This window comes from Dietzia cercidiphylli, assembly GCF_039531545.1.
GTDB lineage: Bacteria > Actinomycetota > Actinomycetes > Mycobacteriales > Mycobacteriaceae > Dietzia > Dietzia natronolimnaea.
The window spans coordinates 478,127-533,757 of sequence record NZ_BAAAQG010000003.1 but is presented as its reverse complement, the minus strand read 5'-3'; the positions used below and the strand labels follow the sequence as shown (position 1 = coordinate 533,757).

58 protein-coding genes and 1 tRNA gene (2 of these 59 running past the window's edge) are annotated in these 55,631 nt (G+C 70.7%); 21 read left to right on the top strand and 38 right to left on the bottom strand.

Annotated features, from left to right (window positions below; translation table 11 throughout):
• Both metG and ABD250_RS04290 read right to left on the bottom strand, forming a co-directional pair.
• A protein-coding gene (metG, locus tag ABD250_RS04295; RefSeq protein ID WP_241730713.1) for a methionine--tRNA ligase crosses the window boundary here: on the bottom strand, positions 1 to 1,836 show its 5' portion. It extends 63 nt beyond the left edge of the window; the window shows 1,836 of its 1,899 coding nt (coding positions 1–1,836); it begins with the start codon at positions 1,834 to 1,836; its stop codon lies off the left edge, out of view.
• 58 nt (positions 1,837 to 1,894) lie between these two features.
• Positions 1,895 to 3,463, bottom strand: a complete 1,569-nt coding sequence (locus tag ABD250_RS04290) for a BCCT family transporter (RefSeq protein WP_182638876.1) — start codon at positions 3,461 to 3,463, stop codon at positions 1,895 to 1,897.
• A gap of 81 nt (positions 3,464 to 3,544) precedes the next feature.
• Between ABD250_RS04290 and ABD250_RS04285 the strand changes: the two genes are divergently transcribed.
• On the top strand, positions 3,545 to 4,759 hold the full coding sequence (locus tag ABD250_RS04285; RefSeq protein ID WP_182658992.1) for an aminodeoxychorismate synthase component I: 1,215 nt from the start codon (positions 3,545 to 3,547) through the stop codon (positions 4,757 to 4,759).
• A gap of 39 nt (positions 4,760 to 4,798) precedes the next feature.
• On the opposite strand, the gene rsmI is transcribed toward ABD250_RS04285, so the two are convergent.
• Positions 4,799 to 5,638, bottom strand: a complete 840-nt coding sequence (gene rsmI / locus ABD250_RS04280) for a 16S rRNA (cytidine(1402)-2'-O)-methyltransferase (protein WP_182658991.1) — start codon at positions 5,636 to 5,638, stop codon at positions 4,799 to 4,801.
• Between the two features lie 143 nt (positions 5,639 to 5,781).
• On the opposite strand from rsmI, the gene ABD250_RS04275 reads away from it, so the two are divergent.
• The gene (locus tag ABD250_RS04275; RefSeq protein ID WP_182658990.1) at positions 5,782 to 7,293 is read left to right on the top strand and encodes a phospholipid carrier-dependent glycosyltransferase; all 1,512 of its coding nucleotides are present in this window, start codon (positions 5,782 to 5,784) and stop codon (positions 7,291 to 7,293) included.
• A 45-nt stretch (positions 7,294 to 7,338) separates the two neighbouring features.
• Here ABD250_RS04275 and ABD250_RS04270 read toward each other — a convergent pair whose 3' ends face one another.
• From ABD250_RS04270 to ABD250_RS04225, 10 genes are all read right to left on the bottom strand, one after another.
• Positions 7,339 to 7,737, bottom strand: coding sequence for a DoxX family protein (locus tag ABD250_RS04270; protein WP_179525822.1), 399 nt, complete (start codon positions 7,735 to 7,737; stop codon positions 7,339 to 7,341).
• Positions 7,738 to 7,742: 5 nt separating this feature from the next.
• On the bottom strand, positions 7,743 to 8,606 hold the full coding sequence (locus tag ABD250_RS04265; RefSeq protein WP_179525823.1) for an SDR family oxidoreductase: 864 nt from the start codon (positions 8,604 to 8,606) through the stop codon (positions 7,743 to 7,745).
• A gap of 97 nt (positions 8,607 to 8,703) precedes the next feature.
• On the bottom strand, positions 8,704 to 9,915 hold the full coding sequence (locus ABD250_RS04260; RefSeq protein ID WP_182658989.1) for an NADH:flavin oxidoreductase: 1,212 nt from the start codon (positions 9,913 to 9,915) through the stop codon (positions 8,704 to 8,706).
• A gap of 116 nt (positions 9,916 to 10,031) precedes the next feature.
• A complete protein-coding gene (locus ABD250_RS04255) occupies positions 10,032 to 10,472 on the bottom strand; it encodes a hypothetical protein (RefSeq protein ID WP_259847965.1) in 441 nt (146 codons plus the stop codon).
• Positions 10,473 to 10,587: 115 nt separating this feature from the next.
• Complete coding sequence (locus ABD250_RS04250) at positions 10,588 to 10,878, bottom strand: Rdx family protein (RefSeq protein ID WP_182615351.1); 291 nt, start codon at positions 10,876 to 10,878, stop codon at positions 10,588 to 10,590.
• 34 nt (positions 10,879 to 10,912) lie between these two features.
• Positions 10,913 to 12,433 carry an MFS transporter gene (locus ABD250_RS04245; RefSeq protein ID WP_182610615.1) on the bottom strand — a complete coding sequence of 507 codons (1,521 nt, stop codon included), beginning with the start codon at positions 12,431 to 12,433 and terminating at the stop codon, positions 10,913 to 10,915.
• 79 nt (positions 12,434 to 12,512) lie between these two features.
• Positions 12,513 to 12,830, bottom strand: coding sequence for a DMT family transporter (locus ABD250_RS04240; RefSeq protein WP_179525828.1), 318 nt, complete (start codon positions 12,828 to 12,830; stop codon positions 12,513 to 12,515).
• Entirely contained in the window at positions 12,830 to 13,192 is a 363-nt protein-coding gene (locus ABD250_RS04235; RefSeq protein WP_182610614.1) for a DMT family transporter, read from the bottom strand. Before ABD250_RS04235 ends, ABD250_RS04240 begins: the two co-directional genes overlap by 1 nt.
• Before the next feature lie 71 nt (positions 13,193 to 13,263).
• Positions 13,264 to 13,336, bottom strand: a tRNA-Ala gene (locus tag ABD250_RS04230).
• Positions 13,337 to 13,434: 98 nt separating this feature from the next.
• The gene (locus tag ABD250_RS04225) at positions 13,435 to 13,992 is read right to left on the bottom strand and encodes a cupin domain-containing protein (protein WP_182641318.1); all 558 of its coding nucleotides are present in this window, start codon (positions 13,990 to 13,992) and stop codon (positions 13,435 to 13,437) included.
• Positions 13,993 to 14,058: 66 nt separating this feature from the next.
• Between ABD250_RS04225 and ABD250_RS04220 the strand changes: the two genes are divergently transcribed.
• Positions 14,059 to 15,780 (top strand): FAD-dependent oxidoreductase, encoded by a 1,722-nt coding sequence (locus ABD250_RS04220; RefSeq protein ID WP_344390808.1) that lies wholly within the window; start codon positions 14,059 to 14,061, stop codon positions 15,778 to 15,780.
• Between the two features lie 75 nt (positions 15,781 to 15,855).
• Here the strand turns inward: ABD250_RS04220 and sepX are convergent, their stop codons facing one another.
• The 4 genes from sepX to ABD250_RS04200 all read right to left on the bottom strand — a co-directional run bounded on the left by sepX (position 15,856) and on the right by ABD250_RS04200 (position 20,141).
• Positions 15,856 to 17,067 (bottom strand): divisome protein SepX/GlpR, encoded by a 1,212-nt coding sequence (gene sepX, locus ABD250_RS04215; RefSeq protein ID WP_179525832.1) that lies wholly within the window; start codon positions 17,065 to 17,067, stop codon positions 15,856 to 15,858.
• Between the two features lie 120 nt (positions 17,068 to 17,187).
• Positions 17,188 to 17,847, bottom strand: a complete 660-nt coding sequence (locus ABD250_RS04210) for a GNAT family N-acetyltransferase (RefSeq protein ID WP_344390805.1) — start codon at positions 17,845 to 17,847, stop codon at positions 17,188 to 17,190.
• A gap of 4 nt (positions 17,848 to 17,851) precedes the next feature.
• Positions 17,852 to 19,111, bottom strand: a complete 1,260-nt coding sequence (gene glp, locus ABD250_RS04205; protein WP_179525834.1) for a molybdotransferase-like divisome protein Glp — start codon at positions 19,109 to 19,111, stop codon at positions 17,852 to 17,854.
• A 130-nt stretch (positions 19,112 to 19,241) separates the two neighbouring features.
• Positions 19,242 to 20,141, bottom strand: coding sequence for a UTP--glucose-1-phosphate uridylyltransferase (locus ABD250_RS04200; protein ID WP_344390801.1), 900 nt, complete (start codon positions 20,139 to 20,141; stop codon positions 19,242 to 19,244).
• A 63-nt stretch (positions 20,142 to 20,204) separates the two neighbouring features.
• On the opposite strand from ABD250_RS04200, the gene ABD250_RS04195 reads away from it, so the two are divergent.
• The 4 genes from ABD250_RS04195 to mscL all read left to right on the top strand — a co-directional run bounded on the left by ABD250_RS04195 (position 20,205) and on the right by mscL (position 22,385).
• Entirely contained in the window at positions 20,205 to 20,768 is a 564-nt protein-coding gene (locus ABD250_RS04195) for a 5-formyltetrahydrofolate cyclo-ligase (RefSeq protein ID WP_344390798.1), read from the top strand.
• 59 nt (positions 20,769 to 20,827) lie between these two features.
• Positions 20,828 to 21,223 carry an FmdB family zinc ribbon protein gene (locus tag ABD250_RS04190; protein WP_344390796.1) on the top strand — a complete coding sequence of 132 codons (396 nt, stop codon included), beginning with the start codon at positions 20,828 to 20,830 and terminating at the stop codon, positions 21,221 to 21,223.
• A gap of 151 nt (positions 21,224 to 21,374) precedes the next feature.
• Positions 21,375 to 21,809, top strand: a complete 435-nt coding sequence (locus tag ABD250_RS04185; RefSeq protein ID WP_179525838.1) for a hypothetical protein — start codon at positions 21,375 to 21,377, stop codon at positions 21,807 to 21,809.
• A gap of 147 nt (positions 21,810 to 21,956) precedes the next feature.
• Positions 21,957 to 22,385: a large conductance mechanosensitive channel protein MscL gene (gene mscL / locus ABD250_RS04180; protein WP_182609882.1), complete on the top strand. Its 429-nt coding sequence runs from the start codon at positions 21,957 to 21,959 to the stop codon at positions 22,383 to 22,385.
• Between the two features lie 102 nt (positions 22,386 to 22,487).
• On the opposite strand, the gene ABD250_RS04175 is transcribed toward mscL, so the two are convergent.
• The 7 genes from ABD250_RS04175 to ABD250_RS04145 all read right to left on the bottom strand — a co-directional run bounded on the left by ABD250_RS04175 (position 22,488) and on the right by ABD250_RS04145 (position 27,441).
• Complete coding sequence (locus ABD250_RS04175; protein ID WP_182609884.1) at positions 22,488 to 22,682, bottom strand: hypothetical protein; 195 nt, start codon at positions 22,680 to 22,682, stop codon at positions 22,488 to 22,490.
• Entirely contained in the window at positions 22,679 to 23,254 is a 576-nt protein-coding gene (locus tag ABD250_RS04170) for a MogA/MoaB family molybdenum cofactor biosynthesis protein (protein ID WP_182615899.1), read from the bottom strand. The genes ABD250_RS04175 and ABD250_RS04170 overlap by 4 nt, the downstream gene beginning before the upstream one ends.
• Entirely contained in the window at positions 23,251 to 24,615 is a 1,365-nt protein-coding gene (locus ABD250_RS04165; RefSeq protein ID WP_179525841.1) for a S1C family serine protease, read from the bottom strand. The genes ABD250_RS04170 and ABD250_RS04165 overlap by 4 nt, the downstream gene beginning before the upstream one ends.
• Before the next feature lie 59 nt (positions 24,616 to 24,674).
• Positions 24,675 to 26,066, bottom strand: a complete 1,392-nt coding sequence (locus ABD250_RS04160; protein ID WP_179525842.1) for a sensor histidine kinase — start codon at positions 26,064 to 26,066, stop codon at positions 24,675 to 24,677.
• The gene (locus ABD250_RS04155; RefSeq protein ID WP_182617164.1) at positions 26,066 to 26,749 is read right to left on the bottom strand and encodes a response regulator transcription factor; all 684 of its coding nucleotides are present in this window, start codon (positions 26,747 to 26,749) and stop codon (positions 26,066 to 26,068) included. The genes ABD250_RS04160 and ABD250_RS04155 overlap by 1 nt, the downstream gene beginning before the upstream one ends.
• Positions 26,750 to 26,944: 195 nt before the next feature.
• Positions 26,945 to 27,115: a 50S ribosomal protein L32 gene (rpmF, locus tag ABD250_RS04150; protein WP_179525844.1), complete on the bottom strand. Its 171-nt coding sequence runs from the start codon at positions 27,113 to 27,115 to the stop codon at positions 26,945 to 26,947.
• A 65-nt stretch (positions 27,116 to 27,180) separates the two neighbouring features.
• Positions 27,181 to 27,441, bottom strand: coding sequence for a type B 50S ribosomal protein L31 (locus tag ABD250_RS04145; RefSeq protein WP_095718598.1), 261 nt, complete (start codon positions 27,439 to 27,441; stop codon positions 27,181 to 27,183).
• 358 nt (positions 27,442 to 27,799) lie between these two features.
• On the opposite strand from ABD250_RS04145, the gene rpmB reads away from it, so the two are divergent.
• From rpmB to ABD250_RS04090, 11 genes are all read left to right on the top strand, one after another.
• Positions 27,800 to 28,036: a 50S ribosomal protein L28 gene (gene rpmB / locus ABD250_RS04140; RefSeq protein WP_010542299.1), complete on the top strand. Its 237-nt coding sequence runs from the start codon at positions 27,800 to 27,802 to the stop codon at positions 28,034 to 28,036.
• A 1-nt stretch (position 28,037) separates the two neighbouring features.
• Complete coding sequence (rpmG, locus tag ABD250_RS04135) at positions 28,038 to 28,202, top strand: 50S ribosomal protein L33 (protein WP_017836290.1); 165 nt, start codon at positions 28,038 to 28,040, stop codon at positions 28,200 to 28,202.
• 3 nt (positions 28,203 to 28,205) lie between these two features.
• Entirely contained in the window at positions 28,206 to 28,511 is a 306-nt protein-coding gene (rpsN, locus tag ABD250_RS04130; RefSeq protein WP_017836289.1) for a 30S ribosomal protein S14, read from the top strand.
• Positions 28,512 to 28,521: 10 nt separating this feature from the next.
• Entirely contained in the window at positions 28,522 to 28,779 is a 258-nt protein-coding gene (rpsR, locus tag ABD250_RS04125) for a 30S ribosomal protein S18 (RefSeq protein WP_007632792.1), read from the top strand.
• A 163-nt stretch (positions 28,780 to 28,942) separates the two neighbouring features.
• On the top strand, positions 28,943 to 29,914 hold the full coding sequence (locus ABD250_RS04120) for an AEC family transporter (protein ID WP_182658816.1): 972 nt from the start codon (positions 28,943 to 28,945) through the stop codon (positions 29,912 to 29,914).
• A gap of 31 nt (positions 29,915 to 29,945) precedes the next feature.
• On the top strand, positions 29,946 to 30,944 hold the full coding sequence (locus tag ABD250_RS04115; protein ID WP_182658815.1) for a LacI family DNA-binding transcriptional regulator: 999 nt from the start codon (positions 29,946 to 29,948) through the stop codon (positions 30,942 to 30,944).
• 207 nt (positions 30,945 to 31,151) lie between these two features.
• Positions 31,152 to 32,207: an extracellular solute-binding protein gene (locus ABD250_RS04110; RefSeq protein WP_182658814.1), complete on the top strand. Its 1,056-nt coding sequence runs from the start codon at positions 31,152 to 31,154 to the stop codon at positions 32,205 to 32,207.
• Complete coding sequence (locus ABD250_RS04105; RefSeq protein WP_194306957.1) at positions 32,204 to 33,079, top strand: ABC transporter permease subunit; 876 nt, start codon at positions 32,204 to 32,206, stop codon at positions 33,077 to 33,079. The genes ABD250_RS04110 and ABD250_RS04105 overlap by 4 nt, the downstream gene beginning before the upstream one ends.
• On the top strand, positions 33,076 to 33,846 hold the full coding sequence (locus tag ABD250_RS04100) for an ABC transporter permease (protein ID WP_206685745.1): 771 nt from the start codon (positions 33,076 to 33,078) through the stop codon (positions 33,844 to 33,846). Before ABD250_RS04105 ends, ABD250_RS04100 begins: the two co-directional genes overlap by 4 nt.
• Positions 33,843 to 34,913, top strand: a complete 1,071-nt coding sequence (locus ABD250_RS04095; protein WP_182658813.1) for an ABC transporter ATP-binding protein — start codon at positions 33,843 to 33,845, stop codon at positions 34,911 to 34,913. Before ABD250_RS04100 ends, ABD250_RS04095 begins: the two co-directional genes overlap by 4 nt.
• On the top strand, positions 34,910 to 35,698 hold the full coding sequence (locus ABD250_RS04090; RefSeq protein WP_182658812.1) for an MBL fold metallo-hydrolase: 789 nt from the start codon (positions 34,910 to 34,912) through the stop codon (positions 35,696 to 35,698). The genes ABD250_RS04095 and ABD250_RS04090 overlap by 4 nt, the downstream gene beginning before the upstream one ends.
• A 93-nt stretch (positions 35,699 to 35,791) precedes the next feature.
• Here the strand turns inward: ABD250_RS04090 and ABD250_RS04085 are convergent, their stop codons facing one another.
• The 9 genes from ABD250_RS04085 to ABD250_RS04045 form a co-directional block, all read right to left on the bottom strand.
• The gene (locus ABD250_RS04085) at positions 35,792 to 36,445 is read right to left on the bottom strand and encodes a CPBP family intramembrane glutamic endopeptidase (protein WP_344390755.1); all 654 of its coding nucleotides are present in this window, start codon (positions 36,443 to 36,445) and stop codon (positions 35,792 to 35,794) included.
• A gap of 97 nt (positions 36,446 to 36,542) precedes the next feature.
• Positions 36,543 to 37,196 carry a 3-oxoacid CoA-transferase subunit B gene (locus tag ABD250_RS04080; RefSeq protein WP_182639376.1) on the bottom strand — a complete coding sequence of 218 codons (654 nt, stop codon included), beginning with the start codon at positions 37,194 to 37,196 and terminating at the stop codon, positions 36,543 to 36,545.
• Positions 37,196 to 37,972 (bottom strand): CoA transferase subunit A, encoded by a 777-nt coding sequence (locus ABD250_RS04075; RefSeq protein WP_179525847.1) that lies wholly within the window; start codon positions 37,970 to 37,972, stop codon positions 37,196 to 37,198. The genes ABD250_RS04080 and ABD250_RS04075 overlap by 1 nt, the downstream gene beginning before the upstream one ends.
• Before the next feature lie 27 nt (positions 37,973 to 37,999).
• Complete coding sequence (locus ABD250_RS04070) at positions 38,000 to 39,649, bottom strand: AMP-binding protein (RefSeq protein ID WP_179525848.1); 1,650 nt, start codon at positions 39,647 to 39,649, stop codon at positions 38,000 to 38,002.
• 84 nt (positions 39,650 to 39,733) lie between these two features.
• A complete protein-coding gene (locus ABD250_RS04065; protein ID WP_179525849.1) occupies positions 39,734 to 40,594 on the bottom strand; it encodes an HpcH/HpaI aldolase/citrate lyase family protein in 861 nt (286 codons plus the stop codon).
• The gene (locus ABD250_RS04060) at positions 40,591 to 41,100 is read right to left on the bottom strand and encodes a MaoC family dehydratase (RefSeq protein WP_179526313.1); all 510 of its coding nucleotides are present in this window, start codon (positions 41,098 to 41,100) and stop codon (positions 40,591 to 40,593) included. The genes ABD250_RS04065 and ABD250_RS04060 overlap by 4 nt, the downstream gene beginning before the upstream one ends.
• 17 nt (positions 41,101 to 41,117) lie before the next feature.
• Positions 41,118 to 42,263, bottom strand: a complete 1,146-nt coding sequence (locus ABD250_RS04055; RefSeq protein WP_179525850.1) for an acyl-CoA dehydrogenase family protein — start codon at positions 42,261 to 42,263, stop codon at positions 41,118 to 41,120.
• Positions 42,256 to 44,331 (bottom strand): acetyl/propionyl/methylcrotonyl-CoA carboxylase subunit alpha, encoded by a 2,076-nt coding sequence (locus tag ABD250_RS04050; RefSeq protein WP_344390750.1) that lies wholly within the window; start codon positions 44,329 to 44,331, stop codon positions 42,256 to 42,258. The genes ABD250_RS04055 and ABD250_RS04050 overlap by 8 nt, the downstream gene beginning before the upstream one ends.
• Before the next feature lie 8 nt (positions 44,332 to 44,339).
• Positions 44,340 to 45,929 carry a carboxyl transferase domain-containing protein gene (locus ABD250_RS04045; RefSeq protein ID WP_179525852.1) on the bottom strand — a complete coding sequence of 530 codons (1,590 nt, stop codon included), beginning with the start codon at positions 45,927 to 45,929 and terminating at the stop codon, positions 44,340 to 44,342.
• A gap of 309 nt (positions 45,930 to 46,238) precedes the next feature.
• Here ABD250_RS04045 and ABD250_RS04040 point away from each other — a divergent pair, with 309 nt between their 5' ends.
• The gene (locus ABD250_RS04040) at positions 46,239 to 46,529 is read left to right on the top strand and encodes a DUF1540 domain-containing protein (RefSeq protein WP_182657769.1); all 291 of its coding nucleotides are present in this window, start codon (positions 46,239 to 46,241) and stop codon (positions 46,527 to 46,529) included.
• 49 nt (positions 46,530 to 46,578) lie between these two features.
• On the opposite strand, the gene ABD250_RS04035 is transcribed toward ABD250_RS04040, so the two are convergent.
• Positions 46,579 to 47,256 (bottom strand): hypothetical protein, encoded by a 678-nt coding sequence (locus ABD250_RS04035; RefSeq protein ID WP_182657770.1) that lies wholly within the window; start codon positions 47,254 to 47,256, stop codon positions 46,579 to 46,581.
• Between the two features lie 137 nt (positions 47,257 to 47,393).
• Between ABD250_RS04035 and ABD250_RS04030 the strand changes: the two genes are divergently transcribed.
• Positions 47,394 to 48,860, top strand: a complete 1,467-nt coding sequence (locus ABD250_RS04030; RefSeq protein ID WP_182657771.1) for an amidase — start codon at positions 47,394 to 47,396, stop codon at positions 48,858 to 48,860.
• 3 nt (positions 48,861 to 48,863) lie between these two features.
• Here the strand turns inward: ABD250_RS04030 and ABD250_RS04025 are convergent, their stop codons facing one another.
• Complete coding sequence (locus ABD250_RS04025) at positions 48,864 to 49,331, bottom strand: Lrp/AsnC family transcriptional regulator (protein WP_182616605.1); 468 nt, start codon at positions 49,329 to 49,331, stop codon at positions 48,864 to 48,866.
• Positions 49,332 to 49,498: 167 nt separating this feature from the next.
• Between ABD250_RS04025 and ABD250_RS04020 the strand changes: the two genes are divergently transcribed.
• A complete protein-coding gene (locus ABD250_RS04020; RefSeq protein ID WP_344390742.1) occupies positions 49,499 to 53,146 on the top strand; it encodes an indolepyruvate ferredoxin oxidoreductase family protein in 3,648 nt (1,215 codons plus the stop codon).
• Here ABD250_RS04020 and ABD250_RS04015 read toward each other — a convergent pair.
• The 3 genes in view from ABD250_RS04015 to purN are tightly spaced (at most 23 nt apart) and all read right to left on the bottom strand, a layout consistent with a single transcriptional unit that may run on beyond the window.
• Entirely contained in the window at positions 53,112 to 53,705 is a 594-nt protein-coding gene (locus ABD250_RS04015; protein WP_344390740.1) for a TetR/AcrR family transcriptional regulator, read from the bottom strand. The genes ABD250_RS04020 and ABD250_RS04015 overlap by 35 nt on opposite strands.
• A gap of 23 nt (positions 53,706 to 53,728) precedes the next feature.
• Positions 53,729 to 55,297, bottom strand: coding sequence for a bifunctional phosphoribosylaminoimidazolecarboxamide formyltransferase/IMP cyclohydrolase (purH, locus tag ABD250_RS04010; protein WP_182658016.1), 1,569 nt, complete (start codon positions 55,295 to 55,297; stop codon positions 53,729 to 53,731).
• On the bottom strand, positions 55,294 to 55,631 hold the 3' portion of the coding sequence (purN, locus tag ABD250_RS04005) for a phosphoribosylglycinamide formyltransferase (RefSeq protein ID WP_182658017.1). 286 nt of this gene lie beyond the right edge of the window; only the last 338 of its 624 coding nucleotides appear in the window; its start codon lies off the right edge, out of view — the gene reads right to left on this strand; the stop codon is at positions 55,294 to 55,296. Before purN ends, purH begins: the two co-directional genes overlap by 4 nt.

Genomic DNA, 55,631 nt, shown 5'->3' with positions numbered 1-55,631 from the left:
CGTCGCCGGCTGGATGGGCGCCCAGGCGGGTCCGGTCTCGGCGAGTTCCGGGTCGACCTTGGCGAACAGCGGGCTGGGCTTGGCCAGCGGGATCCCGGGGGTGAGCTCGGTGCGCGCCCACCGGGCCTGCTCGGAGGCGTAGTCGCCCATGATCACCGGGTAACTGCGCCCGGCCTCGGGCAGGCCCGTCCCGACCAGGTCCACCGGCATGTCGTCGATCACCTCGTGGACCTGCGGCGACGCGGCCCACACGCCCTGCCCGCCGATCGCGCCGTGGATCTGCTGCGCGGCCGACGGCAGGTACGGGGTGAGCAGGGTGTTGGCGTCGGAGACCACCTGCAGGGCGGTGTGCAGCACGGTGCCCAGGCGCTCGCGCTGGTCCGGCTCCTTGGCCAGCTTCCACGGCTCGGTCGCGGCGATGTAGCGGTTCGCGGCGCCGACGATCCGCATCGCCTCGGTGGCACCGGCCCTGAAGCGGGAGCGCTCGAGGTGGCCGCCGACCGTGGCGAACGCGGACTCCGCGTCACGCAGGAGTTCGGCGTCGAGGTCGGTCAGGGTGCCGGGGCGCGGGATCTCGCCGAAGTTCTTGTGCGCCATCGACACCGTGCGGTTGACCAGGTTGCCCCAGCCGCCCACGAGCTCGGCGTTGGTGCGTCGCACGAACTCGTCCCAGGTGAAGTCGGTGTCCTGGTTCTCCGGGCCGGCCACCGAGATGAAGTACCGCAGCGAGTCGGGGCCGAACTCCGCCAGGAAGTCCCGGACGTAGATCACCACGCCCCGCGAGGAGGAGAACTTGGACCCGGACATGGTGAGGAACTCCGACGAGACCACCTCGGTGGGCAGGCCGAGCGCACCGAGCGCGCCCGGCTCGCCACCGTGCGCACCCCGGCCGTCGTAGCCGATGAGCTCGGCCGGCCAGATCTGCGAGTGGAACGTGATGTTGTCCTTGCCCATGAAGTAGTGGGAGACGGCCTCGGGGTCGGTCCACCAGCGACGCCACGCCTCGGGCTCACCCGAGCGCCACGCCCACTCGATCGAGGCGGACAGGTAGCCCACCACGGCGTCGAACCACACGTAGAGCTTCTTGTCGCCCCGGTCCTGCCAGCCCTCGACCGGGATCGGGATCCCCCAGTCGATGTCCCGGCTCATCGCACGCGGACGCAGGTCCTCGAGCAGGTTGAGCGAGAACTTCAGGACGTTGGGCCGCCAGTCCTTCCGACCCTTGAGCCAGTCCCCCAGCGAGTCCGCGAGGGCGGGCAGGTCCAGGAACCAGTGCTCGGTCTCGATGAACTTCGGGGTCTCACCGTTGATCTTGGAGACCGGGTTCTTCAGGTCCGCCGGGTCCAGCTGGTTGCCGCAGTTGTCGCACTGGTCGCCCCGGGCGCCGTCGTAACCGCAGATCGGGCAGGTGCCCTCGATGTACCGGTCCGGCAGGGTGCGGCCCGTCGACGGGCTCACCGCCCCGGTGGTGGTCTTGGCCACCATGTACCCGTTGCGGTGCAGGCCCCGGAAGAGCTCCTGGACCACCGAGTAGTGGTTCCGGGTGGTGGTGCGGGTGAACAGGTCGTAGCTCAGCCCCAGTCCGGCCAGGTCGTCGACGATCACCCGGTTGTACCGGTCCGCGAGCGACTGGACCGACACCCCCTCCTTCTCGGCCTGCACGAGCAGCGGGGTGCCGTGCTCGTCGGTGCCCGAGACCATCAGCACGTCGTTGCCGGCCATCCGCTGGTACCGGGAGAAGACGTCCGACGGCACCCCGAACCCGGAGACGTGTCCGATGTGCCGGGGGCCGTTCGCGTACGGCCATGCGACCGCGGTCAGGACTGTCTTCGCCATGCGTCCAGAGTAGTGGTCGCGTCCGCGGCCGCCGTGCCGGGAGTGCACCCGGCCCGCGTCAGGCGTTCTCGGCCGCCGGATCGTGCGAGAGCGACTTGTGGATCGACACGCACAGGGCGATCAGCACCAGGACGAACGGTGACGCCGCGATGATGGTCATGTTCTGCAGGCTCGACAGCGCGTTCCCGCCGCCGTCGCCCGCGAGGAGCATGATGATCGCGACCGCCGCGGTGAAGGTACCCATGAGCATGACGATCCACCGTGACGGCTCCTCGACCCCGTGCTGGGCCATGCCGCCCATGACGATCGACGCCGAGTCGGCCGAGGTGATGAAGAAGACGGCGATGAGCACCATGGCGACCACCATGAGCACCGGCGCGAGCGGCAGTTCGCGGAGCAGGTTGAACAGCTGGGGCTCGAGCGAACCGTCGCCGAAGATGCTCCGACCGGCGTCCTCGAGATACAGGGCGAACCCGCCGAAGATCGAGAACCACAGCACCGACAGCGTGCTGGGTATGAGGACCACGCCGATGATGAACTCGCGGACCGTGCGGCCCCGGCTGATCCGGGCGAGGAACATCCCGACGAAGGGCGACCAGGAGATCCACCAGGCCCAGTAGAAGACCGTCCAGCCGGACAGCCACTCGGCCGCCTCGCCGTTCTCGCTCACCGCGGTGCGGGAGGCCATCTCGAAGAAGTCGGAGAAGTACGCACCGACGGTGGTGGGGACCAGGTCGAGCATGAAGAACAGCGCGCCGGAGAAGATCGCGACGAACAGCGCGAGCGAGACCGCCAGCACCAGGTTGATGTTGGACAGGATCCGGACGCCGTTGCCGATCCCGGAGGCCGCCGAGGCGAGGAACACCAGTCCCAGGACCACGATGACGCCCACGACGAGCGCGATGCCGCCGCCGCTGACCGCACCGGTCTCGTTCAGCCCGGCCCGGATCTGCAGCGCGCCGAGACCGAGCGAGGCGGCGGTACCGAAGATCGTGGCCACGACCGTCGCGATGTCGAGCACCTTGCCCATCCACCCGTTGGCCCGCTTCTCGCCGATCAGCGGGACGAACGCCTGCGAGATCAGGTGGCCGCGCTTGAAGCGGTAGGCCGCCAGCGCGAGGGCCAGGCCGACGATGGCGTACATGGACCACGGATGCAGGGTCCAGTGGAAGGCGGTGGTGGCCATGGCCACGTCGTACTGCTGCTCCTGACCCGGCGGCGGGGTCTGGAAGTGGGTGAGCGGCTCGGACACGCCGTAGAACATCAGACCGATGCCCATGCCCGCGGCGAACATCATGGCGATCCAGGACCGGGTGGAGTACTCAGGCTTCTCGTGGTCGCCTCCCAGCCGGATCGCGCCGAAGCGGGAGAACGCCAGATAGACGGTGTAGGCCACGACCGTGGTGGCCACCACGATGAACAACCAGCCCACCGTGTGGACCACCACGTCGAACGCCCGACCCGCGGCGCTCTCGAACGAGACCGTGTAGAACAAGCCCCACACCACCACGATCAGGGCGATCACGGCGGCGGGGACGATCACCGCGAAGTCCGCGCGAAGCCGTGCCGTCGGCGCGGGAGGTGGCGTGTTCCCGGGGTCACTCTTCTGTTCTCTAGAGGTGGACATTCCTGAAACCTTGTCAACAACTTCGGCGCTGTGCAAGATAATAAGTTCTTCACCAGCACAGGTGCGTGTAAGCATGAACGGGTGCGCGAGCGTCTGATACCCGTCCCGGAGCTGCTCCGTGCGCTGCGGGAACGGGCGCGGTCACACGGCCTGGCGCCCCCTGCCGCCTTCCTCGGCGACTGGCGGGATCGCCGCGCCGTGGTGGTCCCGTCGGTCGACCTCCGGCCCGTGTCGCAGGAGTCGGCGTTCGAGGAGAGCGACCACCTCGTCGTCGTCTACCGGTCCTTCCCCGACACCGTGCCCGGCGCCGCCCCACCGCTCCCGGCCGCGGTGCGCGGCGAGGCCTCCGGGTGGCTCACCCTCGACGCCGACGGCCGGTGGACACGCCACGGCGACGCCCCCGACCCGGCGCAGGTGGTCCGCGACCACGGTGCCGCCCGACGTGACGGCCGCCAGGACGACGACAACAACGACAACAACGACAACCCTGCCGACCACTTCCCGGACTGGGCCGCGCCGGACCGCGGGGCGCACCGCTCGGCCGTGACGGACTGTCTCGAGTCGATCCGCGCGGGCGAGGTCTACCAGGCCTGTCTGAGCACGCGACTGCACGGCAGGCTCCGCGCGGACCCGCTCGAGACCTTCCTCGCGATCGCCGGCCACTCCCCCGCCGCACGCTCGGCGTATCTCGAGGGACCCTGGGGCGCCGTCCTCGGGTTCTCGCCCGAGGAGTACCTGGTGCGCCGCGGCGATCAGGTGCGGTCCAGCCCCATCAAGGGCACGCTGGCGGCGGACCTGGACCCGGCGCTCTTGCTGGGGTCCGCGAAGGACATCGCGGAGAACATCATGATCGTGGACCTGGTCCGCAACGACCTCGGGCGCGTGGCCGACGTCGGGTCGGTGACCGTGACCGACCTGCTCGCCATCCGCCCGGCGCCCGGCGTGCACCACCTGGTCTCCACCGTCACCGCCCGCACGACCGCGGACAACGCGGCGCTGGTGGAGGCCACCTTCCCCCCGGCCTCGGTGACGGGGACGCCGAAGGCACGGGCCCGCGAGCTGATCGCCGGGTGGGAACCGCGGTCGCGGGGCCTGCACTGCGGGGCGTACGGCCTCGCCCTGGGCCGGGACCTCGAGCTCGCGGTGGCCATCCGCACCCTCGAGGCCACCCCCGACGGGCGCGTCGAGTTGGGCGTGGGCGGCGGCATCACCATCGACTCGGACCCCGACGCCGAGTGGGACGAGTGCGTACACAAGGCCGCGTTCACCTGGGGCGGTGGACCGGTGCCCTGGTAGTCGGCAGCGCGCGACGTGGTGGTCAGCCCCGCGAGGTGCTCAGCCCCGCGAGTCGACGACCGCCTGGTAGAGCTCCCGCTTGGTCAGTGACGAGCCCTCGGCGACGGCCGCGCAGGCGTCCTTGAGCCGCTCTCCCGCCTCGACCCGCTCCTCCACGATCTCGACCAGGTCCTCGGTCGTGGCGGTCGAGTCCTCGGCGTCCGCCCCCTCGATCACCACCACGATCTCCCCGCGCACCCCGTCGGCGGTCCGCTCGGCCAGCTCGCCGAGCGTGCCCCGCAGGACCTCCTCGTACATCTTGGTGAGCTCACGGCACACCGCCGCGCGCCGACCGGCGCCCAGCACCTCCGCCGCCTCGGCGAGAGTGTCCCCGAGGCGGTGGGGCGACTCGAAGAACACGCACGTGCGCTCCTCCGCAGCAAGCCGGGCCAGCCAGGTGCGGCGACGACCAGCTCGGCGCGGGGGGAAGCCGTCGAAACAGAACCGGTCCACGGGCAGGCCGCTGAGCACCAGTGCCGTGGTGACGGCCGACGGGCCGGGAAGACAGGTCACCGGGAGCCCGGCCTCGATACACGCGGTGACCAGCGAATACCCCGGGTCCGACACCGCGGGCATCCCGGCGTCGGTCACCACGGCCACCACGTCACCGGCGCGGACCCGGTCCATCAGCTGGGGCACGCGGCCCGTCTCGTTGTGCTCGTAGAAGCTCATGACCCGGCCGGGGACCGTCACCCCGAGCGCCGTGGCGAGCCCGCGCAGACGCCGGGTGTCCTCGGCGGCCACGACGTCGGCGGTGGCGAGCAGGTCCTTCAGCCGGGAGGAGGCGTCGCCCGGATTCCCTATGGGGGTGGCCGCCAACACGACACGTCCGGACGTCATGCGCTCCACCCTATCCCCGGTCGCCCCCGTCCCCGGTCGCCGATGTCCGCGCCCGCGTCTCGCCAGAGTCTCGTCCGCGTCTCGCCCGCGTCCTGCCCTGCCCGTGTCCCCGGTCCCGGGAAGGCCACCATTATGCTCGCGGTGTGACCTCGACCCCAGGCGTGCGATCCCCGGGCCGCCCGCTCCCGGATCCGGACACCGGGCCGGTCGACACCCCCCGCGACTGGATCGCCACCGGCGTCATCCTGGTCCTGGCCTTCCTCTCGCGCTTCTGGGGCCTGACCTCCGCCACGGACGAGGGCACCCCGGTCTTCGACGAGAAGCACTACGCGCCGCAGTCGTTCAGCATCGCGCAGCTGGGGATCGAGGAGAACCCGGCCTACGGACTGGTGGTCCACCCGCCCGTCGCCAAGCAGATCGAGTCGCTGGGCGGACTGCTCTTCGGCTACACCCCACTGGGCTGGCGGTTCACCGCCGCGATCTGCGGCGTGCTCGTGGTGCTCATGGTCATGCGGATCACCAGGCGGCTGACCCGATCCACGCAACTCGGCCTGGTCGCGGGCCTGCTGCTGTGTCTGGACGGGGTCACCTTCGTGACCTCCCGCATCGGCATGCTCGACATCTACCAGGTCCTGTTCGTCACTGCCGCCGCCGGTGCCCTGCTCGTCGACCGCGACCAGATGCGCGGCCGGATGCACCGCGCCGCGCTCGCCGGCCGGCTCCACCTGTCGGACTTCGGACCGCGACTGGGCTTCCGCTGGTGGCGGTTCACCGCCGGCGTCATGCTCGGGCTGGCCCTGGGCGTCAAGTGGTCGGGCCTGTACTTCATCGCGTTCTTCGGCCTCATGACGGTGGCCTGGGACTGGGCGTTGCGCAGTCGCTACGGGGTGCGGCGACCGCTGGCGGGCACGCTGCTCCGGGATGCCGTCCCGGCCTTCGTCACCCTGGTCATCTGGCCCGCCCTGATCCACATGTTCACCTGGCTCCCGTGGTTCGCCGGTGAGAACTCGGTGTACCGGCACGCGGTGGGGTCAAAGGTCGACGACAACTGGCTGCCCGACTCACTCCAGTCGTGGCTGTATTACCAGTCGTCCGTGCTCGACTTCCACTCCTCGCTCACCACCTCGGCGGGCAACCTACACCCGTGGGAGTCCAAGCCGTGGACCTGGCCGATGAGCCTGCGGCCGATGCTCTATTACGTCGAGCAGGGCGAGGACGTGACCGGCTGCGGTCAGGACTCCTGCGTCCGCGCCATCATGCTCCTCGGCACGCCCGCGATCTGGTGGCTCGCGATCCCGGTGCTCGGCTGGGCGTTCTGGCGGGCCGTCATCTGCCGCGACGGCCGGTACGCGTTCCCGCTCGTCGGCTACATGGCCGGCTATCTGCCGTGGTTCTTCCAGCACGACCGCCAGATGTACTTCTTCTACGCCTCGGTGATGGTGCCGTTCTTCGTGATGATGGTCGCGCTGGTGCTGGGCGAGATCGCCGGCAGGTCCACCGACTCGCCACGGCGCAAGACGATCGGCCGGGCGATCGTGTGCCTCTATCTGGGGCTCGTGGTGGCCAACTTCCTCTACATGCTGCCCATCCTGTCGGGGATGCCCATCACCTCGACGGAATGGAACCAGCAGCTCTGGCTGCCGTCCTGGCGTTAGCCTCGACTCGCCCCGCCGTGCCGCCCACCGCGAGCGACGCCGGCCCTACCCGCCCAGCGCCCGGTCGATGCTGAACCGGCCCGCCCCGACCGCCGCGATGAGCAACACGCCCACCCCGAGTGCCACCACGAGCTCCCAGCCGTTCTGGGTGACGAAGGGCCCGTTGGTGGCGTGGACGAAATACAGGGCTCCCGCCATGTCCACCGCCAGCAGGATCCCGGCCAGCGGCGTGAGGATGCCCGCGATGAGTGCGATCCCCGCGATCAACTCGACCCCGGCGACGACCGCGGCGGTCACCTCCGGCTGCGGGATCCCGTACCCGGCGAACTGCTCGCCCACCCGGCTCAACCCCAGCGTGAAGAACTTCTGCCACCCGTGGGCCACGAACACCGCCCCGAGCCCGAGCCGGGCCAGCAGGATGGCGGCGTCGTTGAGGGTCTCCATCCCCCTCACGGGAGGATTCCCTCTCCGGCCTTGTTGATGCGACGGCTCAGGAGTCGCATCGCGAGTGTGTAGAGCGGCGGAGCGAACTTCTGGGCGGCGAACCCCAGTCGGATGTCCGGCGAGGTGTAGACGATGTAGCGCCCCTTGCGTACGCCCTCGAGTGTCTTCTCGGCCGCGACCTCCGGGGTGACGGCGTGGCGTCTGAACTGGTCCACGGTCTTGGCGACCTGCGGGTTCGAACGGTCCACGCCCGCGATCTCGACGGTCTCCACCAACGGGGTGTCCACCCCGCCGGGACACACCAGGTGCACGCCGATCCCGTACGGCGCCAGGTCGAAGCGGAGCACCTCGGCGATGCCACGGATGCCGAACTTGGCGGCGCTGTACGCGGCGTGCCACGGCAGACCCAGCAGACCGGCGGCGGACGAGACCATGACGAGCGCGGCGGGTCGCTTCGCCGCCATCATCGCCGGGACGAACGCCTCGATCACGTGGATGGTGCCCATGAGGTTGACCTCGACCATGGACCGCCAGACGCGGTGTTCGAGCAGGTCGGGCCGCCCCCATGCCGAGTTGCCCGCGACGTGGAAGATCGCGTGCGGGGCGCCGTGCGCGGCGATCGTGCTCTCGCCGAACCCCATCACCGCCTCGTGCTCGGTGATGTCCACGGTCTCGGAGCCCAGCACCGCGCCACCCGCGTCCCGGCAGGCCTGTGCCGCCGTCTGCAACCCGGCGGCGTCGCGGTCCGTCAGCACCAGCCGCGCGCCCTCGCCCGCCAGCCGGATCGCCACGGCGCGGCCGATCCCGCTGGCCGCTCCGGTGACCACGCAGGTCTTGCCACGGTAGTCGGTGATCCGTCGCCTCGACATGTGCTCCCCTTCCGGCCCGGGTCGCTCGAGCGGGCCTCCTGGGGTCCCACCGTAGCGGCCCGCCGGTGTCAGGAAGGTGGCCTGACGCCGGTCGGGGTCAGCCGCGCGCCGGGACGGGCGGAACGTGGTCGCGCAACACGCAGCGGCTCCCGCTGTAGATCGTGGCCATGCAGCGGTTGCAGTGCACGCACAGGGACCGACGACGATCATCGGCCCTCAGCTTGTTGGGCAGGTCCGGCTCACGCAGGAGGCCGCGCCCCATGGCCACGAACTCGAATCCCGCGCTCATCGCCTTGTCGATCGACGGTCGGTCGACGATCCCCCCGAGCAGCATCATGGGCATACTCACGGCCTCGCGGATCTGGCGGGCGTCGTCGAGCATGTAGGCGTCCGTGTAGGGGTACTCCTTGAACATCCTGGGTCCGACGACCTTCATGCCCAACTTGATGACCGTCGGCTGGGTGGCGGCGAACTCGTGCAGCGGCGCGTCGCCCTTGAACAGGTAGATGGGGTTGAGCAGGGAGCTGCCCACGGTCATCACCAGGGCGTCCGCCGAGCCGTCCTCCTCGATCCACCTGGCCACCTGCACGGCCTCGTCGATCCAGAATCCGCCGGGCACGCCGTCGTCCATGTTGAGCTTGATGGTCACGGCGATCCGGTCGCCCATCGCGTCGCGGATGGCGCGGCCGATGCGGCGGGCGAACCGAGCACGGTTCTCGAGGGACCCGCCGTAGGAGTCCTTGCGCTTGTTCAACTTGGGGCTGAGGAACTCGCTCACCAGGTAGTTGTGCCCGAAGTGCACCTCGATGGCGTCGAACCCGGCCTCCGCCGCCCCACGGGCCGCTCGGACGTGGTCCTCCACGATACGATCGATATCCGCCTCGGTGCAGGCCCTGGTCAGGGACATTCCCGTGGGGGCCGGGATGCGGGACGGCCCCATCGCCGGCATCTTGTTGGAGGCGGAATTGGCCACCGCCCCCGCATGGCCGACCTGCGCCGAGACGGCCGCGCCCTCGGCGTGCACCGTGTCGGTGAGCTTGCGCAGCATGCCGCCGTCGTCCATGCCCCAGTGATACTGGTGCCGGTCGGTCCGACCCTCGGGCGAGGTGGCCAGGTAGGCGACCGTCGTCATGCCGACGCCGCCGCGGGCGTACTCGGCGTGGAACTCGATGAGCTCGTCGGTGACCCGGCCCTCGGGGCAGCGGCCCTCGAACGTCGCGGCCTTGACGATGCGATTGCGCAGCGTCACCTCTCCGATCTTCGCCGGGCTGAAGACATCGGGGACGGGGCTACCTGGTGCGAGGGTCATAGGCGAACTATAACGCGTTCCAATCCAGTGATCACGTGCTTTGGCCAGCACTTTTGCACTGAGTGCAATTGGCTCACCTGTCTCCGTGCCCGTCTTGCGAGCGCGCGCCGGCCCGCTCAGCCCTGGGGGGTGAGCGACGTCGCGTCGATCCCCGCGAGCGCCTGATCCACCAGGTCGGCCGCCGAGTCCGTGGGTACCACCCTCTCCAGGGCACTCCCCACCCCCGGGACGCCACCGACGAGCGCGGAGACCGAACCGTTGGTGTCTCCGGCGAGCAGGTGGTCGATCGACCTGCCCAGCGCCGGTGCGACCGAGCAGACCGCGCTGGTCGGCAGTCCGGCCCCGGCGAGGTTGGCCACGCTACCGACGTTGCAGACCGCGGTGGCCGTGGAACCGACCGGCCCGCTGGTCGACCCCGGAAGCGAACCGGTGACGGAACCGAGCTGCGCGTTCGCGGTCCCGGCGCCCGCGAGGAGGGTTACGGCGGCCACGCCGCACACGGTGAGAAGTCTTCCGGACATGTCGCTCTCCCTGGGGTCGTCGAGGGCGGCGCTCACCGCCTGCACCTCAGCACATCAGAGTTCGCTTACCTCAAAGTGGACTTTGCGTGGATTACGGGTGCGTCCACGACGAACGGGCGCCCCGCGGATCCGCCAGGGACGACCCCTGTGGCTAGTCGGTGGGCTCGACCCGGTCGGCGTGACCGAGCGACCTCCCCGGAGCGACGAGATCTCTGACAGCCCGCTTCAGTTCGGTGATCTCGGGGAATCCGCCATCCCTCTTGCGGTTCCAGACCTGCTCGTCGCCGACATCGATCCGGAACGTGCCGCCGGTGGCAGGCACGAGCGCGATCTCGCCGATCTCGCTCTCGAAAGTCTGGAGAAGCTCGCCCGCGTACCACTGGGCGCGGAGCATCCACCGGCACTGCGTACAGAAGGTGATGGCGATCCGGGGAGACGGCATACCGCCCACAGTGCCACAGGTGGACTGACCGGTATCAGCGCTGGGCGGGCTCCGCCTGCTCCGGATGCTCCTCGTACATCGAGTCGATCTCCTCGACGCTCCTGCCGGTGGTCTCGATGCGGAACAGCCACGTGATGAGAGCCCCGAGCAGGGATGTCCCCACCAGGATCGCCAGGACTGCGCTGGTTCCCCAGGCGACCAGAAGGATCGGGAACAGGAACGAGGTCAGCACCGCACCCGACTTGGCGATGGACGCCGCCATGCCGGCACCCGTCCCGCGCAGTGCGGTCGGGAACACCTCCCCCGCCACCACATAGGTCATCGAGTTGGGCCCGAGGTTGGTCATGAACTGGAACAGGATGAAACCGGCAAAGACGAGCACCGTCTGCACCGACCCGTGGGCGAGGGTGGACGACGCGGCGATCGCCAGCCCGGTCGCGCAGCCGAGGAACCCCAGCATCTGCAACCGCATTCGACCCCACCGGTTGACCAACACGATGGCGACCAGGATGCCCACCAGGAGGAAGACGTCGATGAGGGCGGCCCCCTTGGCGCCGAGCAGATCCTTGTGGATGATGGCCGACGACGAGGACCCGCTACTGGCGACGTTCCCGAGCGTGGTCGCGATGATCGTCGGCGTGAAGATGCCGATGCCGTAGGTGCTCAGATCCTGGAGGAACCACGGCACCGATGCCAGGATGGTCGACCGACGCCACGGGGCCGCGAACAGCGCGCGGACGTCCTTGGTCTCCGCCTCGTCCGCGCCCCGGTCTGCCGAGAGTGTCACGACCGAGGGGTACTGCGGCGTGCGGTCGAGGAGCTTTCTGAGTTCGACCTCGGCCTCCGCGTGGCGACCGACGTTCGCGAGCCAGTGCGGGCTCTGGACGATGAACAACCGGCCGACGGCGACGAGTGCCGCCGGCACCACGACGACGCCGAACATCAGCCGCCAGGAGTCGAGCGAGTCGGTGGTGCTGAGGATCGCGACACCGACCAGGGTCCCCGCCACGGCCCCTACCGCCTGGAACGCGAACGCCGACAGCACCAGTCTTCCGCGGCCGGCGGTGGACTGCGTCTCGGAGATCATCGCGTGCGCGGTCGGGTAGTCGCACCCCAGAGCGGTGCCCATCCCGAACAGGCACACCAGGAACACGGCGAACCCGGGCGCCACGGTGGCGCCGAGCAGGAACACGGTGAACAGCACCATCTCGATGAGGAACATCTGTCTGCGGCCGAACCGGTCCGAGAGCCCACCGAGCGCGGTGGCGCCGACCATGATCCCGGCCAGAGGCGCCGCGGTGAGGAGACCGGTCTCCACGGCAGAGAGGGACCAATAGGCGGTGATCAGGGGCAGCGCCACCCCGATGAGGAACACGATCAGCCCCTCGAAGAACTTCCCCGCCGAGGCGAGCCACCAGATCCTGCCCTGCATGCTCGTCATGCCGCCGGCGACCGCGGGGGTGCCGTCCCGCCAGCGGGGGGTCTCGTCGATGAATCGCTGAACCGTCGAGGGGGTCCCCGGTTCGTCGTCGCCCTCGGACGCGGGTATCGCCATGACGCAGAACATTACTCAGGCGCGTCCGCGCGAATCGTGGTGGTAATGAACCCCGTGTTAACGATCGGGGCCACTGCCCTCAGACGCCCGCGCCCAGCTCCACGAGCAACACCCCGCCGGCGATCAGGACGATCCCCGCACCCATCAACGGCGTGAGGGGTTCGCGGAAGAGCAGCCGGCTCAGGACCGCGGCCAGAGCCACGCCGGCGGCCGTCCAGATCCCGTAGGCGACCCCCAGCGGCATCCCCTCGGCCAGCGTCAGGGAGAGGAAGACGAAGGCCACCAGGTAGCCGGGCACGACGGCGGCGTACCACCGCGCGTTGTCGACGGCCATCCGGAGCGAGAGCGTCGCGGCGAGCTCGAAGGAGATCGCGACGGCGAGATAGGCCCAGGCCATCAGCCGGCCCCCTCGGCGCGTGACCGGGCGCGCTGGGATCCCAGTTCGACGCACAACACCCCGGCGATGATCACCGCGATGCCCGCGATCATCAGCGGGGTCAGCGGCTCGTGGTAGATCAGGGACGACAGGCCCGCCGTCAGGGCGACGCCGGAGGCCCCCCAGATGCCGTACGCCACCCCGAGCGGCACGCCCGCCCGCAGGGTGAGGGCCAGGAAGGCGAACGCGCCCACGTACCCGACGGCCACCATCGCGTAGAGCGCGGGCGTGGTGAGCGCCCCCTTCAGTGAGAGCGAGCCCGCCACCTCGAGGGCGATCGCCGCGGCGAGGAACAGCCACTTGCCGCCCACATCGGTGTTCATCGGTCGCCGTTCCTCCAGCAAATGACGGATGTCCCAGGCCATCTGACTCGATGGTCCGGGACATCTCTCCGTGGAGCTAAGGGGAATCGAACCCCTGACCTTCTCGATGCGAACGAGACGCGCTACCAACTGCGCTATAGCCCCCCGGCACCCTCGCGGGCGACGGTGCCGCCCTCTCGAGCAGCGAGGGATACCTTACCAGCACGTCCGGGCGACCGACCAAACCGGGAGGCCGGGAGGCCTCATGAGCTCGCGGTGTGCGTGTGCATCCGCACCCCGTCGTCGTTGAAGATGCTGATCACCTGCGCCGGCCGCGCCCCGGCGGCCGACAGACTGTGCGGGATCTTGGTGTCGAACTCCGCTGCCTCACCCCGGGTCAGGATCAGCTCCTGGTCGCCCAGGACCAGGCGTAACCTGCCGGACAGGACGTAGAACCACTCGTAGCCGTCGTGGACCCGGGGTTCGGGCGCGGCACTCGCCGGCGGGTAGGTGATCTTGTAGGTGCCCACCGATGACCCCTCGGGAGCCAGGGGCGCGATCACCATCCCGTCCCGGTGGATCACCGGACGCCGCACCCTGGGGTCCACGGTCGACGGCGCCACCAGATCGTCGAGGCTGATCCCCAACTGGCGGGTGAGCGGCAGGAGCAGCTCGAGGCTGGCCTGTCTTTTGCCCGATTCGAGACGGGAGAGCGTGCTGGCCGACATGTCCGCGCGCTCGGCCAACTCGTCCAGGGTCCAGCCCTTGCTGTGGCGGTACGCCCGCAATCGCGTCCCGACCTGCCTGAGTTCCTCCGTCACACGCAACTCCTTGCCAATAGTGCAAATCTCCTTGCAGTTTACGCACACCAGGCGTGAACTGTTGTCATGCACACGAACAAGGACATCGAGGAACACTGGGACGCCATCGTGATCGGCGGCGGGGCCGCGGGGCTGTCGGCGGCGCTGATGCTGGGCCGGGCGCGCCGCCGCGTGCTCGTCGTCGACGCCGGCGAACCGCGCAACCGCTTCGCCGCACACATGCACGGCGTCCTCGGCCACGAGGGGATGGATCCGCTCGAGCTGCTCCGCCGGGGCCGCGAGGAGCTCCGCGAGTACGACGTCACGGTGCGGACGGGGTCCGTGACCGTGGTCCGCGACAGCGGGGTCGACAGTGGGGTCGACAGTGGGGGCAGTGGGGGGAACGACGTGGCCGGGGCCGGCCTGACCGTCGAGTTCGCCGACGCGGCGCCCGCGACGGCACGCGCCCTGGTCGTCGCGCCCGGACAGACCGACGAGCTGCCGGACATCCCCGGCCTGCAGGAGTTCTGGGGCACGAGCGTCCTCCACTGCCCCTACTGCCACGGTTGGGAGGTCCGCGGCCGCAGGATCGCGGTGCTGGGCACCACGGCCATGTCAGCGCATCAGGCGCAACTCGTCCGCCAGTGGACGGACGACCTGGTGTTCCTCACCGCGGGTAGCGGCGCACCCGATGCCGACGTGGCCACCCGACTGCGGGCCCGCGGCGTGCGGCTCGAGGAGACTCCCGTCGACCGGGTCCTGACCGAGAACGGTCGACTGGGCGGCGTCCGTCTGGAGGACGGACGGGAGATCGCACTCGACGCGATCTTCGCCGCACCGACGGCGCGGCCGCACGACCGGTTCCTCGACGGGCTCGACCTGGAGCGGACCACCACCCCGATGGGCACGGCCCTGGCGGTGGATCAGTTCGGCGCGACGACCCATCCGCGCATCTGGGCGGCGGGCAACGTCGCCAGCCCGGGCGCGACCGTGCCCGTGTCCATGGCCGCGGGGTCGATGGCCGGCGGGATGGTCAACATGATGCTGGTCAACGAGGACTTCGACCGCGCGGTCGCTGCCTCACCCGCCTCGGGCTCATCGGTCTCGAGCGGTGCGCCGGACTCGACCGGCACTCCCGCCGAGCACTGGGAGGGCGAGTACGCGGACGACGGTCCCCGGTGGTCGGGGGCGGTCAACGCCACGACCGCAGCCGTGGTCGACGCGCTCCCGGTCGGATCCGCGCTCGACCTGGGCTGCGGCGAGGGCGGTGACGCGGTCTGGTTGGCGGAGCGGGGGTGGGACGTCACCGCGGTGGACCTGTCCCCCACGGCGGTCTCCCGGGGAGCGGAGGCGGCGGCCGCCCGAGGCGTGGCCGACCGGATCGACTGGGTCGCCCACGACCTGACCACCTGGACCACCGCCGAGCGCGTCGACCTCGTCACGGCCAGCTTCTTCCACTCCCCCGTCGAGCTGTCCCGCACGCGGATACTCCGACGCGCCGCCGAGTGGGTCCGGCCCGGCGGTCACCTGCTCCTGGTCTCCCACGTCTTCGAGTCGGAGGCGGACATCCCGCCGTGGGCGAACCGTCCGGGTGGCGGGGGTCATTCAGGACACGGCGAGAACTCTGGCCACGGCGCCGCCCACCCCGTCCTGCCGACGCCCGCCGAGGACGTGGCCGAGCTGGCCCTGGACCCGGCGACGTGGGAGGTCGTCCTGGAGGAGATCCGCCCCCGCGAGGCGGTCGGCCCCGACGGTGTCCAGACGGCCACGCTCAAGGACGGCGTCGTGCTGTACCGCAGACGGCCCTGACCACCGAGCCCCGGAAGCCGAGACCCTGACTCCGAGCCCCTGCTCGACGAGGACGCCGGGAGGCGCGAGCGGAGGTCAGCCGACCGCGCGCCGCAGCGGCTCGCGGTGCGCGGTCCGGTGATCCGGCCGGTGGGGCTGGCGACCGGGGTCGGTCTCCTGCTCGAGGTCGAAGGTGTCCAGCATGTCGAAGGCCGGGTCCTCGTCGTCGACCTCCAACACCACCGCACCGGGCCTGCGCAACCGGGGCGGCACCACGGAGAGCTCGTCGTCCTCACGGGACTCCACGCCGAGGCGCGCGCGACGCATGCGCTCCACGCGACGACGACGCAGGCTCTCCTCGAGGCGGACCTGGCGGCGCAGGTAGGTCATATAGGAGGCGAGGAGCAGAACCGCGCCACCGGCGAACCACCAGACGGCGGGAACGGTCACCAGCGCGGCGATCACGGCCACCACCGCCAGTGCCACCAGAATCAGAGCGGTCCGCTGCCGCGCGTGGGCGCGCTGCTCGGCGGCCTGACGATCGGCCATGGGATCGTACGCACCGCGGCCACGCCTGCGTTCCGCGAAGTCGAGGTCCGCGTCGGTGAGCTCCACCTCGGGCTCGGCCGGACGCCGGCGGCCACGGTGGACCAACACGGCCTCGGCATCGATCCCCGCCGCGTCCTCGGCGTGGTCGGCGCGCGAGGAGGTCCGCTCCCCCGCGGGGGTCTCGACCAACTCGCCGTCGACGACGTTCGGCCGACGCGTCTCGTCCACCTGACCGACGACAGCGGCGCCACCCGTGGCGACGTGGGTGGCGCCGACCCCGGCCGACGCGGCGGTCCCGGATCTGTCCGCCACGACGACCGCGGGGATCTCCGTGGTGACCTCTTCCGCGGTGGTGTCGTCCCCGGACGCGGCGTCACCGGACCCCGGGTGGCCGGTCCCCGGGTTCCGACGCTCCTCCATGACCCGCCGCACGGCCTCACCGCGCCTGCCGGCGGCCTCGCGGCGCAGGGTCTGCTCCAGCAGATGACCCCACGTGTCGGTGTCGAGCAGTTCGGCGTCGGTGGCGCCCGACCCGGAGGGCAGACCGAAGAGCGTCTCCTCGGACTCCACCCGGACCGGGTCACCGGAGGCGCGCCCACGGCTGGGCACCAGACGGCCCGATCCGCCGGAGTACAGGGTGCGGGTCTGGGCCAGGGCGTCACCGGTGCGGCGGATGGGGTTGCGCGAGCGGATGAGCATCGGCGCGAGGACGAACAGCCAGACCACCACCAGCAGGATGATCAGCAGTGAGCTCGACATCGATCAGGCCTCCTCGAGCGTCTACCCCGACACGGGACGTCGTGGTGAGGTCCCAACCGTAACGGCGTCCGGGCCCCGCCCCGTGGCGACGCGCCGCAGGTCACGATGCTCAGGACATACTCAGACGCGCCGGGCGACACCCGAGGCCACCAGGGCGGCCACGGCGCCCCGGCCGTGCTCCTCCCGGGTGCGTGCGACCAGGAGGTGATCGCGCCACTCCCCGTCCACGTGGAGATACCGCCGCAGCAGGCCCTCCTCGCGGAAACCACACCGCTCCAACACCACGCGGCTGGCCGTGTTCTCCGGCCGGACCGTCGCGTCGATCCGGTGCAGGGCACCCGGCCCCAGCGCGTGATCCATGCCCAGGGCGAGGGCCGCCGTGGCCACCCCGCCCCCGCCGAAGCGTCGTCCCACCCAGTAGCCGATCCAGCCCGAGTGCAGCGCGCCGCGCACGATCCCGCCCACGGTCAGCTGTCCGCAGAACCGGCCGTCCACCTCGATGGCGGCGGGCAGGGAGGCCCCGGCGCGGGCGTGACGCCTGAGCTGGGAGTGGATGCCGGGCCATGCGCGGGCCGTGTTGTTATCCCGCCACTCGCCGTCGACGGTCGGCTCCCACGGCTCGAGGTGGTCGCGCTCGCCGAGTCTCAGCGCGGACCAGTCGTGGCCGTCGCGGCGCCGCACCGGGCGGAGCGTGACCACCCCGCCGCGCACGCGGAGCGGGCCGGCCTCGAGGGGCCACCCGGGGTGGGCCACGGCGTCGGACGCGAGGACGTTCCACATGGTTTCAGCCGCGCTGGGCGAGGAACATCACGTCCACCTCGTCGCCCGCCCGGACCGCGGAGACGTCGGGGTCGATCACCACGAGGCAGTTCGCCTCCGCGAGCGACGCCAGCAGATGCGTGGACGACCCCTGCGCGCCGCCGAGGGCCCGCACCAGGTACTCGCCGGTGTCGGTGTCCCGCATGAGCTGACCGCGCAGGTAGCCGCGCCTGCCCTCCACCGAGGAGATGGGGGCGACGGTGCGGGCGCGGACCGTCCGGCGCATCGGCTGACGCTTGCCCAGCGCGATGCGGATCAGAGGCCGGACCATGATCTCGAAGACGACGAGTGCGCTCACCGGATTGGACGGCAACAGGAAGGTGGGGACCTCGTCGCGGCCCAGCCGCCCGAAGCCCTGGACGGATCCTGGATGCATGGCCACGCGGTTGACCTCGATCTGTCCGAGCTCCTCCATGACCTGGCGGATCCGCGTGGTGGCCTCACCGCCGGCCGCGCCGGAGACCACCACGAGCTCGCTGCGGACGAGCTGCCCCTCGAGGACCTCGCGCAGCCGGGACGGTTCGGTGCTGGCGATCCCCACCCGGTGGACGTCCGCCCCGGCATCGCGGCCCGCCGCGGTGAGGGCGTAGGAGTTGACGTCGTAGACCTGGCCGGTGCCGGGGTTGCCGTCGACGTCGAGCAGTTCGTCACCGACCGAGATCACGGACATGCGCGGCTTGGGGTGGACCAGCACCTTGGCCCGCCCCACGGAGGCGAGCAGGCCCACCTGCGCCGGACCGATGATGGCCCCCGCGCGCACCGCGACGTCGCCCGGCTGCACGTCGTCGCCCACGCGGCGGACGTAGTCACCGCTGCCCACGCCGCGGGTCGGGGTGATGCGCTGGCCCTCGGCCACGGCCCAGCCGACCGGGAGGACCGCATCGGCCAGGGTCGGCAGCGGCGCCCCGGTGTCGACGCGGACGACCTGGCCGGGCTGCAGACGGGTCGGTTGACGGGATCCCGCGGTGATCCTCCCCACGACGGGCAGTCCGGCGGGCCCGCCGGAGGCGTCCCCGGCGTCATCGACCGGGCCGCCGACCCGGATGTCGACACTGCGGACCGCGTACCCGTCGATCGCGGACTGGTCGAACGAGGGCAACGGGCGCTCGGCCACCACCTCCTCGGCACACAGCAGGCCCTGCGCCTCCGAGATCGACACGCGTACCGGTCTCGGGGCGACCGCGGCCGCCGTCACCAGTGCGAGCTGTTCCTCGACGGAGCGCACCAGGTGTCCCCTTCCCGTACGAAAGTCGCTGACCGTGCGGCGGTGTCACGCCACAGCGGGCGGACCGACCACCGGGTCCCTGTGGGAGAGGGTAGCGCCCGGACGGCGCCATTCCGCGGCGACGGCGCCGTCAGCGGCCGAGCCGGCCCTCCAGCCACTCCCGGAGCTCGTCGGCGTAGGCCGGGTTGTCCAGCGCGAAGTCCACGCAGGCCTTGATGTACCCGCCGGGATTGCCGAGATCGTGCCTGGTGCCGTCATGGACCACCACGTGGACCGGGTGCCCCTCGTTGATCAGCAGGTCGATAGCGTCGGTGAGCTGCAGTTCCCCGCCGGCGCCCGGCTCGATGCGCCGGAGCGCGTCGAAGATCGCGCGGTCGAGCACGTATCGCCCGGCCGCCGCGAGGTTGGACGGCGCGTCCTCGGCGGCCGGCTTCTCGACCATGCCGAGCACCCGCTTGACGGCCGGATCATCCGTGTCGGAGACCTCGAACACCCCGTAGGAGGAGACGTCCTCCGGGCTGACCTCGAACGCGCACAGGACACTGCCGCCACGTTCCGCGCGGACCTGTGACATCCGGCCCAGGATCCCGAACGGCAGCACCAGGTCGTCCGGCAGGAGCACGGCGACGGCCTCCTCCTCGTCACCGAGCACCGGCTCCACCTGCGCGACCGCGTGCCCCAGGCCCAGCGGCTCGTCCTGGCGCACGTCCACCACCTCGATGAGCCCGGGGGCGCGCTGGACCTTGTGCAGGAGGACATCCTTGCCCCGGTCCGACAGCGTGTCCTCGAGGACCTGGTCCTCGGCGAAGTGCGCCATCACGCCGACCTTGCGCTCGGAGGTCACGATCGCGAGCCGACCCGCTCCCGCCTCGGTCGCCTCCTCGGCGATGAGTTCGATCCCCGGGGTGTCCACCACGGGGAGCAACTCCTTGGGAACCGTCTTGGTGGCGGGTAGGAACCGGGTCCCGAGGCCGGCGGCCGGGACGACCGCGGTCCGGAACTGCGAGTCGGGCGAGGCGTGGGACGTCATGGCGTACACCATAGACGGCGGACCGGGCCGCTACGTCCGGACCACCGACGGCACACTGGGGTGATGGATCAGGACAAGTCCGCGGTACGTCGTGCGGTGCGCGTGCGCCGCGCGGCGGTCCCCGTGACCGTGCGCGCCGAGCGCGACCGGGCGATCCGCGAGCACCTGGCCTCCGTGGTGACGGAGGGGATGGTGGTCTGCGCGTTCGTTCCCGACGACGACGAGGCCGGCGGACCGGATCTGCCGGAGGCGCTCGCGCTGGCGGGGGCGCAGGTGCTCCTGCCGGTCTCCCCCGCTGTGGGGCCGCTCGGCTGGGCGGCGTACGCCGGGCCGGCGGACCTGTGTCCGGGCCGGTTCGGCATCCCCGTTCCGTCCGCGGCGCCGGAGGGACCGGACCGGATCGCCGAGGCCGATCTCGTGTTGGTGCCCTCGGTGGCCGTCGACCGCACCGGCACCAGGCTCGGCCGAGGGGGCGGCTACTACGACCGCACGCTCGCGCTCGCCCGGCCGGACACCCGGTTGCTGGCGGTCCTGGATCCGGAGGACGTGCTCGACCACGTCCCGTCCGAGCCTCACGACCGGCCCGTGACCGGGGTCGTCACCCCTGACGGAGTCGTCGACTTTTAGCACCTGGCACTCGGGAGGGTAGAGTGCCAGTCGATATCCGACTCTGCCCCGGAGGCCAGATGCCCACCTATTCGTACCGGTGCCGCGACTGCGACGTCGCCTTCGACATCCAGCAGTCCTTCACCGAGGACTCGCTCACTGTCTGCCCGAAGTGCGACGGTGAGCTGCGCAAGTTGTTCAACACGGTCGGCGTGGTGTTCAAGGGGTCGGGCTTCTACCGCACGGACAGCCGCGCCGCCGGGTCGGGTTCCACGACCGGGGGCGGCTCCGGGAAGTCCTCCTCCGGCACGTCCGACTCCGGCAAGTCCGGTTCGGGCTCGTCGGCGGGAGCGACCTCGGGTTCGGGTTCGTCGTCGGGTTCGGGTTCGTCGTCGGGTTCGGGTTCGTCGTCGGGCTCGGGGTCATCGTCGAGCTCCGCCTCGTCGTCGGGCTCCTCGTCCGGCTCGTCGTCGTAACGGGTAGCCGACCCACCTCCTCCACAGGGCCCCGCTCCTCCACAGGGGCCCGCCCGGCCCCCGGCACGCGGCCCGGCTGGCTGCCGGCGCCCCGATACGGTCTCCCCCACATCGCGCTCACCGGCGGCGTGCCGACAGACGGGGGACCCAGTTGCGCCGAATCCTCACGTCTCCGACAGCCCCGCGGGGTTGGCGGCGTCGACGTGCCACCCGGATCGCGCTGGCCGCCGCGTTGGTGACGGCCGCGCCCTTCGTCGGACGCGAGCGCCCGGCGGAGGTGACGGCGCCGCCCCCCGCCGGGGTCCGACACCCCGACCACCGGAACGTGCGGGTGGTCCCGGTCCCCCTGGCGGACCCGGCGGTCGCGGACCTCCTGCACCCCGGCGACCTGGTGGATCTGGTCGGCACGGCTCACCCGGACTCACCAGACGGGCCCGCCGTGGTGGCGCGTGCCGCGCGCGTCGCCGGCACCCCCGCCGGACGGGTCGGGAGTCGGTCGATCCTCGTCGAGGTCCCGGAATCCGACGCCGCCCGGTTGGCCTCGACGGCCGCCGGATCGCCGCTCGCGGTGCTGGTGCACGGGTGACGCGAGGCAGCGCCAGATCGGCGGGGCGGGAGAGGGCGCTGGCGCCTCGACGGCGCTGATCGTGCTGGTAACGTCCCTGAGGTTCGGTTCGGAACGCACGACCACGCACGCGGTGGGCCTCGCCGCGTCACCAGGGAGGGGTGCAGGATGCTCAAGGGCTTCAAGGACTTCATCATGCAGGGCAACGTGATCGATCTGGCGGTCGCCGTGGTCATCGGCACCGCGTTCGCGTCGATCGTCGACGCCTTCACCAGCGCGATCATCAACCCGCTCATCGCCCTGCTCGGCGGGAACAGCGAGATCGGGTTCGCCGTCCAGCTGCTGGACAACAACCCCGAGACCAGGATGGACTTCGGGTTGCTGCTCACCGCGATCATCAACTTCCTGCTGATCGCCGCGGTCATCTACTTCGTCCTGGTGGGGCCGATGAACAAGATGAAGGAGGCCGCCGCCAAGCGCAAGGGCATCGACGCCCCCGCCTCGGACAACGACCTCCTCGTGGAGATCCGCGACCTCCTCGCGGGTCGCCCGCTCACCCATCCGTCGGACCCGCGGAGCACGTCCGGCGAGTCCTGACACCACGCCCCGCCGCGGGGCCCCCGTCACCCGGAACCGGACCTCAGCGCCGGACCTGAGCGCCGGCACCCGGCGACCCCGCCGACACCGCTGATGCGGGTCTCACCCGTGGTGGGGAGGGCGTTGCTCCCTCCACCAGTCGTCCCCGAGCCGGGCGTCGAGGTCACGGGCCTCGTCGGACGTGGTCCGCGGCAGGGTCTCGCCGAACACGTCGTCGATCCGGGCGCTGCTGTACGAAGCGCTGATGATCGGGGCGCTGGAGTCCTGTGCCCTGCGGTCCGGGGCGCCGTCGGTCACAGCTCGTCTATCGCCGACAACTGCGCCACCACGTACGAGACGAGCGGGCACAGCGTGGCCATCCCGTCCCGGATGGCCGCGCGGCTCGGCGCGAGGTTGGCGACCACCGTGCTGCCGGACACCCCGACCAACCCACGGGAGACGATCGAGTCGACCGCGCCGGCCGTGAGACCCGACGACCGGATGGCCTCGGCGATGCCTGGCAACCGCTGATCGAGGATCTCCTCCGTGACCTCGGGGGTGATGTCCCGTGGACCGACCCCGGTACCACCCACGGTCACGACGAAGTCGAAGCCGCCGACCACTGCGGTCTCGAGGGCCTTGCGGACCTCGGACTCGTCGGACGCCACGCCGACGACGCCGCCGACCAGGAAACCCTCCTCCTCGAGCAGCTCGGTGACCAACGGACCGATCGAGTCCTCGCGCTCATCCAGCCGGTCGGTGACCACCACGACCATCGCGCGACCCGCGATGGGGGTGTCCGCCGGGACGGCGGCCGAGGGGTCGAAATCCACGTCCGTCTGGATCCTGCGCCCACCGGGCAGAGACCTCGGGTCGAATCTCGTGCTCATCTCGCCTCTCCCAGTACCACGTCGACAGTCGTCGGCTGATCGCCCACACGAGCAGCATAGGTGACGGAGATCGTCTCCCCCGGAGCCCTCGACCGGATCGCGGCGACCAGCGCGTCGCCGCTCTCGATCAGCCGCTCCCCGACCATGGTGATCACCGCCCCCTCCTCGATGCCCGCCTGCGCGGCGGGGCCTCCCACCTCGGTGGTGCGGACCAGCGCGCCGTCGATGTCGGGTTGGTCGCTCACCGAGACCCCGAGGACCGCACGGGTGGCGAACCCCTGCTTGATCAACTGGTCGGCGATGCGCCGGGCCTGGTCGACCGGGATCGCGAAACCCAGGCCGATCGATCCCGAGTTCCCCGAGCCCAGCGAGGCGATGGCGGAGTTGATGCCGACCAGCTCACCGTTCATGTTGACCAGCGCGCCGCCGGAGTTGCCCGGGTTGACCGCCGCATCGGTCTGGATGGCGTCGATCACCGTGTTCTGGTCGGACTGCGCGCCGCCCGCGCGCACCGGCCTGTCGAGCGCGGAGACGATGCCGGTCGTCACGGTGCCGGACAGGCCGAGCGGGGAACCCACCGCCGCGACGGCCTGACCCTCGTCCAGGTTCGAGGAGGACCCGAGCGCGATCGGGGTGAGCGACCGGTCGGTATCCGCCCTGATCACGGCGATGTCCGTGGCGGGGTCGGTGCCGACGACCGTCGCCGGCGCCCTCGACCCGTCGTTGAAGCGCACCTCGATCTGGCCGCCGGTCGCCGCCATCGCGATGACGTGGTTGTTCGTGATGATCAGACCGTCCTGGGCCAGCACCACGCCGGATCCCTCACCGCGTCCGGCCTGCCCGCGGACGTCGATCGAGACCACGCTCGGCAGGACCTTGTCGGCGACGGACTCGACCGTGCCGTCCGGGGCCTCACCCTCGGGCTGGACGGCGGTGATCGGGGAGGCGAGGCTCCCGCTGCCTCCGCCGCCCGCCACAGTGGCACCGATCCAGCCGCCCAGTCCGCCCGAGACGAGCATCGCGGCCACCAGTCCGGCGACCAGCAGGCCCCGGCCCGACTTCGCGGGTGCTGTCGCCCCGGGATCGTCGCCGCCGTACGGGGGCTGCGGGGGCAGGGCCGCGGTCGGCTGCCCCGCGCCGCCCCAGCCCTGGTTCGGCTGCACGTGCCCGTACTGGCCGGGCTGCCCGGAACCGGGAGGGGGCGGACCGACGTCCGCCGGGCCCGGTCGCCGACCGTCGTCGCGGGGACCATACGGGCTCTCCGGCCGCTGACCGTATCCACCCGGACCCGCGCCCGGACCCGAGGCCCACTCGTCGCCGGGCCGGGGACCACCCGTGCCCCGATCGTTCTCGTTCTCCATATCCGACATGGTTCCTCACCGCGCTGTGTGCCCGCTGAGACGACCGCGGCCCCCGTCGATCAGTTCGGGGGGAGCTCACACCCGGGGATGGTCATCCGCACCTCGGTGCCCCCACCGTCCGCGTCATGGATCTCCACGGTGCCTCCGTGCCGGGTGACCACCTGGCGGACGATCGCCAACCCGAGCCCCGAACCGGGCATCGCCCGTGCCTCCCGCGAGCGGTGGAATCGCTCGAAGACCAGCTGCCTGTCCTCCTCAGGGATACCCGGCCCCTGGTCGGCGACGGTCAACTCCACGACCGACTCCGACACCGGGTTCATCCGGACCGTCACCGTTCCCCCGGTCGGGCTCCACTTGGCCGCGTTGTCGCAGATGTTCAGCACCGCACGCTCGATCCCCGCGTTGTCACCGAACGAGTACCAGGGCGCCAGATCCACGTCGAACCGCACGTCGTGACGCCGCCGACGGACCCGCTCGAGGGCCCGCTCGACCGCCTCCGACACCGCGACCGGCTCCAGCTCGACCTCCCCGGAATCCTCACGGGCGAGCTCGACCAGGTCCCCGACCAGCTGGGTGAGCTCGGAGATCTGACCGATCACGTCGACCTCGAGCGCCCCCCTGTCCGCGGCCGGGATGGTCGGCGCCCCCGGCCTGCTCGCGGCGATCAGTAGTTCCACGTTGGTCCGGAGACTGGTCAGCGGTGTCTTGAGCTCGTGCCCGGCATCGGCCACGAGCCGCGATTGTCGATCCCTGCTCTCCCCCAGCGCTACGAGCATCTGGTTGAAGCTGGCGGTGAGCCGGGCGATCTCGTCATCACCCGCCACCGGGATGGGCCGCAGGTCGTCGGTCCTGGCGATCCGCTCCACCGCCCTGGTCAACCGGGCGACCGGCGCCAGACCCGTGCGCCCCACCGCCGTACCGGCCACCGCCGCCAGCGCGATGCCGGCCGCACCCACCAGCGTCAGGACGATCGCCAGACGATTGAGGGCCGCCCTGGTGGGGCTCAGGTCCTGCGCCAGGATGAGTGTCGAACCGTCGCGCACCCCCACCGCATAGATCTGCTTGCCCCCGGCCGTCCGCAGGCTCGACTCGGTCTCGCCGCGGACCACGGCGATCTCGGGGCCGCCGATCTGGAAGGGTTCGCCGGTGGCCGTCCGCACACCGGAGGGCGCGACGATCTGCGCGTCCAGATTGGGGTTGAAGGCCCGCAGCGCGATGAGGGTGCTCCGGGACTGGAGGGCGAACTCCGACGCGAGCTGGCTGTTGACCAGTTGGTCGGCCTGTTGCTGGAGCCGGTTGTTGACCTCGCTGTACATCGACCCGGACACGACGAAGTACGCCGCGACGGCCATCAGGGCCACCGCGACGCCCACCGAACTCGCCGCCAACAGGGTGACCCGCTGGTGCAGGGAGATCGGTGTGGAGCCCCACCCCACCGTGCGGGCTCGCACTACGGCGTCTCGCGCAACACGTATCCCACGCCACGCACGGTGTGGATCAGACGACTCTCGCCGTCGCCCTCGGTCTTACGCCGGAGGTACCCGATGTACACCTCGAGCGCGTTCCCCGACGTGGGGAAGTCGTAACCCCACACCTCCTCGAGGATGTGGCTCCGGGTGAGGACACGACGGGGATGGTGCAGGAGCAACTCGAGCAGGGAGAACTCCGTCCGGGTCAGCTGGATCCGGCGCTCCCCCCGGTTGACCTCGCGGGTCGCCAGGTCCATCCGCAGGTCCTCGAACTCCAACACCTCGTCCACGTCCTCGGCCTCCGGACCCCGACGACGCAGCAACGCCCGCAGCCGGGCCAACAGCTCCTCCAGCGCGAAGGGCTTGGGCAGGTAGTCGTCGGCACCCGCGTCCAGGCCCGCCACCCGCTCGGACACCGCGTCCCGGGCGGTGAGCATGAGCACGGGCAGGTCGTCCCCCCGACTCCGCAGTATCCGGCACACCTCGAGGCCGTCGCGGCGGGGCATCATGACGTCGAGGATCACCGCGTCCGGACGGTTCGCGTCGAGCCGTTCGACCGCCTCGACCCCGTCCCCCGCGAGCTCCACCGAATAACCGTTGAACGTGAGGGAACGGCGCAGGGATTCACGCACGGCCTGGTCGTCGTCCACAACGAGGATCTTCATACCGGGAAGTCTCCCGCACCCGCCTGAACCACGGCTGAGGAATACCGCGACCGATGCGCGGTCCGCGCCGGGTCCTGATGACGCCGACGAGCCCGGTGGGTCCGAGGGGACCCACCGGGCTCGTGACCGGGCGTGTGCGTGCGACGCGCGGGCGCCGCTGAGCTCAGTTCGTCTCGGCGATCAGTCGACCGACACTCAGCGGTCGAGGTCGACGAGGCCGAGCTTGGCGGCCTTGACCAGGCGACGCGGCAGCACCACGGCGCGGCCGTCGATCTTGGTCTCCTGGAGGGCCGGGTTCTCGGCCTTCCACTGCGAGCGGCGGGAATGGGTGTTGGCGCGCGAGAGGCGACGCTTCGGAACTGCCATGACTGTTACGTCCTCTGAGGTCTCGGGTGTGGGTGTGGGTCGGCGGCGGAGCACCGACCCGCGGCTCACTTGGTGCGGCGGGTGCGGTTGCCGTAACGGCGCTGGAACTTCTCGACACGGCCGGCCGTGTCCATGACGCGCTGCGCGCCGGTCCAGAACGGGTGCGACTCACTGGTCACGTCGACCACGATGAGCGGGTAGGAGTTGCCGTCCTCCCACTCGACGGTCCGCTCGCTCTTCGCGGTGGAGCGGGTGAGGAACTTGGTGCCGGTGCCCGAGTCCTGGAAGACCACCGGGTGGTAGTCGGGGTGGATGTCGTTCTTCATACTGGATCCCTCTAGCTCGGTAGAAGTCTTGGGTCTGGCGCCCGCCCCGTCAGGGGCACGCAACTGCCAGTGGCCGAACCGGGGATCCCGGTATCAGCACACGCATCGGTAGATCGTACCCGTACGATGACCGCGTACCCAATTCGCACGCTCCGCCGGCCGTCCCCACCGGCGTTGACGTGCTGATTACCGTTTCCCGCGGTCGGGCCGTAAACTAGACCATCGCTGTTGTCTGCACGTTTGCTATCGCCTCTCACGGTGCCCGCGACGTGGTGATCCGCTGCTGTTCGGCCCAGGCCGACCGGGAGCCCCGACCATCACGCGCCACCGTACGAGGAGGCGGAAGGAGAACCACGCCATGTCGGCGCATTGCCAGGTAACGGGACGGAAGCCGGGTTTCGGCAAGTCCGTCTCGCACTCACACCGCAGGACCAACCGTCGCTGGAACCCGAACATCCAGCGCCGTAGCTACTTCGTGCCCTCCGAGGGTCGTCGCGTCACGCTGACGGTCTCCACCAAGGGCATCAAGACCATCGACCGCGATGGCATCGAGGCCGTCGTGGCCCGTATCCGCGCCCGTGGGGAGAAGATCTGAGATGGCACGTAACGACGTTCGACCCATCATCAAGCTCAAGTCCACGGCCGGGACCGGGTTCACGTACGTGACCCGCAAGAACCGCCGTAACAACCCGGACCGCATCGTCCTCAAGAAGTTCGACCCGGTCGTCCGCAAGCACGTCGAATTCCGAGAGGAGCGCTGACCCGTGGCCAAGAAGTCAAAGATCGCGCGCAACGAGCAGCGCAAGGCCAAGGTGGCCCGGTTCGCCGAGCGCCGCGCCGAGCTCAAGGCAATCATCAAGAACCCCGAGAGCACGGACGAGGCGCGCATGGACGCCCAGACCGCGCTCAACAAGATGCCGCGTGACGCCTCGCCCGTGCGGGTGCGTAACCGCGACGTCGCCGATGGCCGCCCCCGCGGCTACCTCCGCAAGTTCGGCCTCTCCCGCGTCCGCATGCGCGAGATGGCCCACCGTGGCGAGCTGCCCGGTGTCACGAAGTCGAGTTGGTGAGTAGGTAATCATGGCAAAAGCGCGTAGCACCCCGTCCAAGAAGATCCGTGCCCAGGAGGGTCGTCGGCCCAAGAAGAACCCGTTGAAGGTCGCGGGTATCGAGACGGTCGACTACAAGGACGTCAACACCCTCCGCACGTTCATCTCCGATCGTGGCAAGATCCGTTCGCGCCGCGTCACCGGCCTCACGCCGCAGCAGCAGCGTCAGGTCGCCGTCGCGGTCAAGAACGCCCGTGAGATGGCACTGCTGCCGTTCACCAGCCGCTGAGCCCTTGCTCGGCGCGGTCGAACCGCACCGCACGTCCCGTTCGCGGTAAATAGCCGCCGACACAGGCAACAGCAACCCGATCGGGGTCGCGCCTCCTGCCCGCAGGAGTGCTCGGCCCCGATCGGCGTTACCGCTCCCCTCCCCCGAACCCCAGGAGTCCGCAGTGGCCGGCGTCCTCAACGGCTTCGCCGTGATCGTCGCGGTCGTCGCACTCGGGTGGCTGCTCGCCCGTTCCCGGGTCCTCGGCACCGACGCCCGACTGGTGCTCAACCGGCTCGTGTTCTTCGTCGCCACCCCGGCCCTGCTGTTCGACGCCCTCGCCCGGACCACGCTCGACCAGGTCTTCACCGGCGTCTTCGTGGTCTCCGCGGGCTCGGCCATCCTCATCGCCGTCGCATACGTGCTCATCGCGAGGCTGTGGCTCAGACGCCCGGCCGCCGACCTCGTCGTCGGGGCCCTGTCCGCCGGATACGTCAACTCCGCCAACCTCGGCATCCCCATCGCCCTCTACGTCCTGGGCGACCTCGGCTTCGTGATGCCCCTCCTGCTCTTCCAGGTGGTCGTGCTCCAGCCGATAGCGATCGCGGTGCTCGAGCGTGCCGCGCGCTCCGCGGGTACAGAGGGCACCGAGGGTTCAGAGGACACGGCCGGCGATCGAGGCGGCGGAGCGCTCGGCTCGATCGTCCAGGCCGTCCGTACCCCTATCGTCCTGGCCGCTCTCGCCGGGGTGGTGGTGGCCGCCCTGCCCTGGACGCCGCCCGACAAGATCCTCGAGCCCGTCCACCTGGTGGGTCAGATCTCGGTCCCCGGTGCGCTCCTGGTGTTCGGTATGTCCCTCTACGGCGTCAAGGTGCTCGAGGCCGGAGCCTCACCGCGACGGGAGATCGCGCTGGCGAGCGTGCTCAAACTGGTGGCGCACCCATTGCTCGCCTATGCCATCGGCAGAGGTCTCATGGGGATGCAGGGCCACGAGTTGCTCACCGTGGTGGTGGCCGCAGCCCTGCCCACCGCGCAGAACGTGCTCGTGGTGGCCACCCGCTACGGACACGGGATGCTCCTCGCCCGCGACTCGGCGGTCCTCACCACCCTCGGCGCGCTCCCCGTGCTACTACTGGTGTCCGCACTGCTGGCCTGATCACCGCGCCCTCTGTGGTGGAGTAGGTCGTATGGCGCCGGGGAGCAGGACCACGTTGCGCGACGTCGCGCGGGCGGCCGGCGTCTCCGTCCCCCAGGCCAGCCTGGCGCTCAACGGCCAGGGTCGTGTCGCGGCGAGCACGGTGCGACGTGTCCGTGATGCCGCCGAGAGGCTCGGGTACCGCCCCAACCCCGCCGCCCGCGCCCTGCGGCTGGGGCGTGTGGATGCCGTGGGGCTCATCACGCGGAACCTGTCCAACTCCTATTTCCTCGACGTGCTCCGTGGGATGGAGGCCGTCACCTCGTCGCGGGGTTCACACGTGGTCGTCATGGACTCCGGTTACGATCCCTCGACCGAGCTGGCGGCGGTACACCGGATGGCCGACGGGCAGGTGAGCGCCCTGGCCATCGCCCCGGTCGGCGGGACGGAGGCGGTCGACTGGTGGCGGGTCAACCGGCCCGAGCTGCCGATCGTCCAGATCAACACCGCGCCCTCCCCCGGGGTCACCACGGTGGGCCCGGACAACCCCGTGGCGGTGACCCTGGCGGTCGACCACCTCGCGGGCCTCGGCCACCGACGGATCGGCTTCGTCACCGCACCGCCGGCGGACGCCGCCGACACGGACCGCACCCAGGCCTACCTCGCCCGTGCGGGGGAACTGGGACTGCGACCCGAGATCCTGCCGTGCCGACTGCGTTTCGACGACGTGCGGGACCTGGTGGCCGACCAGCTCGCGGACCCGGGAGGCGTGCGCACCTTCCTGATGAACTCCGACTACACCGCCTCCGCGGTGTACCGGGCCGCGAGGGACGCGGGTGTCGAGGTGGGTCGGGAGGTCAGTGTGGTGGGCCACGACGACCTGCCCACGTCGGGCCTGCTCGCGCCGGCCATGACGACGGTCGCCTTCGACCGCCGGCTCGTCGGGGAGATCGCGGCGACCGAGCTCCTCGAGCCCGGCCGGGAAACCCGCACCGCGGTGGTCCCCGTCCACCTCGTGGTGCGCGACTCCGTGGCAGACCTCCGCCCCTGACATCTCGACCCGGGCGGGTCCTTACCCCGGGAACGTCCGGGACCTGGGTGAACGGTCGGCGAACAGTGTCGGAAGTGCCCCCCAGACCCATTGCCAAACCGATTTGGCACGCGTTTGCTGATACCCGGCCCGGCGCCCGCCGCGGCCATCGGCACCGACGGGTTCGGGCCGACGACGGCCCAGGATCAGACGACCAAGGACCAGACGATGACTCTCTCACGCACCCTCCGCACACTCGCTGCGACCGCTGCAGCCGGACTCGCACTGACCGGCTGTGGAAACGCCGACACCGCGGGCGAGGAAGCCCCGTCGACCGCGGCTGGAGGCTCAGGCACGGTCATCACCTACAACAGCCCCACGGAATGGGGGAACTTCGGGGAGGTGCTGGCGGCCTTCTCGGAGGAGACAGGGATCTCCGCCCCTAACGACCCCAAGAACTCGGGACAGACGCTCGCAGCTCTCCAGGCCGAGGCCGCCTCACCCGTCGCCGACTCCGCATACGTCGGCATCGCTTTCGCGGATCAGTTGGTGCAGGCGGATCTACTCAGCGCCTACACCCCGGAGGGCGTGGAGTCGATCGACGAGGACCTCCGCGATCCCGAAGGCCGGTGGCACACCCTGCACACCGGCGCGGTGGCGTTCATCGTCAACAAGGATCATCTCGGGGACGCCGAGGTGCCGCGGACATGGGAGGACCTGACCAAGCCCGAGTACCGCGGCAAGGTGGGATACCTCGACCCGACCCAGGCCGCGGTCGGCTACTCGGTCGCCACCGCCGCCAACGAGGCGATGGGAGGAGATCTGGACGACTGGGGCCCCGGTCTCGAATACCTCGGCCGACTCAAGGACAACGGCGCCGTGACGCCGGCCCAGACCGCGACCGCGTTGGTGGGCCAGGGCGAGATCCCGATCCTCATCGACACGGACTTCAACGGCTACAAGCTGCAGGAGGAGGGGATCGACGTCGAGGTCGTCATCCCCGAGGAGGGCAGCCTCCTCATCCCCTACGTCGTCGGGATCGTCAACGGCGCGCCCAATCGGGACAACGCGGAGGAGCTCCTCGACTTCTATTTCTCCGAGCAGGGTCAGCAGCTCTTCGCCCGTGGGTTCATGCGTCCGGTGATCGGGTCGATCCCGGAGGACATGGCCGCGAAGATGCTCCCTGACACCGACTACCAGCGGGCCCGCACGGTCGACTACGTCAAGCAGGGTGCCGTCCAGGAGGACTTCATCGCCGCCTTCACCACCGAGGTCGGTCGTTGACCGTCCGCACCCGGGTGACCCCCACCGCGGCGGGTGGTCCCCGTTGGGGATGGCTCGCCGCGGTGCCGGGGGTCGTCTTCCTGCTGGCGTTCGCCCTCTACCCGCTCCTGGCCCTGGTCCGCAACGCCCTCGGGCTAGGACGTACCGGGTTGCGCGAAGAGGCGGGCCTCACCGCCGACTATCTCGTCGCCGCCCTCACCTCGGAGGCGATCCAACGCGCGGTCGTCAACTCGCTCGTGGTCTGCGTCTCGGCGGTGGCGATCGCCATCGCCCTGTCGGTCCCACTTGTCCTCCACCTGGCGGCCCGCTCACACGCGGGACGCAACACCTCACCACTGGATTCAGCCTTCACGCTCCCCGTCGCGCTCCCCGGGACCATCATCGGGTTCTTCGCCGTGGTCCTGCTGGGCAACACGGGGCTGCTCGGCCTGTGGTTCCCGCAACTGGCGGGCACCGCATACATCATCCCCGGCCTCGTGGTGGCGTACACCTACTTCTCCCTGCCGAGGATCATCGGACCCCTCCGTGGAGCCGCGGAGAACCTGGATCCGGCGATCCCCGAGACCGCCAGATCACTGGGTGGCGGACGCGCCCGGGTCTTCGTCACCGTCACCCTTCCCCTGCTGCTGCCGGCGATCATCGAGGCGTCGGGGACGGCACTGGCGGTCGCCCTCGGCGGATACGGCACGATCGCGGTCCTCGCCCGCGGAGACAGACTGCTCCCGCTCGAGGTGGTGGACGGTCTCAGCTCCGCCGGGTTCAACATCGCGGCTGCGTCCGCCAACGCCCTGATCCTGGCGGTCCTGGCGGCCGCGTTCCTGCTCGCCGGCCGTGCGTTCGCCCGGACCACCGAGAGGATGGTCGCCCGATGACAGCGTCCCGCGTATGGCTGTGGCTCATGCTCGGCGTCGTCCTGGTACCCATGATCGCGACGCTGGTCGTGGCGACCAGCGTGAGCTTCATCGCGGGACCGTTCACCGGCGGGTTCACGCTGGACTGGATGGCCCTCGGGCTCCAGCTGCTGTCCCCCACGCTCCTGCACAGTGCGGTGGTCGGGGTGGCCGTCGCCGCGATCAACCTGGTCGTCGGCGGACCGCTCGCGTGGTGGTCCGCCCGCTCGAACTCCGTCACCGCCCGCGCGGTCGGCTACCTCGCCACGGTCCCGCTCGCCGTCCCGGGCATCGCCATCTCGGTCGCGTTGATCGGTACCTACGCCCAGCTGCGTCCGAGCGGGTTACTGCTGCTCATCGGCCACGTCGTGTTCACGCTGCCCTTCACCCTGGCCGCACTAGTCCCGGTGCTGGCCTCGGACCGGTTGGACGAGTGCGAGCAGGTCGCGTTGAGCCTCGGCGCCTCCCGCGCGCGGCAGGTCCTCACCATCACGATCCCGTGGTGCCTTGTCGCGATAGTCCAGGCCGCAGCGATGTCCTACGCCCTGAGCTACGGCGAGTTCAACATCAGCTTCTTCGTCAACGCCCCGGCCAATCCGACGGCGCCGTTCGCCCTGTTCGACGCCTACCAGACGAGACGGCTCGAATTGGCGTCGGCGATGTCCATCTGGTTCATCGTCTCCCTCCTCCCGGTGTTCGCGGTTCTCGTCGCGCTGCGCGCCCGCATGCACGAAAGGTCCCTGTCATGAACACCACCGTCATGAGCACCACACCGGGCCTGGCCCTCGAGGACGTCTCCGTGCGGTACGGCGACACCCTCGCCGTCGACGGAGTCACCATCGACGTCCGCGAGGGTGAGATCCTCGCCCTGGTCGGCCCCAGCGGATGCGGCAAGACCTCCGTCCTCCGGTCGATCGCCGGCATGGTCCGTCCCTCCACCGGACGGGTCCGGATCGGGGGCGCCGACGTCACCGCTCAGCCGCCCGCTCGCCGGAACATCGGCCTCGTGCCCCAGTCGTACGCGATGTTCCCGCACATGTCGGTACGGGGGAACGTCGAGTACGGGTTGCGGGCCCGCGGGGTGAACCGGGCCGAGCGGACCCGTCGCACCGACCGACTCCTCGAGCTGGTCCACTTGTCGGAGTACGCGGGTCGGCGGCCCGGAGCACTCTCCGGTGGCCAGCGCCAACGCGTGGCCCTGGCCCGGGCACTGGCGATCGACCCCGCGGTCCTCCTGTTGGACGAACCCCTTTCCGCGCTCGACCCACAACTGCGGGCCGGTCTGCGCCGGAGCCTGTCCGCGAACCTCGCCGAGGTCGGGTGCACCACCGTGATCGTCACCCACGACCAGCAGGAGGCGCTGGCGCTCGCCCACTCGATCGCTATCGTCCGGGACGGGCGCCTGGTCCAACACGGGACGCCGGATGAACTCTGGAACCACCCGGCGGACGAGTTCGTGGCCGATTTCCTGGGGTCGGGCCGGATCCTCGAGGCCGTGCGCACCCCGGACGCGGTCGAGGTGCTGGGGGGCCGATGGCGCATCCCGGACACCGGCGTCGACGTCACCCGCGTGGAGCGCGACGCCCCGGGCCCTGGACGCCGGGTACTCGTCCGCCGCGACTCACTGCGGATCGCGGACGCGGGCACGCCGGGATCCACCACCGCCCGCGTGCTCCACGCCGAGTTCGCCGGCACCGTCACCCGGCTGCGCATCGATGTGCACGGCACGGAGCTCGACATGGACCACGTCGGACCTGCCGACCTCGGCCCTGTCGTGACCGTGGCCGCCAGAAGTGAAGGGATCGTCCTGCTGTGACCACCGTCGAGGTCCTCGGCTGCAACGCCACCGCCCCCGGCCGGACCGGAGCCGCATCGAGCTATCTGGTCCGGGACGACGCCACCACCGTGCTGGTGGACGCCGGCCCCGGATCCCTGCTCAGCTTCGCTCGCACCCACGAGCTGTCCGAACTGAGCGGCATAGTGGTGACCCACCTTCACGCGGACCACAGCCTCGACCTCATGGCCTGGGCGTACCGCTGGACGTTCCCCGACGTGCTCCCGCGGATCCCGCTCTACGTGCCCTCGGAGGATCTCGGTCGTCTCGAGCGGTTCGACGAGCTCTTCGGGATACCCACCCTGCCGACCATGGTCTCGCCCATCCGGTCCGCCTTCGACGTCCGTGGGCTCGACCTCGATGCCCGGACGCCCGTGGGGATCGGCAGCTGGACGGTCACCCCTCATCGCGCCCTGCACTCGGTGCCGTCCGCCGCGCTGCGGTTCTCGGGCCCGGGCGGGGTGGTCTGCTTCTCCTCGGACACCGGCCCGTGCCGCGGGGTCGTCGACGCCGCCGCCGGGGCGGACGTGTTCGTGTGCGAGTCCACCGTCCTGACCGCCGACGACGACGTGATCCACGGGCACGGGCACCTCACCCCGGATCTCGCCGCCGGGATCGCCTCCGAGGCGCGGGTGCGCCATCTCGTCCTCACCCACTTCGCGCGGCCGGAGGAGGCGCAGGAGATGGGACGGATCGCGTCACGTCACTTCGACGGTCCGGTGACGGTGGCGCGAGAAGGTGCGACCGTATCGGTGGAAGCGCGGTAGCACGACGACGCGGCAGCCGGTCAGCGGGTCAGCAGGTCAGCGGGTCAGCGGGTAAGTGGGTAAGTGGGTAAGTGGGTCGGCGGGGGCAAGCCCTCAGGCCGCGCCCGCCGCGACGATGCCGGCGAACACGACCGCGTTGTTGACGCCATGGAGCACGATCCCGGGCACGATCGACCGGTACCACTGCGCCATCACGCACAGCGAGATCCCCACCACCACCAGGTAGGGCAGCGCGGGTGGGATCAGGTGCACGGCGGCGAAGACCGCCCCCGCGAGCGCGATCCCCGGAACCGCCCGGAACCTCGCTCTCAGCGCGGGTAGGACGATCCCCCGGAAGACCACCTCCTCGGCCACGGGCACGAGCACCGCGACGGCGAGCAGCCCGAGGACCACGAACGCCGGCCCGCCGGTGGCGAGGTCCTCGAGCCCGTCGTCGGAGCCCTCCGGCCCCGCCCCCAGCGGGACGAGCACGACCATGGACGCCGCGACCCCCGCGAGCATCACCGCCGGGATCTGCCACACCAGGTGCAGCGGCGTGCGCGCCGGGGGGCGCAGCCCCACGTCGGCCCACCCCAGACCGCGGCGGCGCAGCAGGTGGATCCGCACGGCGACCAGCGCCGCCACCGCCGTGCCGCCGAGCACCACGAGGGCGAGCAGGGCGGTGTCGGGTCGCGCGGTGCCGACGGTGCTCGCGGCGAGGAGGACGAGGAGGACGACGACGACGAGGCCGACCACATACCCCAGCACCCAGGCCAACGCCGAGAGCGCCGCCCGACCCCGGACCGGTGTGGTCCAGAGTCCGGCGGCGCCGGCGGGCGGTGGCGCGATTACCGCAGCACCTCGATCACGCCAGGTCCGCGCTCACCCGGTACGGGGCTCCCGTGGCGGCGGCGACCTGCTCGAGGGTCACCCCGTCGACGATCTCCACCAGGGTCAGCCCGTCTGCGTCGCGGTCGAACACCCCGAGTTCCGTGATGATCCGGTCCACGCAGCCCAGGCCCGTGAGCGGCAGCGAGATCTCGGAGACGATCTTGGACGAGCCGTCCTTGGCCACCTGGTCCATCACCACGACGATGCGGCGGGCCCCCACCACGAGGTCCATCGCGCCGCCCATGCCCTTGACCATCGCGCCGGGCACCATCCAGTTGGCGATGTCACCGGCCGGGTTGACCTCCATCGCCCCCAGGATCGCCACGTCGATCTTGCCCGAGCGGATCATCCCGAAGCTCATCGCGGAGTCGAAGATCGACGAGCCGGGGAGCGTGGTGACGGTCTCCTTGCCGGCGTTGATCAGGTCCGGGTCGACGTCGTCCGGGTGTGGGTAGGGGCCGATCCCGAGCAGTCCGTTCTCCGACTGCAGGGTGACGTTGACGTCCTCGGGGACGTAGTTGGGCACCAGCGTCGGGAGCCCGATACCGAGGTTCACGTACTGGCCGTCCGACAGTTCGAGGGCCGCGCGGGCGGCCATCGCCTTGCGGTCGCGTCCGATCCTGCTCATCAGCGCTGTCCTTCCGAGGGCGGGTTGGTGGTGGTCTTCTCGATCCACTTGGTCTGCTCCACCTGCTGCGCGGTGAGCTCCACCAGGCGGTGCACGAAGATGCCTGGCAGGTGGATGTCGTCGGGGGCCAGCTCGCCGACCTCGACGATCTTCTCCGCCTCGACGATGCACACCCGGCCGGCCATGGCGGCCAACGGTGAGAAGTTGCGTGCGGTGAGGTTAAACCGCAGGTTGCCGCTGCGGTCCGCGACCGCAGCCCGCACCAGCGAGAAGTCGGCCTCGATGGCCTGCTCGAGCACGTAGGTCTCGCCCCGGATCTCCCGGGTCTCCTTGGGCGGCGAGGCCACCGCGACGCCGCCCTCGGAGTCGTACTTCCACGGCATCCCGCCGTCGGCCACGTAGGTGCCCACGCCGGTCCGCGTGTAGAACGCCCCGATCCCGGAGCCGCCCGCGCGCATCCGCTCGGCGAGGGTGCCCTGCGGCGTCAACTCCACCTCGAGCTCACCGGACAGGTACTGGCGGGCGAACTCCTTGTTCTCGCCCACGTACGACGAGACGATGCGCCGGAGCTTCCCGGTCTCCAGGAGCATGCCGAGGCCCTTGCCGTCGACCCCGGCGTTGTTGGAGAAGACCTCGAAGTCGCCGACGTCGCGGGACGCGAGGGCCTCGATGACGACCTGGGGGATCCCGCACAGCCCGAATCCGCCGGCGGCGATCGACGCCCCGTCCGGGATGTCCGCGACGGCCTCCGCCGCTGTCATGATCTTGCTGGACATACACGTCCTCCTTGGGTGTGTGGGCCGTCAGGCGATGCCGAGGATCTCGATCGCCGTCTTGCGCATGTCGACCTTGCGGACCTTGCCTGTGACCGTCATGGGGAACTCGTCCACCACGTGGACGTACTTCGGGATCTTGTGGCGCGCGAGCTTGCCGGTGGCGAAATCGCGGACCTCGTCGGCCGTGAGGTCGTCGCGCCCGGGCTTGAGCCGGACCCACGCCATGAGCTCCTCGCCGTACTTGGGATCCGGCACCCCGATCACCTGGGCGTCGAGGATGTCGGGGTGCGTGTAGAGGAACTCCTCGACCTCGCGCGGATAGATGTTCTCGCCGCCGCGGATCACCATGTCCTTGATCCGGCCGGTGATCTTGACGTAGCCGTCGGAGTCCATCTCCCCGATGTCCCCGGTGTGCATCCACCCGTCGGCGTCGAGGGCCTCCGCGGTCTTCTCCGGCTCGTTCCAGTACCCGATCATCACGCTGTACCCCTTGGTACAGAACTCCCCCGCCTCGCCGCGCGGCAGGGTCTCACCCGACTCCGGGTCGACGATCTTGATCTCCAGGTGCTGGCCGACCCGCCCCACGGTGGAGACGCGGCGGTCCAACGAGTCGTCGGCCCGGGTCTGGGTGGACACCGGGGAGGTCTCGGTCATGCCGTAACAGATCGAGACCTCCTCCATGTTCATCTGGTCGATCACCTGACGCATGGTCGCCTCCGGGCACGGCGACCCCGCCATGATCCCGGTCCGCAGGGACGACAGGTCGTAGGAGTCGAAGTCCTCGAGCGCGAGCTCGGCGATGAACATCGTCGGCACGCCGTACAGGCTCGTGCACTTCTCCTGCGCCACCGCCCGCAGCGAGGCGGCGGGGTCGAACGCCGGCGCGGGGATCACCATGCACGACCCGTGGGTGGTGCACGCGAGGTTGCCCATCACCATGCCGAAGCAGTGGTAGAAGGGCACCGGGATGCAGACCCGGTCCACCTCCGAGTAGTTGATCGTCTCGCCCACGAAGAACCCGTTGTTGAGGATGTTGGTGTGCGAGAGGGTGGCGCCCTTGGGGAACCCGGTCGTGCCCGACGTGTACTGGATGTTGATGGGGTCGCCGGCGCCGAGACCGGCGCGGATCCCGGCCAGCTCCTCCGCGTCGGTGGGCCCCGACATCATCGACTCCCACTCCTCGTCGCCGAACAGCACGACGACCTCGAGGTCCGGGCAGCTCGGCTGGACCTGCGAGAGCATGCCGGTGTAGTCCGAGTCCTTGAACTGGGGCGCCGCGACCACGGCCTTGATCCCGGCCTGCTTGAGCACGTACTCCAGCTCGTGGACGCGGTAGGAGGGGTTGATGTTGACCAGCACCGCCCCGATCTCGGCGGTGGCGTACTGGATCATCACCCACTCCCAGCGGTTGGGGGACCAGATCCCCACGCGATCGCCGGTCCGGATCCCGAGCCGGAGCAGGCCCGAGGCCAGGCGACGGACGTCGGCGTGGAACTCCGTGTAGGTCCACCGGCGTCCGGCCTGCACGTCGACGAGGGCGTCGCGGTCGCCGAAGCGCTCGACCGTGGCGGCCAGGTTGTCGGCGATCGTCTGCGTGAGCAGCGGGACGTCGGCGTCCCCACGGGTGTGGGACAGGGCGGGGTCCAGTGGGGTGGAATCGAGATCGGTGGTGGTCATCTCGGTGCTCCTTGAGGGTGGGATCGGACGGCCCACGAAGTGGGGGTTGCAGTGTCGGGTGGCGGCGTGTCGGGTGGCGGCGAGTCAGGTGGCGGAGGCCGCGGCGCGACGCATCGTCGCCTCGGCCTGTCGGAAGACGGGGCCGTCGACCATGCGGCCGTCCAGCCGGAAGACACCCTGGTTGCTCCGGGCGGCGTCGAGGACCTTCCGGGCCCAGGCCACCTCGTCGTCGTCGGGCGCGTAGGCCTGTCGGACCACCGCCACCTGGGACGGGTGGATGCAGGCGGTGGCCACGAACCCCAGGGCGACGGCGTCGAGCGCCTCGGCGCGCTGACCCGCCTCGTCGGCGATGTCGAGGTGGACCGAGTCCACCGCCCACCGACCGAACGCGGCCGCCGCGAGCGCGACCTGCGCACGCGCGTGCCTCGGGACGTCGCGGTACTCCCCCGCGACCCGGGGGCCACCGGCCTCGATTCCCGAGAAACGGCTGGTCGAGCCACCCATGGCGGCCAGGAGGTCCTCGGCGCCCCACATCATCCCGGCGCATCCGGGTGCGGCGGCGATCTCCGCGGCGCGGATCACGCCCAGAGGCGTCTCCACCAGCGCCAACACCGCCGCGCCGGTGGCGGCGTGGACGTCGGCGACCTGCGCGGCCGACTCGGTCTTGGCGAGCATGACGCAACGGTAGCCCGTCCCGGCGAGGGCCTCGAGGTCCGCGGCGTGATCATCGGAGTCGCTCGGGTTGACACGGACGATCGTGCGCTCCGGATCCAGGTCGGAGGCCACGAGCGCCTCCCGGGCGGCCGGTCGGGCGTCCGGTGCGACCGCGTCCTCCAGGTCGACGATCACCACGTCCGCGCGCTCGGCCGCCTTGCCGTACCGCTCGGGGCGGTCGGCCGGGCAGAACAGCAGTGCCGGGCCGGGCGGGATCCACGCCGGGGTCATGCCGACCCCTCCCCCGCCTGGTCGGCCGGACGCTTACGGACCAGCGTCTTGCGGACGGCCCTGGCCACCACGTCACCGTGCTGGTTGCGACCGATGTGCTCGAGAGTCACGATGCCCTCGCCCGGACGCGATTTGGACTCCCGCTTGTCCGTGCACACCGTCTCGGCGTAGAGGGTGTCACCGTGCAACACGGGCTTGGGGAAGGTGACCTCGGAGAACCCGAGGTTGGCCACGATCGTGCCCTGGGTGAGCTGCGCGACCGACAGCCCGACCAGCGTCGACAGCGTGTGCATGGAGTTCATGAGCCGCTCGCCGCCGAAGCCCGGCTGCTCGGCCGACCACGCCGCGTCCAGGTGCAGGGCCTGGGTGTTCATGGTGAGCGTGGTGAACAGGACGTTGTCCGTCTCGGTCATCGTGCGCCCGGGGCGGTGGAGGTAGGCGGTGCCGACCTCGTACTCCTCGAACCACAGTCCGCGCTGGACGATCTCCTTGCGCTGTCCGTCCATCGTCACAGCCTGGTCACTCATAACCCGAGACCGCGCGCGATCAGCATGAGCTGCACCTCGGTGGTGCCCTCGCCGATCTCGAGGATCTTGGAGTCCCGGTAGTGCCGGGCCACCGGGTACTCGTTCATGAACCCGTAGCCGCCGTGGATCTGGGTGGCGTCCCGGGCGTTGTCCATGGCCGCCTCGGAGGAGACCATCTTGGCGATGGCGGCCTCCTTCTTGAAGGGCTTGCCGGCCAGCATGAGGCGGGCGGCCTCGTAGTAGGCGCAGCGCGCGGTGTGGGCGCGGGCCTCCATGCGGGCGATCTTGAAGGAGATCGCCTGGAACGACCCGATCTTCTGGCCCATGGACTCGCGTTCACGCGCGTACTTCACCGACTCGTCGACGCACCCCTGGGCGGCGCCGGTGGCCACCGCGGCGATCGCGATGCGCCCCTCGTCGAGGATCGACAGGAAGTTCGCGTACCCGCGCCCCTCCTCGCCGAGGATGTTCTCCGCCGGGACCCGCACGTCGGAGAACGTCAGCGGGTGGGTGTCGGAGGAGTTCCAGCCGACCTTGTCGTACGCCGGCTCGACCGTGAAGCCGGGCGTGCCCGACGGGACGATGATGGTCGAGATGGCCTTCTTGCCGTTGTCCCGCACGCCGGTCACCGCGGTGACGTTGACCAACGAGGTGATGTCGGTTCCCGAGTTGGTGATGAACTGCTTGTTGCCGTTGACCACCCACTCGTCGCCGTCGCGCTTCGCGGTGGTCTTGGTGGCGCCGGCATCCGACCCCGCACCGGGCTCGGTGAGGCCGAAGCCCGCGAGCTTCCTGCCCGCGGCGAGATCCGGCAGCCAGGTGTTCTTCTGCTCGTCGGTGCCGAAGTGGTAGATCGGCATCGCGCCGAGGCCCACGCCCGCCTCGAGCGTCATGGCGGTCGACTGGTCGACACGACCCAGCTCCTCGAGTGCCAGGGAGAGGGCGAAGTAGTCGCCGCCCATGCCGCCGAACTCCTCCGGGAAGGGCAGGCCGAACAGGCCCATCTCGCCCATCTTGGCGACGACCTCGTAGGGGAAGGTGTGGTTGCGGTCGTGCTCGGCCGAGGCGGGGGCGACCACCTTGTCGGCGAACTCGGCGACCGTCGACTTCAGGTCGGCGTAGTGCTCTTCCAACTCAGGCATTGCCTTCTCCTTCGGATTCCTCGGTGGAGGGGTAGGGCTCGACGGTCGCGAGCAGATGGTCGGCGGGCACCTGCTCGCCGGTGGAGACGTTCAGCCGGACCACCCCGTCGATCGGTGCCGACAGGGCGTGTTCCATCTTCATGGCCTCGACGGCCAGGACGTTCTGACCCGCGGTCACCTCGTCGCCGTCGGCGACGAAGCACGCGATGACCGACCCGGGCATGGGGCTGAGGATCTGACCGTCCGACAACCCGGCGTCGTGGATCCGGGAGTCGATCAACGGGAGCAGCCGCAGGTCCCAGGTGCCACCGTCGCCGGCCACCCAGAAGGTGTCCGCCGCCTTGGGGTCAGCGGAGCGGACGACGGTCCAGCGCTGTTGGGTGCCGTCGACGGTCAGTCGCAGCGACCCGCCGTCCCGGGCGACCCTGGCCCGGTGCCGCGAGGAGACCTCGGGCTCGGCCGTGGAGCCGATCGTGGCGTCGGTGATGGTCACCTCGGCGTCGTCGGGTGTTCCCCTGAGACCGACGGTGACGGCGTCCGAACCCGGGCCGGAGTCCAGCCGGGTCCACACCTCGGCGCGCCCGCCGACCCGCCAGCCGTTGGGCACGTCCCACGGTCCGCGCCGGGCGGCCGGCACGCGGGCCCAGCGCTCCTCGGTGCGGTGCATGGCCACGGCGACCAGTGCACCCTCGGGCGCCGGGGTGGCGGTGTAGTCGTCGAGGGTCCGATCGAGCAGACCCGTGTCGAGGTCGCCGGCGACGACCTCCGGCTGGGAGAGCAGGAACCGGCAGAAGTCGATGTTGGTCCGCAGTCCCAGCACGTGGGTGCCGGCCAGCGCGGCGTCGAGCCGGGCCAGTGCCTCCGCGCGGTCGGAGCCGTGGGCGATGACCTTGCCGAGCATCGGGTCGTAGTCGCTGCCGACGACCGCGCCGACGCGCAGGCCGGAGTCCACGCGGATGCCGTCGCCCGAGGGCTCCTCCAGACCGAGCACCGTGCCCCCGGTGGGCAGGAAGCCCTTCGCCGGGTCCTCCGCGTAGACGCGGGCCTCGATCGCGTGGCCGGTGAGGGTGATGTCCTCCTGGCGCAGCGTCAGTTCCTCGCCCGCTGCGATGCGGACCTGCCAGTCCACCAGGTCCACGCCGGTCACCATCTCGGTGACCGGGTGCTCGACCTGCAGACGGGTGTTCATCTCCATGAAGAAGAACTCGTCCGGGGCGTTGGCCGAGACGATGAACTCGACCGTGCCGGCGCCGACGTAGCCGACCGAGCGGGCGGCGTCGCACGCGGCGGTGCCGATGCGCTGGCGGGTGACCTCGTCGAGCAGCGCGCTGGGCGCCTCCTCGATGACCTTCTGGTGGCGGCGCTGCAGCGAGCACTCACGCTCACCCAGGTGGATGACGTTGCCGTGGGTGTCGGCGAGGACCTGTACCTCGATGTGGCGGGGGGTGTCGACGAACCGCTCGAGGAACAGCGTGTCGTCGCCGAAGGCGCCCGCCGACTCGCGGCGGGAGGAGTCGAGCGCGGCGCGCAGGTCCTCCGGTCGCTCCACGCGTCGCATGCCCTTGCCGCCGCCGCCCGCGGACGGCTTGACGAGGACCGGGTACCCGACCTCGTCGGCGCCGGCCACCAACTCGTCGTCGGTCAGTCCCGGTCGCGAGATCCCGGGCACGGTGGGCACGTCACGAGCCGAGACCGCCGCCTTGGCCGTGATCTTGTCGCCCATGGTCTCGATCGCGGTGGCCGGCGGCCCCACGAAGATCAGGCCCGCCTCCTCGAGCGCCCGCGCGAACCGCGAGTTCTCGGACAGGAAGCCGTATCCCGGGTGGACGGCCTGCGCGCCGGTCCGGCGGCACGCGTCGATCACCTTCTCGAAGTCCAGATAGGACTGCGAGGCCTGGGCCGGGCCCAGGCGGACGGCGGCATCGGCCATGCGCACGTGGAGGGCGTCCGCGTCCGCATCGGAGTAGACGGCGACCGAGCGGATACCCGCGGCCCGCAGGGAACGGATCACGCGACACGCGATCTCGCCGCGGTTGGCCACCAGAACGGTGTGGAGTTTCTGTGACATAGCTCGACTCACATCCTGAAGACGCCGTTGTTGACCGGCTCGAGGGGGGCGTTGGCCGCGGCCGCGAGGGCCAGGCCGAGGACGGTACGGGTGTCGGCGGGATCGATGATCCCGTCATCCCACAGTCGGGCCGTGGAGTAGTACGCGGTGGACTGCTCCTCGAACTGCTCGCGGATCGGCGCGGTGAACTCGGCCTGCTGCTCGTCCGTCCACTCCCCGCCCGACTTGGTGACCTGCGCCGCGCGCACCGAGGCGAGGGTGTCGGCCGCCTGGGGCCCGCCCATCACGGCGATCTTCGCGTTGGGCCACATCCAGAGGAACCGCGGGGAGTACGCACGGCCACACATGGAGTAGTTGCCGGCACCGAACGACCCGCCCACGACGATGGTGAACTTGGGGACCCGCGCGCACGCCACGGCCGTGACCATCTTGGCGCCGTTCTTGGCGATGCCGCCCGCCTCGTACTGACGGCCGACCATGAAGCCGGTGATGTTCTGCAGGAAGACCAGGGGGATCTTGCGGCGGTCGCACAGTTCGATGAAGTGCGCACCCTTGAGCGCGGACTCGGAGAAGATGACGCCGTTGTTGCCGATGATCCCCACCGGATGCCCGTGGATCCGCGCGAACGCGGTCACCATCGAGGCACCGTAGTTCTCCTTGAACTCGGTGTACTCGCCGCCGTCGACGATCGTGCCGATGATGTCGCGCACGTCGTAGGGCTGGCGGGAGTCGACCGGGACGAGGTCGTAGAGGTCGGACTGCGGGCGGGCGGGCTCGCGGGGCTCGAGCACCTCCCAGTCCGGCTCGGGCGCCGGCGGGCAGGTCGCCACGATCTGGCGGACCTTCATGAGCGCGTCGTAGTCGTCGTCGGCCAGGTGGTCCACCACACCGGAGGTCTTGGCGTGCAGGTCGCCGCCACCGAGCTCCTCGGCGGTGACCTCCTCGCCGGTGGCCGCCTTCACCAGCGGCGGGCCGGCGAGGAAGATCGTGCCCTGGTTCCGGACGATCACGGCCTCGTCACTCATCGCCGGGACGTAGGCGCCGCCGGCGGTGCACGAACCCATGACCGCGGCGATCTGCGGGATGCCCTTGGCGGACATGTTCGCCTGGTTGTAGAAGATCCGGCCGAAGTGGTCGCGGTCCGGGAAGACCTCGTCCTGCTGCAGGAGCATCGCCCCGCCGGAGTCCACGAGGTAGATGCACGGCAGGTTGTTGGCCATCGCCACCTCCTGGCCACGCAGGTGCTTCTTCACCGTCATCGGGTAGTAGGTGCCGCCGGAGACGGTCGCGTCGTTGGCGATCACCAGGCACTCGCGCCCGGAGACCCGGCCGATCCCGGCCACGACACCGGCGCCCGGCGCCTTGCCCCCGTACATCTCCTCGGCGGCCAGCGGGGACAGCTCGAGGAACGGGCTACCGGGATCCAGGAGGACGTCCACCCGCTGGCGGGCGAGGAGCTTGCCCCGCTCGAGATGTCGGGCACGGGCCTTCTCCCCACCGCCCAACGCGGCCCGCTCGAGGCGGTCGCGGAGGTCGGAGAGGAGCTCCTCGTGCGCCTGGCGATTGGTGGTCGGGTGATCGGTGGTCGCGGAAGTCATCAGCGCCGCTCCCTTTCAGTTAAGTCGGATTAACTGAGTTCGACCATAGTGCCATGGCTCACAGATGTCCAGAGGGGGATCGGAGACCACACACGCCACCGGGAGGCGGCGGGGGTACGCGGTCCGCGGAGCTCACACCGCGGACATTCAGGGAAAGCGCTGGTCAGATGCTTAGGCTAACCTGACCTAGCACAGGCTCTCCTTGCTTGCAAGTCGAGCCGATCAGGGGTTGACTCGGTGGCACCCGACGGTCCGCGGCAACCGGATCGGCACCACCGGGAACACCCACCGATACGAGGAGCAACCGCCATGGCCACTCTCACCGGAATCAGCAATTGCACCGTCACCACGTGCTCGTTCAACGCCGACGCGGACTGCACGGCCCCGGCGATCACCGTGGCGGGATCACCCGACCACGCCGAGTGCGGGACGTTCATCTCGCTCGACGTCCGGGGCGGCCTCCCCACCGCGAGCGCGCACGTCGGCGCCTGTCAGCGCGTGGAGTGCACGCACAACAGGGACCTGCTCTGCTCGGCGGAGTCCGTGACGATCGGCTCCGGCGCGGACACCGCCGATTGCCTCACCTACTCCCCCGCGTAGGCGCCGCCGGCACGTGGGCCGGGGCGTCGGCCGGGATGTGGCCCGGGACTCAGCTCGCCCGGGCCACGTACTGGCCCATCTCGCGGACCACGTCCCCGACGGACTGCGCCCGGGTCATGAACGGCAGGTGCACGACATCGGCGTCGCGCCCGAGTGCGGTGAGAAGGTGGAGGCCGTCCGGGTCGACACCGAGGACGAACGGCGGGTGAGCCGGGTCGCCCGATCCCGCCAGGATCGCCAGGTGTTCCCCGAATCGCGCCCGGATCTCGTCCGCGAGACCGGGCGCCTCGGACGCCAGCGGGTCCGAGGGCACCGCGTCCAGGTCGCGGGCGAGAACCGTCCCCTCGTGGCCGAGACGGCGCACCTGCAGCTCGCCGAGCTCGATCTCGATCTCGACGACCCACCCCTCGCCCTGGCGCGCCGCACGCGCCACCCCGAAACCGTAGAGGCTGGCGACGTGCACCTTCGCCTCGACGATCGGAGCGAACTCGTCGATCATCACGACCACCTCGACCGAGGAGCCCGGCTCCACGATCAGACCGGACCACGGTGCGGGGGCCCCGGTGACGACGACGGCGCCTCCGCCGATCCAGCGGTGCTGGGCGGAGACCATCACATCTGAGCGGTCCCGGGTGCCGCGGACGGCGACCGTGGCGACGCCCGCCCCGTCCAGGAGACGTCGGGCGCCCGTCACGACCGGATCCGACACGATCGGGTGCACTGCCATTGTTCGCCCTCCACGGGTCGCCAGCTACACGGCGAGGTCTCGGGTACGAGAATAAGGTGACGCTCGCCTAAGTAAGGTACACCTAAGATGCACGAGTACCCCGGCCGTTGTCAAGGGGGACGACCTACAGTGGACGCGTGACCGACACCACAGCCGATGCCGTCGCCGATCCGACCCCCACTGGACCGCCGCGCCGCGTGCACGCCTTCCGCGACGATGCGCTCGGGTACGACGACGCCTCCGCCCTCGCGGAGAGAGTTCGCAGGCGGGAGGTCTCACCCGCGGAACTGGTCGAGGCCGCCATCGAGCGTTGCGCCGCGGTGGACCCCGTTCTGGGCGCCCTGGTGCACACCGACTACGACCGCGCGCGCCACCGGGCGGAGTGGGTCCGGAACTCCCAGCTCTCCGCCCCTCTCGCCGGCGTGCCGTCGGCGTTCAAGGACGCGGTCCGGGTGGAGGGTCTGCCCATGACGCTCGGCTCGTCGGCGGTCCCCACCCGACCAGCCCTCCACGACGGCCCCTACGCACCGCTCTTCCGTGCGACCGGACTGATCCCGGTGGGCACGACCGCGATGCCGCCGTTCGGCTGGACCGCCGCCACCGAGCGACAGGGCGGGCTCGTCACCCGGAACCCGTGGGACACCGGCCGCACCAGCGGCGGGTCCTCGGGGGGATCCGCCTCACTGGTGGCCGCCGGCGCGTTGCCGATCGCGCACGCCAATGACGGCGGTGGGTCGATCCGGATCCCCGCGGCGGTCACCGGCCTGGTGGGGTTCAAGCCCAGTCGGGGCAGACACCCCGACGAGAAGTTCTCGGCGAACATGCCGATCCCGATCATCTCCCAGTCCGTGGTCACCCGGTCCGTTCGCGACACGGTGGCGTTCCTGACCGCCTTCGAAGCGGGACACCGTCCGGTGGGGGTCCCACCGCTGGGTACGGTCGCGCGGGCCCCCGGGCGCCGGCTGCGGATCGGCCTCGTCGAACACAGTCCCGCGGGCGACCCGACCGATGCCGCCACCCTGGCGGTGTTGCGGGAGGCCGCCGACCGGCTGGCGGCGTTGGGCCATGAGATCGTGCCGACCACCGCGCCGGTCCCGGACTCGTTCCGCGAGGACTTCATCGCCTACTGGGGCCTGCTCGCCCTGGGCACCTCCTCGGGCGGCCGGGGCATGTTCAGTCCGGAGTTCGCGGCGGAGCGGCTCGACCCGTTCACGATCGGCCTCGCCGCGATGGCCAGGCGGGGTCTGCCCTCGCTCCCCCTGCACCTGTACCGCCTCTACCGGACCAGGCGGCGGTTCGACTCGGCGTTCGGCGAGTTCGACGTCGACCTCAACCCGGTGGTCAACCACGAGACCCCCGAGGTCGGGTACCTGGATGCGGACCTGCCCTACGAGACCCACCTCGAGCGGGTCTCCAACTGGGTCACCTTCACGCCCCTCCAGAACATCGCGGGATCGCCCGCCGTCTCGCTTCCCACCGGCCGGGCGCCGGACGGCCTGCCCATCGGCGTGCACCTGTCGGCGAGGATCGGCCACGATCGACTGCTCCTCGAACTCGCCTCCGAGTACGAGCAGGCCTATCCGTTCGCCCGCATCTGGGAGTGAACCTCACTCGTCCAGCAGCTGGGCGACACGCGGGCCGACCCGTCGCCGCAGGACCACCTCGGTGCGGGTGCGCAGGACACCCGGGGTGGCGATGATGGCGCTGAAGACCTCCTCGAGATGCGAGTGGTCCCGGGCCACGACACGGCAGACGATGTCGAACTCCCCCGCCACGCTCATCACCTCGAGGACCTCGCGCACCTCCGCCAGGCCCGTACAGGTCGCCTGCAGCTTCGCCTGCGCGACCTGGATGTGGACCAGCGCCGAGAGCGGGAACCCGAGCGCGGCCGGATCGAGGGTCGGCGCCCACGACGCGATCACCCCCCTCGCCTCGAGCTTGTCCAACCGCGCCTGCGCCGTCCCGCGGGCCACCCCGAGGCGGCGGGAGAACTCGCGCACCCCGACCCTGGGGCCCGCCAGGACGATCTTCAGGAGTCGTCGGTCGGTGTGATCCAGATCGGCAGGCGCGTCCATGTGTCCATGCTAGACCGGTGAACACTGCGCATCATGTCCATCTCGCGACGGAATGTGGCCGACATCCTGCACATGGTGAACTGCATCGCGCTGGCCACGTGACGCGCATCACCCACACGCCTAGCCTGGAGACACAGCCACTGTCGTCAGAAGGCCAGGTGTGACAGATGACCTCCCTACTCCACCCCTCGAGCGGCTCCCACGATGATCTGCCCCGAACCGGGCGGGCGGACGCCACCTCGTTCTCGCTCTCCGACCGCTACACGCGGGAGAGCGGCACGGTGTTCCTCACCGGCATCCAGGCCCTCGTCCGCACGGTCCGCGACCGCGCCCGACTGGACCGCAGGCAGAACCTGCTCACCGCCAGTCTCGTCAGTGGTTACGAGGGCTCGCCGCTGGCCGGCTACGACCTCGAGCTGGCCAGGCGCGGGACGTTCCTCGACCCGTTCGACGTGGTCCACCGCCCCGCCCTCAACGAGGAGGCCGCCGCCACGGCCGTCATGGGGTCGCAGCTCGCGCGACGCACGGGGACCCTACGCGCGACGGCCCACACCGGCGGCGCGCCACTGCAGGGCGTCGTCGGGTACTGGTACGGCAAGGCCCCCGGCCTGGACCGCGCGACGGACGCGATCCGCCACGCCAACCTCATCGGCACCGACCCCCACGGGGGCGCGGTGGCGCTGGTCGGGGACGACCCCGGAGCCAAGTCCTCCACCGTGCCGTGCTCGTCCGAGCTCGCGCTGGCAGACCTCTACCTCCCCACGCTCTACCCCGCGGACTCCCAGGACGTGCTGGACTTCGGCGTCCACGCTGCGATCCTCTCCCGGGTCTCGGGCCTGTGGTCGGCCCTGAAGATCTCCTCGCACGTCGCGGACGCCTCGTCCACCGCGCTGGTGGACCCGGATCGGATCCTGCCCGTCTACGGCGATCTGGGCACGAGTCCCCACGTGCCCTCGGGCCAGTTGCTCGGGTCCAGCCTCATGGAGTTGGAGCAGAACCAGCTCACGATCCGGATCCCCCGCGCGCTGGAGTACGCCCGGCTCAACCGACTCAACCGGATCGTGCAGTCGACCGCCGACGACCGGATCGGGATCGTCGCCGCCGGGAAGAGCTACCTCGACGTCCGCGAGTCGCTGCGCAGGTTGGGTCTCGACGACGCCGAGCTCGCCCGACGCGGCATCCGGATCCTCAAACTCGGCATGGTCTACCCGATCGAGCGCACGGTCCTCGACGAGTTCATGACCGGCCTCGACGAGGTGATCGTGGTGGAGGAGAAGCGCGACTTCATCGAGACGATGATCCGCGAGATCCACTTCCGACGGCCAGACGTCGCGAACGTCGTGGGCAAGACCCATGAGGACGGCTCCACCCTGTTCAGCCGCTTCGGTGAACTCGACGTCGACGCCGTGACCCGGGGCCTGGCGCAACGGCTGGGCCGCGTCCACGGGATAGAGTCGGCGGCCGCCTGGCTCGACGGACCGGGCCGCGGCCGCTCGCGCATCTCCCTGCCGCTGGCCACCACCCGCACCCCCTACTTCTGCTCGGGGTGCCCCCACAACAGCTCCACCAAGGTGGCGGACGGGACGCTCGTGGGCGGCGGCATCGGCTGCCACGCGATGGTCCTGCTCATGGACGAGGACCAGGTCGGCACCGTCACCGGGGTCACCCAGATGGGTGGCGAGGGACTCCAGTGGACCGGTATGGCCCCGTTCCTGACCGAACGCCACATGGTGCAGAACATCGGCGACGGCACGTTCATGCACTCGGGTTCCCTCGCCCTCCGCGCGGCCGTCGCCTCGGGCGACAACATCACCTACAAACTCCTCTACAACGGGACGGTGGCCATGACGGGCGGCCAGGACCCGGTCGGCGAGATGTCCCTGCCGGAGATCCTCCGGCTCCTGCAGGCGGAGAGGGTCGCCCGGATCGTCGTCACCACCGACGACGTCAAGGCCACGAGGTCCCAGGGACTGCCCCGCGGCATCGAGGTCCGCGACCGCCGCGACACGCTCGAGGTCCAGAAGGAGCTCGCCGCGGTCCCCGGGGTGACCGTGCTGGTCCACGACCAGTTCTGCGCGGCCGAGAAGCGCCGCCACCGCAAGCGCGGCACCTACCCCACCCCGGCGGAGCGGGTGATGATCAACGAGCGCATCTGCGAGGGGTGCGGCGACTGCGGCAAGAAGTCCAACTGCCTGTCGGTCCATCCGGTGGACACCGAGTTCGGCCGCAAGACCCGGATCGACCAGTCGACCTGCAACTTCGACTTCTCGTGCCTGGAGGGCGACTGCCCGGCCTTCGTCACCGTGGTCCCGGGCGTCGGGACCGAGCGCGTGGCGACCGCACCGGAACTGGACTCCGCCGCCCTCCCGGAACCGGACCGGGTCGCGGTCGACGCCGACCGCGGCTTCTCGCTGCGCCTCACCGGGATCGGTGGGACAGGGATCGTCACCGTCTCGGCCGTGCTGGCGACCGCCGCCGTGCTCGACGGCAACTCCGCCCGCACGCTCGACATGACGGGTCTGGCGCAGAAGGGTGGCGCGGTGGTCTCCGATGTCCGGGTGGCGCGGACGCCACTCGAGCAGCCCCCCAAGATCGGGGCCGGGGACTGCGACCTCTACCTGTGTTGTGACGGCCTCGTGGGCGCGGACGACGCCAACCTCAAGGTCGCCCACCCGGACCGCACCACCGCGGTGGTCTCCACCACCCGGATCCCCACGGGGACCATGGTGATCGACACCGCCGTGCACTACCCGTCCACACCGGACATCCAGGCGGCCATCGACCGGGCCTCCGGGCGGGGCGTCTACCTCAACCCCGGCGAGATCACGGAGAACCTCTTCGGGTCCACGCAGGCGTCCAACATGCTCATGGTGGGGGCGGCGTACCAGAGCGGCGCCCTGCCGATCTCCGCCCGGGCCATCGAGCAGGCGATCGAACTCAACGGAGTCGCGGTCGCGGCGAACATCCAGGCCTTCCGGCGTGGCCGCCAGGCCGTCGCCGATCCCGGGGCCCTGGCCGCGCTGGTCGCGGATCTGCACCGGCCGGTGTCGACCGCGACGCCGGACCTGCACGAGCCGTCCCCCGCCGCGCGGCGACTGCTCGCCGGCCTGGGTGCGGCCGCCTCCGACGGCCTCCGCGCCGTGGTGGCCCTGCGCGTCGACGAGCTGATCGGCTTCCAGAACGAGGCCTACGCGGCCGACTACGTCCGCCGGGTCGAGGACCTGCGCGCGGCCGAGGCCCGGCGGCAGGGGCCGGACGGCGGTCACCCGGAGCGGCTCACCCTCGCCGTGGCCAGGAACCTGCACAAGCTCATGGCCTACAAGGACGAGTACGAGGTCGCCCGGTTGGCCGTCGACCCCGAGTTCGCGGCGCAGGTCACCGAGGAGTGGGGCGAGGGCGCCGTCCCCAGACTCAAGCTGCATCCGCCGGCGCTGCGGGCGATGGGGATGAAGCGCAAGATCTCGATCGGCCCCGGGGCCATGCCGGCGATCAGGGCACTGGCGGGGATGAAGCGCCTGCGCGGGACACCACTCGACGTGTTCGGGTACGCCCACGTCCGCAGGGTCGAACGCCAACTCCTGGCCGAGTACCGCGAGCTGGTCGACCGACTCACCGCCGACCTGCGGCGCCGGAACCCGGGCCCGGGAGGGGAGGACTCCGCCTGGGTGGATGCCGCGTTCGCGCTGGCCGAACTACCGGACCTGGTGCGCGGCTACGAGGACGTCAAGCTCGGGAACGTGGCCCGCTACCGGGAGGAGCGCACCCGGCTGCTCGGCGCTCTCACGACCGCAGAGCCGCCGATGCCATCGCGGTGAGGACACGCCGCAGTTCGGCCTCGGCCATCGACGGCAGCCGCGGGCTGGAGTTGAGCAGTCCGAACACCGCGTGGACGTGGGCCCGCGCGTCCACGGCGGGCAGCTCAGGGCGCAGTCGGACGAGCGCGTCGACCCACATCTCGGCGTACTCGCGCTGCAGACTGCGCACCTCGTGCCGGGGGCCGGCCGGGAGGGCGCCGAGGTCGCGGAACTGGACGCTGATGAGATCCGGTTCGGTCGCCACGAAGTCCACGTGGACCCCCAGCAGCGCGTCCAGCACCTCGGCCGGGTCCCCGCCCCGCTCCACCGCGGCGCGTCCACCGTCGCGGAGCCGACGCGAGATGTCGAGCAGCATCTCGGCGAGCACGTCCTCCTTGGAGGAGAAGTACCGGTACATGCCCGGACCCGAGATGCCGACCTCCGCACCGATGTCGTCCAGGCGCACCGCGTGGAAGCCCCGCCGTGCCATGAGCCGGGCCGCCGCGTCGAGGATCTCGTCGCGGCGGCGGGCCTTGGCCTGGGCTCGTGGGGTCAGCGCCACGGCCTCCTGCTGATCCATCTGCGACCTCGGTACCGTCGAACTCAGTGGAAGAAGTGCCGGGCGCCGGTGAAGTACATCGTGATCCCGGCCTTCTCGGCGGCCTCGATCACCTCTGCGTCCCGGACGGACCCGCCCGGCTGCACCACCGCGCGCACCCCGGCCTCGGCGAGCACCTCGAGCCCGTCGGCGAACGGGAAGAACGCGTCCGACGCCGCCACGGCCCCGGTCACCCGCTCCCCCGCGCGCTGCACCGCGAGCCGGGCCGAGTCGACACGGTTGACCTGGCCCATGCCCACTCCGACGGTGGCGCCGGACTGGACCAGCAGGATGGCGTTGGACTTGACCGCCCGGCAGGCGCGCCACGCGAACAGCAGGTCGCGCAGGGTCGCCTCGTCGGCGTCGTCGCCGCACGCCTTGGTCCACCCCGCGGTCACGTCGCCGTCGGCGTCCAACGAATCGCGCTGCTGCACCAGCACGCCCCCGGAGATCTGCTTGCGCTCGAGCTCCCCCTGCGCCGGCGGGTTCGCCTCGAGGATCCGGATGTTCTTCTTCCGCTGCAGGATCTCCACGGCACCGTCCGCGTAGGAGGGCGCGATGATCACCTCGGTGAAGATCTCGGCCACCTGCTCGGCCATCTCCAGGGTTACCTCGCGGTTGGCGGCGATCACCCCGCCGAACGCGCTGACGGGGTCGCACTCGTGGGCGGCGCGGTGGGCCGCGGCGATGTCGGCGTCGATCGCGATGCCGCACGGGTTCGCGTGCTTGATGATCGCCACGCACGGCTCGGCGTGGTCGAAGGCGGTCCGCCAGGCGGCGTCGCCGTCGACGTAGTTGTTGTAGCTCATCTCCTTGCCGTGCAGCTGCTCGGCCTGAGCGAGTCCGGGGGCCGCGGCGGAGTCCGTGTAGAGGGCGGCGCCCTGGTGCGGGTTCTCTCCGTAGCGCAGGGTGGCGGCCAGGTCGAGACTCTGCCCCTGCCACACCGGAAAGCTCTCGTCCCCGTCCCCCGCGGGGGTCGCGGTCTGCTCCGTCATCCAGGTGGCCACCGCGACGTCGTAGGCACCGGTGTGGCGGAAGGCGGCGGCGGCGAGCCGACGGCGCTCCTCTAGCGGGAATCCGCCCTCGGCCACCGCGTCCAGGGCCTCGCCGTACCCGGCCGGGTCCACCAGCACCGCGACCGACGGGTGGTTCTTGGCCGCCGCGCGGACCATGGACGGACCACCGATGTCGATCTGCTCCACGCACGCGTCGTAGTCCGCGCCGGAGGCGACGGTGTCGGTGAAGGGATAGAGGTTGACGACGACGAGCTCGAACGGCTGCACGCCGAGATCGGCGATCTGCTCGAGGTGCTCGGGCTTGCGCGAGTCGGCCAGGATGCCCGCGTGCACCCGCGGGTGCAGGGTCTTGACCCGACCTTCGAGGCATTCGGGGAACCCCGTCAGGTCCTCGACGGGCGTCACCGCGACCCCCGCGGCCGCGATGCGCTGGGCGGTGGAACCGGTCGACACGATCTCGACGCCGGCGGCCGCCAGACCCCGCGCGAGATCCTCGAGTCCGGTCTTGTCGTAGACGCTGATGAGCGCACGGCGGACGGGCCTGCGGGAGTCGGTCACGATAGGTGCACCTTTCGACCTTCGGTGTGGAGTCGGCCACGGGCGGCGGCCGCGAGGATGTCGACGAGCAGCTCGCGCTCGACGACCTTGATTCGTTCGTGGAGGGACGACTCGGTGTCGTCGGGGAGGACGTCGACCGCGCACTGGGCGATCACCGGGCCCGTGTCCACCCCGGCGTCGACCAGGTGGACGGTGCATCCCGTGACCGTCACACCGTAGTCCAGCGCGTCCCGCACCGCGTGGGCGCCGGGGAAGGACGGCAGCAGGGCCGGATGGGTGTTGACCACGCGTCCGGCGAACTCTCCGAGGAAGGACTCGCCGAGGATGCGCATGA

Bases quoted from the DNA above. Each gene is read 5' to 3' on its own strand.
- ABD250_RS04290 (WP_182638876.1), bottom strand. From the start codon at position 3,463: ATGTCCACCTCTAGAGAACAGAAGAGTGACCCCGGGAACACGCCACCT.
- rsmI (WP_182658991.1), bottom strand. From the start codon at position 5,638: ATGACGTCCGGACGTGTCGTGTTGGCGGCCACCCCCATAGGGAATCCG.
- ABD250_RS04270 (WP_179525822.1), bottom strand. From the start codon at position 7,737: ATGGAGACCCTCAACGACGCCGCCATCCTGCTGGCCCGGCTCGGGCTC.
- ABD250_RS04265 (WP_179525823.1), bottom strand. From the start codon at position 8,606: ATGTCGAGGCGACGGATCACCGACTACCGTGGCAAGACCTGCGTGGTC.
- ABD250_RS04260 (WP_182658989.1), bottom strand. From the start codon at position 9,915: ATGACCCTCGCACCAGGTAGCCCCGTCCCCGATGTCTTCAGCCCGGCG.
- ABD250_RS04250 (WP_182615351.1), bottom strand. From the start codon at position 10,878: ATGCCGTCTCCCCGGATCGCCATCACCTTCTGTACGCAGTGCCGGTGG.
- ABD250_RS04245 (WP_182610615.1), bottom strand. From the start codon at position 12,433: ATGGCGATACCCGCGTCCGAGGGCGACGACGAACCGGGGACCCCCTCG.
- ABD250_RS04240 (WP_179525828.1), bottom strand. From the start codon at position 12,830: ATGGCCTGGGCCTATCTCGCCGTCGCGATCTCCTTCGAGCTCGCCGCG.
- ABD250_RS04235 (WP_182610614.1), bottom strand. From the start codon at position 13,192: ATGAACACCGATGTGGGCGGCAAGTGGCTGTTCCTCGCCGCGGCGATC.
- ABD250_RS04220 (WP_344390808.1), top strand. From the start codon at position 14,059: ATGCACACGAACAAGGACATCGAGGAACACTGGGACGCCATCGTGATC.
- sepX (WP_179525832.1), bottom strand. From the start codon at position 17,067: ATGTCGAGCTCACTGCTGATCATCCTGCTGGTGGTGGTCTGGCTGTTC.
- ABD250_RS04210 (WP_344390805.1), bottom strand. From the start codon at position 17,847: ATGTGGAACGTCCTCGCGTCCGACGCCGTGGCCCACCCCGGGTGGCCC.
- ABD250_RS04200 (WP_344390801.1), bottom strand. From the start codon at position 20,141: ATGACGTCCCACGCCTCGCCCGACTCGCAGTTCCGGACCGCGGTCGTC.
- ABD250_RS04195 (WP_344390798.1), top strand. From the start codon at position 20,205: ATGGATCAGGACAAGTCCGCGGTACGTCGTGCGGTGCGCGTGCGCCGC.
- ABD250_RS04190 (WP_344390796.1), top strand. From the start codon at position 20,828: ATGCCCACCTATTCGTACCGGTGCCGCGACTGCGACGTCGCCTTCGAC.
- mscL (WP_182609882.1), top strand. From the start codon at position 21,957: ATGCTCAAGGGCTTCAAGGACTTCATCATGCAGGGCAACGTGATCGAT.
- ABD250_RS04170 (WP_182615899.1), bottom strand. From the start codon at position 23,254: ATGAGCACGAGATTCGACCCGAGGTCTCTGCCCGGTGGGCGCAGGATC.
- ABD250_RS04165 (WP_179525841.1), bottom strand. From the start codon at position 24,615: ATGGAGAACGAGAACGATCGGGGCACGGGTGGTCCCCGGCCCGGCGAC.
- ABD250_RS04155 (WP_182617164.1), bottom strand. From the start codon at position 26,749: ATGAAGATCCTCGTTGTGGACGACGACCAGGCCGTGCGTGAATCCCTG.
- rpmF (WP_179525844.1), bottom strand. From the start codon at position 27,115: ATGGCAGTTCCGAAGCGTCGCCTCTCGCGCGCCAACACCCATTCCCGC.
- ABD250_RS04145 (WP_095718598.1), bottom strand. From the start codon at position 27,441: ATGAAGAACGACATCCACCCCGACTACCACCCGGTGGTCTTCCAGGAC.
- rpmB (WP_010542299.1), top strand. From the start codon at position 27,800: ATGTCGGCGCATTGCCAGGTAACGGGACGGAAGCCGGGTTTCGGCAAG.
- rpmG (WP_017836290.1), top strand. From the start codon at position 28,038: ATGGCACGTAACGACGTTCGACCCATCATCAAGCTCAAGTCCACGGCC.
- rpsR (WP_007632792.1), top strand. From the start codon at position 28,522: ATGGCAAAAGCGCGTAGCACCCCGTCCAAGAAGATCCGTGCCCAGGAG.
- ABD250_RS04115 (WP_182658815.1), top strand. From the start codon at position 29,946: ATGGCGCCGGGGAGCAGGACCACGTTGCGCGACGTCGCGCGGGCGGCC.
- ABD250_RS04110 (WP_182658814.1), top strand. From the start codon at position 31,152: ATGACTCTCTCACGCACCCTCCGCACACTCGCTGCGACCGCTGCAGCC.
- ABD250_RS04100 (WP_206685745.1), top strand. From the start codon at position 33,076: ATGACAGCGTCCCGCGTATGGCTGTGGCTCATGCTCGGCGTCGTCCTG.
- ABD250_RS04095 (WP_182658813.1), top strand. From the start codon at position 33,843: ATGAACACCACCGTCATGAGCACCACACCGGGCCTGGCCCTCGAGGAC.
- ABD250_RS04080 (WP_182639376.1), bottom strand. From the start codon at position 37,196: ATGAGCAGGATCGGACGCGACCGCAAGGCGATGGCCGCCCGCGCGGCC.
- ABD250_RS04075 (WP_179525847.1), bottom strand. From the start codon at position 37,972: ATGTCCAGCAAGATCATGACAGCGGCGGAGGCCGTCGCGGACATCCCG.
- ABD250_RS04070 (WP_179525848.1), bottom strand. From the start codon at position 39,649: ATGACCACCACCGATCTCGATTCCACCCCACTGGACCCCGCCCTGTCC.
- ABD250_RS04065 (WP_179525849.1), bottom strand. From the start codon at position 40,594: ATGACCCCGGCGTGGATCCCGCCCGGCCCGGCACTGCTGTTCTGCCCG.
- ABD250_RS04060 (WP_179526313.1), bottom strand. From the start codon at position 41,100: ATGGACGGACAGCGCAAGGAGATCGTCCAGCGCGGACTGTGGTTCGAG.
- ABD250_RS04055 (WP_179525850.1), bottom strand. From the start codon at position 42,263: ATGCCTGAGTTGGAAGAGCACTACGCCGACCTGAAGTCGACGGTCGCC.
- ABD250_RS04050 (WP_344390750.1), bottom strand. From the start codon at position 44,331: ATGTCACAGAAACTCCACACCGTTCTGGTGGCCAACCGCGGCGAGATC.
- ABD250_RS04045 (WP_179525852.1), bottom strand. From the start codon at position 45,929: ATGACTTCCGCGACCACCGATCACCCGACCACCAATCGCCAGGCGCAC.
- ABD250_RS04040 (WP_182657769.1), top strand. From the start codon at position 46,239: ATGGCCACTCTCACCGGAATCAGCAATTGCACCGTCACCACGTGCTCG.
- ABD250_RS04035 (WP_182657770.1), bottom strand. From the start codon at position 47,256: ATGGCAGTGCACCCGATCGTGTCGGATCCGGTCGTGACGGGCGCCCGA.
- ABD250_RS04025 (WP_182616605.1), bottom strand. From the start codon at position 49,331: ATGGACGCGCCTGCCGATCTGGATCACACCGACCGACGACTCCTGAAG.
- ABD250_RS04020 (WP_344390742.1), top strand. From the start codon at position 49,499: ATGACCTCCCTACTCCACCCCTCGAGCGGCTCCCACGATGATCTGCCC.
- ABD250_RS04015 (WP_344390740.1), bottom strand. From the start codon at position 53,705: ATGGATCAGCAGGAGGCCGTGGCGCTGACCCCACGAGCCCAGGCCAAG.